The organism is Trichlorobacter thiogenes (assembly GCF_900167465.1).
Lineage (GTDB): Bacteria > Desulfobacterota > Desulfuromonadia > Geobacterales > Pseudopelobacteraceae > Trichlorobacter > Trichlorobacter thiogenes.
Window position 1 is genome coordinate 57,672 of sequence record NZ_FUWR01000008.1, and the last position, 57,671, is coordinate 115,342.

Here is a 57,671-nt window from a genome sequence, read left to right on the forward strand (position 1 = left end):
GGCAACCCTTCACGGGCTGCCATCACGGCAATGCCATGGTCGCCCATGCTACCGGAAAGGATAATAACATCACCGGGACGGGCATTGGCGCCATGGATGGCCAGATCATGTTCCAGCACCCCCACACCAGAGGTGGTGATAAAGATCCGGTCTGCCTTGCCTCTGGGCACCACCTTGGTATCACCGGTCACAATCCGCACACCGGCGCTATCAGCAGCCTGACGCATATCGTTTAAAATAACTGCCAGTTGGCTACGGCTGAACCCTTCTTCAATGATCAGGGCGCAGGAAAGCCACAACGGGCGTGCCCCCATCATGGCCAGATCATTCACCGTGCCATGGACAGCCAGTGAACCGATCGTACCACCGGGAAAGACCGGCGGATCAACCACATAGCCATCGGTGGTAAAGGCGAGTCGGGTATCACCTGCCGCCAGCAGGGCGGCATCGTTTTGCTCTCCCGGCCCGTGACCGGACAGGGTGGCAACAATCAGGTCATCCAGCAGGCGGTGTGAAAGGGTACCGCCACTACCATGTCCCAACAAAATCAGGTCATCATCCATCTGTCTACTCCTCCTGACATCAGCAGATCCAAAAGGTAGCACCAATCCCGCAGCTTGTCACGATGGAACGTTTTCTGTTTTCAAGAGTTCCGGCTTCGTGGTAAATAAACAAATTCAATTCGTATCAAGGAGATGGATGATGGTTGATTACTGTCCTATGACAACCCTGCCTGCAGCTGCAGGATATAAAGCAGGCGATGTGCTGGTACTGGTGGGAGAACTGTTTGGCCGTGGCTATGCCAATGGCCTGCTGGAAGAGGCCAAACGTCTGGGCATGACTGTGCTGGGCACCACCGTGGGGCGTCGCGATAGTGACGGTACCCTGCGCCCCCTGACTGCTGAAGAGCTGGCTGATGCTGAGGCACTGTTGGGCAGCAAGATTATCAACATCCCGCTTGAAGCCGGTTTTGATATGGAAAGCCCGGGCGGCGCCCCATCGGTTGCAGAACGACTGAAAAAAGCCAAACCGGATGAGTGGGAGAGTATCAGCTTTGAACCTGGCTTCATTGAACAGGCCTGCGCCGCTGGCAAGGCACGCTTCTGCGCCAACCTGCAACAGGTAATGGCAGAGCTGGAAAAGCAAATCCCTGCTTCAGCCAGCATCATCCTGGCCCACACCATGGCAGGCGGCATCCCCCGCGCCCGCTTCTTTATGCCGCTTTTAAACCGGGTCTTCAAAGGCAGCGGCGATAAGTACCTGCCATCTGAGCCGTTCTGGAACAGTGCCATCGGCCAGCTCTGTGATGCCAGCTTCAACGAGGTAACTGCCGACACCTTCAAGTATCTGATTGATGCCTCTGCCGGACTTCGCAAACGGGCAGAAGGGGCGGGCAGCCGCGTAGCCTGTACCGCTTACGGCTATCATGGCACCGGCATTCTGGTAAACGGTCAATTCCAGTGGCAGTCCTATACCCCCTATCTGCAGGGCTTTGCCAAGATGCGGCTGGAAGATCATGCGATAGCAGCCCGCAAGCAGGGAATTAACGCCACGGTATTTAACTGCCCTGAAATCCTGACCAACTCCAGCGCCCTCTTCCTGGGAGTTGAACTGTCGCTCTACCCACTGCTGATCGCACTTCAACAGGTTGCCCCGGAACAGTCCGTTCCGCTGGCTGAACGCTGCAAGGCTCTGCTTGCTGATGGCTGCAGCCTGGACAGCCTGATGGCTGTTGCCGCCGATTACCTGGGCGCACCGCTGATCAATGATGCGCTGGAATTTAAAGCCTGGCCCCAGCACTCAACCCGTGACCAGATGGAGCTGATGCTGGCCACCTCTGCAAAGCTGATGGAGATGCACCGCGACCAGAAACAACTGATCTGTGCTGAACTGTCACGGTTGGTATTCCGCTGTACCGGTCGCTTGATGGTGCAGGGTTCCTGGAGTAGCACTGAAGCGGCAGTATGGCTAAACCACGACACCATCGCCACCCTGGTTACCGACCAGCGTGGTGCTGACCTGCTGGACTAATCTTACACAACCTAAAGGACCGGTAATGAAACGACTCAAATACGGATTATTGTTAGCAGCAGCAACCATCCTTATGCTACAGGGCTGTGCCAGCACCCCCAAGGCAGATCCAAGCCCGGAAGAACTGTACAAACAGGGTGAGACCGCCTTCCAGAAAAGCCGTTACGAAGCTGCTGTGGAGAACTGGAAAAAGGTTAAAGAGGCCTTTCCTGAGCCGGAACTGGCCGCCAAGGCAGAAATCGGCATTGCCAACGCCTACTTCCTGAACAATGACTTTATTGAAGCGGGGGCCGCATATGAAGACTTCCGCAAGCTCCACCCAACCCATGATCTGGCCCAGTTTTCACTCTACCGCCAGGGGCTTTCCAGTTACAACCTGATCACCGGTATCGATACTGACCAGACCCCTACCAAGAACGCACTGGCCCTGTTTGAAAGCTTTGTTCGCCTCTATCCCAAGTCACAATATGTCACAAAGGTTCAGGAAAAGATTGCCGATTGCCGTGGCAAACTGGCCCAGTATGAGATCTACGTTGGACGGTTCTACTACCGTACTGATTACTATCAGGCTGCCATCGGACGTCTTGAAGGGGCTCTGGCCAACTTCCCTGACTATACCGGTAATGATGAGACACTCTTTTACCTGGGCAAGGCCTATATTGAGAACAAGCAGCTGGACAAGATGCAGACCACCTTCAGCCGCCTGATCCGCGAATACCCTTCCAGCAAATATGTGGGAGATGCCCGCAAACTGCTGGCAGACAAGCTGTGAACAACAACCTGCTCTGGATACTTGGGGCCTACCTGCTAGGCTCCATCCCCACCGGCCTGCTGCTTGGCAAATTGTACGGGATAGACGTCCGCAAAGAGGGCAGCGGCAACATCGGTGCCACCAACCTGTACCGCACCGTAGGACGCAAGGTGGGCATCATGACCCTGGTTGGCGACTGCCTGAAGGGGTTGCTGCCGGTAATTTTGGCCTGGAAGCTGGGATTGCTTGAGCCGATGCAGGCCTGGATAGGACTGGCTGCCTTCTGCGGCCATGTTTTTTCTGTTTTTCTGTTATTTAAGGGGGGGAAGGGTGTTGCCACTGCACTGGGGGTTTTTCTGGCCCTGTCTCCCCTGGCAGTTCTGGGAGCGCTGGCAGTATTTATCCTGCTGGTGGCTATCTGGCGTTACATCTCATTGGGATCAATCGTTGCGGCTGCGGTCATGCCGTTGATCATCTGGTTCCGCCCCCACAGCATTGAACTTCTGATTGCAACCGCCCTGATTTCAGCCATTGTGATTATCAAACATCACACCAATATCAACCGCCTGATTGCGGGGACAGAGAGTAAATTCAAGGCCTAAGTATAGACAGGAGGACTCTGATATGACGCGATATTTTTTTAATCTATCGTTGCAGCTTTGTACTGTTGTCATGCTGTTAGTAATAATAGGCCTGCTCGCCCTACCAGAAAACTGCCAGGGGTGGGGAGTTCTTGCACCATCTCAAACCCACCAGCATATCCTTAAGGAGGCATACCGGCTGCTTGAAGCAGAACCTGGGTTTGATCCAAAAGCATTTCCCAAGCTGGAGGCTATTCTCGCTCACGAAGGCGTTAACTGGGCAAACATCGGCTTTACCGGCCAAGGAACAAGCGGGGTTGACATTAGCCTGATAGATGGGCCAGGCCCCGACGCAAAAGGCAACTCACCGTTCTCAATGCATTACTACAACCCAGCAGCCCAAGAGGGTGGAGCCCCCCAAGCTACAGCCAGCTATTACAAATATCTAGCAGAAGGAATGCGCACCAATAAAGTTGAGGCGCTTCCAAAATCAGCAGCCTGGAGTGCTCATTTCCTGGCAGACATGTATTGCCCCTACCACGTCAACGGCGTATCCCGCAGCACCATTGAACGAATTGCCTCTGAACAGAAGAACAAACACCGCGGCACCACACTGGATGGGGCCGTCTTTCTGAGTGACACAGTAACCGGGAATGACGCACTCAGTTACGCAGCTCCGCTCAAATCATTAACCAAAGACTTCAAAAACGACGTTGAGCGTTTCCTTTCAACAACGGAAGACTGGTTCGACCCCTGGTACTACAACGGCACCACAGCAATGCTTATGTCGAATACGTCAAGCCATATAGCTTGGGAGGGCACGATACAGCCAGGTTCATATAATCTTAGCGGCTACAACCCGGCTTGGAAAAACGGAACACCGGATTTTGTCAATCCCGTAATGAGTCAGGCAAGCCAGGCATCACAGCTTGCTATCGACGCAGCCACATTAACGCAATCGAAACTGTACTACTTTTTCTATGTGCCTGAAACCGCCATAAACCAAGCTATCCGCAGCGCCTACACCTTGTGGCGAGCCTCTTTTTCGGCTATGAAAATCAAGATACAAACGAAAAAAGAAGGTGATATAGAGCTTGTCACGGCAAAAGTAACAAACCTGAATACGACCCCCTTTGACAATGTAAAGATCAAGCTGCAAAGTAGCGGCTGCGAATTGATTTCTAAGAACCAGATCCAGTCACTGGGCACTCTTCCCCCTAAAGGTGAACTTTCGACGCTTGAATGGAAAGTTAAGACTTCTTCTGCTGTCTGTCGTCTGACAACAGAAGCGATCGGTTCCTCTGCAACGCCTGATCTGCAGTATGCCAGGCTTGAGATGCAACCTGAGCAATCCCTGACGATCATTCCATCCAAGGCGGTGGTACTCAAAAAGGATGCCCAACTTTTTAAGGCAGTTCTGGCAGGAAAAGAGAGCAAAGAGATTATCTGGAGTGTTAAGAATGGCGTGTCCGGCGGCACCATTGATGCTGACGGGCTCTATAAACCACCCGCTGCTAGCGGGAACTTCACCGTTATCGCCAAGTCGAAAAAAGACAAAAATCTGACTGGCGAGGCAACGGTTATTGTTCCAGGACTTTTTCTTGAAACAACAGTAACCATCAGTAATCCTGGCATAGCGGTTCCATTCACGGCAAAAACAACCAATGCACCGCTAACGGCAGGATATGCATGGCAGTTTGGCGACGGGACAGCTTCCGTTGACACCACCGCTCCAAGCGTAAGCCATGTCTATCAAAAAGTCGGCAATTATCAGGCGATTGTCAGACTAAGCGATCTCTCCAGCGGCAAAGTGCTGGATGAAGCAACAGGCTCGGTAAAAATTGAAGCCGGGCTGAACCTGCTCCGACACGTTGAGTATTGGGATACAGCGAAAACAAAGATCAAGCTTGAGTACACCTACTACCTAAAAGGCGCCAATCGGGTACTACACGGCATATATCGTAGCTACAACGAAGAAGGTAAAAGCAGGGAGGCTGGAAACTATTCAGACGGACAACGTAGTGGTGCCTGGAACACAACAGACTACTTCCAAAATAAGACCCTGCCACAAAAAAGCAGGACCTACAGCTATGTAGAACCTGGCAAAAAAGCGGTCGGCAGCATCAAGGAAAATCATGAAAACGGCCGTCTGTATAGGGAATATGGATTTATTTTAAAGGATAACTCAACGGAAACCATGAGCGGCCCCTATGTGTGCTATTGGTCAAACGGCACGATGACCGAACGTGGCACCAATGACAGCGATGGCAAGAAGACAGGGCTCTGGGAAGGTTGGAACGAGAACGGTAAACCCACCTACACCAACAACTACACCAGTGATGAGCGCACCTACTGGTCGTATTACGACAACGGTAAAATCAAGGATTTCTCTAGCTACGTAAAAGACAAGAAGGTGGGACTTGAGGAGCGCTATTACGAATCAGGCCAGATTTATTATCGTGGCACCTATAGCAATGGCGTGCAAGAGGGTAAGGAAACCTATTGGCATGACAACGGGAATAGGAGTTCAGAAGCGACGTTCTCTGCTGGCAATGCAAACGGCGTCAGAACCCTCTGGGACAAGAATGGGAAGGTTTGGGCTGTAGATAACTACAAAAATGGAAAGCAGCACGGCTTAGACACTCAGTACTATCCAAACGGCAACAAGCGTTGGGAGCTTGTCTATGATATGGGAAAGACACTTGAAGAAACAAAGTGGAATGAACAGGGTGGCATCACTTACCACAAAAAATGGTAAACACTAAACGCAGAGCAACTCTCTACTTTTACAGCGGCAGTTCATAGGGCAACTGCCGCTCCTCACCTGATTCCAGAACTTCTCTAAACTGATTCACCAACCGGTAGGTAATCCCCCACAGCACCGCCTTACCAGGCAGCCCCAGGTCAATCGCCGGTGCCTCCAGCAGCTTGCCACCAAAACTGACCTGCGCCGTAAGCTGGCGTTGTGGAGCAACCAGTTCATGCAGCGCAAACCAGAAAACATCATGCACTTCGGGGGAAACGGTCGGTTCGACCTGTTCTGCCAAACCATAGACAAAGCAGGAAACCCGCACCGGCAGATTGGCTCCCACAATATCTGACAGCCTGCCAAGGTAGCAGGCCCCCGAGAGATCAATCCCCACCTCTTCCATGGTTTCCCGCTCTGCAGTATGACGCAGAGTCTCGTCAACCGGATCACGCCGACCACCGGGAAAACCGATATTACCGGACCAGGGATCATCAGGATGGTGGGCTCGCTCAATAAAAAGCAGCTCCTGGCCAGCCCCGACCTGCCGCAGGATAAGTGCAACAGCAGCCGGCTTACGATCATCGACGGATGGTGCATCAGCAATCATACTACGCCCAAGCCTTTGGGCTATCTTTTTTGACCATGCGGTATCGGACATGGCTGTACTGTACAACGCTTCATACCGCCTGCGCAAGAATCACTGACACTCCCTTGATATTCCAGACAAACACGGTATACTGCACCATCCGTCAACTCCACTGAAAGTGAGCGGCCATGACCATCCGCACACAGCTGATTATCCTGGTACTGATACCCCTGCTCTGCGCCCTGACTGCGGTGGGGGGCAATCTGTATCTTCAGCGCCTCACACTACTCACTGACAAAGCCACAGCCCAAACCGCCCCACTCGTATCAGAACTTAATGATTTTATACAGTTCCTCCAGGAACCAGCGCCCGGTTCTGGCAAAACAGCCAGGTATCATCTGCAGGCAGCCCGTAACCGGATCAGTAGCCTGACCGTTGACCTGAAACCTTTTCACTCCTCTGCAGACGAGTTGCAATTGATTAAACAGTTACATGACGGGCCGCCAAGACTTTCAAAACAACTTGATCAGGTTACACGGGGCAGCAGCAATCTATCCAGCCGTGGCGCTGCACTGCTGGCACAGGAAATCAAAGGATTGCTTCCGATTATTAACCAGCTGAACAGTTACTATGCCAGCACCCTGCAGACACGTAATCAGCAGATAAACACCCTGAACCGGATACTGCTGCTAACGGCAGCTATCTGGCCGCTACTCTTCTCGTTGTTGCTGTACCGTACCCTGGCCCGCCCGCTGTCTCAGCTGAAAGATGCTGTGGCAGCAATTACCCGGGGTGAACTTTCCTACCGGCTTACCTGTCAGTCATCAAGCGAACTGGGCCGCCTGGCAACCGCCTTCAACAAAATGGCTGAGACACGTCAGCGGGCGGAAAGTACAGCCAGGGATGCCGAATCCCGCTTGAAAGATATCTTCGACAACCTGCATATGATCACTGTCTGCCTTGAGACAAACGGGGCGATCAATTACTGCAACGACTACCTGCTGCAGGTTACCGGCTACAGACGTCATGAGCTGATCGGCAAAAACTGGTTTGACCTCTTTATACCGGATCCGGAGCCGGTCAAGCAGGTCTTCAACCAGATGGTTACAAAGGGCGAGATTGTCCACCACTTCCAGAATGCAATCCTGACCAAATCCGGCGGGCAGCGGATGGTGGCCTGGAACAACACCCTGACCCATGACAGCCTGGGCGGTATTTCCGGCGTTACCAGCATCGGCAGTGACATTACGGAACAACACGCGGCAGAGCAGGCCCTGGAACAAAGCCAGCGCACGCTCCGATCATTGGTGGACGGCAACCCGGAATCACTCTATCTGGTGGACCGTACCGGAACCATACTAATTGCCAACACCACCTTTGCACGCCGTATCGGCAAAGAGCTCCCTCAGATCATCGATAGCACCCTGGGTGAGCTGTTCAGCCCAGAGGTGGCACAGGAACGTCGCAGCAAAATAGAGGAGGTCTTCAAAACCGGCATGCCGCTGGTATTTAGTGATACCCGCGACCTCTGGCAGTTTGAACACCACCTGAACCCGGTCAGTACACTGGATGGTACTATTGTATCAGTCTCAATCCTTACCATTGATGTGACAGAACAACGGCGTGTTGCCGGAGATCTTCAAAAGGCCAACCAGCTGTTGCAAAGTAACAACGAAAAGCTTGAACAGCGGGTTGCCGAACGGACCGCAGAACTGGCCCGCCTGAATAATGAACTGACCCAGGCTCGAGATGCAGCAGAAGGGGCAAGTCGTTCAAAGAGTGAGTTTCTGGCCAATATGAGCCACGAAATCCGCACCCCCATGAACGCCATTCTGGGGTTAGTACATCTGGCTCTACAGACTGATCTGAATCATAAACAGCGTGAATACCTTGATACCGTCAGCAATTCGGCTCAGTCACTATTGGGGATTATCAATGATATCCTTGACGTATCAAAGATTGAATCCGGACGGTTCCAGATGGAAAAAACAGGCTTTTCACTGGAAGGTGTCGTGGCCCGCTCCATTGCCCTGCTGGCATTCAAAGCCAAGGACAAGGGGGTAATGCTTGAACAGCAGGTAGCCGCTGATGTCCCGGATGCCCTTGTAGGAGACCCGTTGCGTCTGGAACAGGTGCTGGTCAACCTGTTGGGTAATGCGGTCAAATTCACGGAAAGCGGCACCATCACACTGAAGATTCAGCGAGGGGCCGCCCAAAGCAATCCTGAGCAACTTGCACTTGAAATCAGCATTAGCGATACCGGAATCGGAATGGATGAGCAGACACTTGCCCGCCTGTTCAAACCGTTTTCTCAGGGAGACACCTCCACCACCCGAACCCATGGCGGAACGGGGCTGGGACTGACCATCTGCAGACATCTGGTGGAAATGATGGGCGGCTCAATCAGTGTGATCAGTAGCCCCGGCAAAGGCAGTTGCTTCAGCTTCAGCGCTGTTTTCAACATTAACGCAACCGTTTCAACACGTAGAGGTATTAAAGCCGATCGGGCCGCCTTGATTCAACGCTACCAATCGCTTAAAGGACTCCATCTGCTGGTGGCGGAAGATCATCCGATTAACCGTCAAATAGCCCGGGAAATTCTTGAAGTGGTTGGTATACAGGTTGAAACTGCAGACAACGGTCGTGAGGCGGTAGCCTTCATGCAGGACTACGGCGAGAGTATTGACCTGATCCTGATGGATATCCAGATGCCGATCATGGACGGCTATGAAGCCACGCGCGAAATTCGCCAACGCTACAGCCGCAACCGTTTACCGATTGTTGCCATGACAGCCCATGCCTTGAACGAAGAACGTGAGCGCTGCCTTTCCTCTGGCATGAATGAACACTTGCCCAAGCCGATTGTCGTTGAAAAGCTGTATGAACTGCTGGCACGCATGACTGATCGGACGCCTGAAACAGCGTCAACGGATGAGTTGACGCATGAGGCTGACGGTTTGTCTGATCAGCTGCCTGAGCTGCTGCCGGGCATCACCCAGGAGGCCGCGCTGGCACGGGTTAACGGAAACAAACGACTGTTGGGACAATTAATCCGGTTGTTTGCTCAGGAACAACAGGGAATAGCATCTGAGGTCCGTCATCTGATGGCAGACAATGATCCAGCCTCAGCTGCCCGGTTGGTGCATGGTCTGAAAGGGGTTGCCGGTAATCTGGCAGCTGACCGTCTCCATATCGCCGCTGCCAACCTTGAGTCCGCACTTAAAAAGCAGGATCTGAAAGCCGCAGAAGCGTTGCTCCCCCTGTTTGAAGCAGCTCTCGATGAAGTCTGCACTACAGCAGCACTGCTTACTGAACCTTCAAAATCATCATCAGGTTCAGGCAGCGGATCTCCTGCAGAAATAGCCGCACTCCTGGGTGAACTGCAACATCTGTTTGAACTGCACTCCCTGGATGTCACCACACCGTTAAACCGTTTACAGAGCCTGCTGCCTGCTGAAGATGATCGTCCCTTGCTGGCAGCACTTACCGATGCAACACAACGGCTTGACTATCAACAGGCATTGATGCTACTGCACTCACTGGCTGAAAAAACAGGCACCTGCAAGGAGAGCCCGTGACACCGGAACGTGATGGAAAATTGATGATCCTGCTGGTGGATGATGCCCCTACCAACATTCAGATGCTGAATGAAACCCTGAAAGACGGCTATCACCTGTTCTTTGCCACCAGTGGTCGCGACGCCTTGCGGATTGCGTCAGAGTCCCTGCCAGACCTGATCCTGCTGGACGTGATCATGCCGGACATGGATGGCTATGAGGTCTGCCGAAAATTGAAGGCTGACCCTATTCTGCGCAATGTTCCGATTATCTTCATCACCGCCATGAACCAGCAGGAAGACGAGGCGATCGGTCTTGAGCTGGGTGCCGTTGACTACATTACCAAACCGTTCAATCCAACCATTGTCAGACTGCGGATTCGCAACCAGATCGAGCTGAAGCGCCAACGGGATCTGCTAGCCCGACTCTCACACCTTGACGGCCTTACGGCAATTCCCAACCGACGTGCCCTGGATGAGGCCCTGGAACGGGAATGGCGGCGCGGCACCCGTTCTCTGAAACCACTGTCACTGCTGATGATTGATATTGATCACTTTAAGGCCTACAACGATAATTGCGGTCACTTGGCTGGTGATGACTGTCTGCGTAGCTTTGCCCAATCCTTGAAAATTCCGCTGGGACGGGCGGCAGACTTTGTCGGCCGTTATGGCGGCGAGGAGTTTCTGGCAATTTTGCCGGAGACCGATGAAAAAGGCGCCATGATTGTTGCCCGCGAGATCCAGGAAGGAGTGGCTGAACTTGCCATACCCCATCCAGCATCCCCTCTGGGAACAGTCGTTACGGCCAGTATCGGCATTGCCACCGCAGTTGCCAGTCGGGAACATGAGCATACCTGGCTGTTGCAGGGGGCGGATAGTGCCCTGTACCAGGCTAAACAGGAAGGACGCAACAGGATCGTCGCCGCTCCTTCACCTTCCAACTGACACCCCATGCCCAAGGAACTGACCCACTGGTGGCTGGCAGCTGAAGCGGTACGACAGCTTCCCCTTGACCATAGCAGCCGGCTGTTGCTGGAAGAGCAGCAGGCAGCGTATCTGGTGGGGGCAGTCCTTCCCGACACCCTGCTCCATCTGGTTCTGGGCCGCTGGAGTGCTACCGCCCTGCAGTTATCCCGAAACTTCCATCAGCCACCAGTCAACAGTTTCAAGCCATTGCTGACATTTGCAGAAAAAGCCCCCCTTACGCCGGGCGTTATTGCCTGCCTCCTGGGGGTCGCCAGCCACATCGAGGCAGACATTGTCTTCCACCCCTACATCTGTGCATTGGCTGGCGATCATATAGGGCGACATTACCAACTTGAGACGGAACTTGATCTGTACCTGCTCTCTAAAGACAAGCAACCACCGGTTTGGCGGCTGAATGAAGTACTGGCCGGAGAGGTCAGTGATCAGGCGTTCATGGTGCTACGCGGGGTTTTTGATCCGGAAGGAAGGCTGCCCGACAAGGTGCTGCAGCATGCACTGCAACTGCATGGACAGATTCAGGGGATGTACGGCACACCGCCCTGGCAACTGCTGGCGTGGCTCGTGGGACTTGTGCCAAACTACTGGCTGCGATCGTTTCAGAAGCTGTTCTACCCCTTCAACTGGCAACGGGGACGCTCAAAAAGCTGGCCAGATCAATGGCGGCACGCAGTAACCGGCCAGGAACGGGGCGACACACCCGACGGACTGATGGTTGACGCATGCAACAGAATTACTGGTTTACTCCGCAGGGTTGATCAGCAGGGCATCGTTCAAAGCTTCAAAACTCATCCCGGCGAAAACCTGATTACCGGGCTGCCTGCTCTTCCCGCCCATACTCCCACAATAGCCGCCGCAACTGCTCCGTCGTGATCGGTTTAGGCAGGTAGGCATCCATACCGGCATCCAGAAAACGTTGTTTATCGCCACTCATGGCATAGGCTGTCAGGGCGATAATCGGGATATGTCCGCCTTTTTCAGCCTCGGTGGCCCTGATAATTGCTGTTGCCTGCATACCATCCATTTCCGGCATCTGAATATCCATCAGAATCAGATCAAACGACTCCTGTCGCCAGGCATCAACCGCTTTTCGGCCAGTATCGGCAAAACGGACCCGGTGTCCCTCCATCCGCAGGATAGCCTCCATCATCTTGCAATTTACGACAGAATCTTCCGCCACCAGAATCCGTAAACGGCGACAGAGCGCCTGTGCTTCGTCCCGTGCCGCGCTGTCACGTTCAGAGGTTTCCCGCTTGCTGATCTGGCAGGGAATACTGCAGGTAAAGATACTCCCTTCCCCAATCCTGCTTTCAACCTTGATGGTTCCTCCCAGCATCTCTGACAGGTGACGTGAAATTGAGAGTCCCAACCCGGTTCCGCCAAATTTGCGGGTGGTGGAAAGATCCTCCTGCACAAAGGGGGTGAACACCCGATCCAGGTTCTCTGCCATGATCCCTTTGCCGGAATCGCTGACCATCAGATCCAACTGCATGGTGGTATCGTCAATACTGCTGCCGGCCAACCGCAGCCGGATAGTACCCTGTTCAGTAAACTTAAGTGCATTGGAGAGCAGATTGACGCCAATCTGCTGAATACGGGCCGGATCTGACACCAGAAGTCCCGACAGGCTTGCAGCCAGCGAAACCTCAAAACGCAAGCCCTTTTCCCGTATGATCGCACCGAACATCCGCTCCAGCTGGTTGAGTAGCATGCGCGGCTCAAAGGGAACCTTGACAATCTCCAGCTTACCCGTCTCAATTTTTGAAATATCCAACACATCACTGATGATATCCAACAGGTTGTTGGCCGCAGCCATGGAGTCTTTGGCCAGTTCCTGCAGCTCACCCGCATCCAGCCGCTCCACCAGCAGTGAGTTAATGCCGATAATGGCATTAAGTGGTGTCCTGATTTCATGGCTCATATTGGCCAGAAAAAGACTTTTTGCTTCATTGGCACTTTCTGCTGCCTGACGGGCCTGTACCAGCTCACGCTCTATCCTTTTGCGTTCAGAAAAATCCCTTATGAATGCCTGATACGTACCATCCGGCATCATCTTACTGTTCATCTCAACCGGGATCTGGCTGGCATCCTTGCGCAGCAGCAGCCGTTCATGCATAACGGTCTGCCCCTGTTTGATCAGGTCATAGCGCAAGGGGACCTGATTACGTTCCTCTTCGCTAAACAGCTGAGCTATATTCATACCAATCAGCTCTGCCTGCAGGTACCCGGTCAGCGCTTCCGCCTGACGGTTGGCACCAATGATCATACCTGCCGGATCTCCCTGCAGAATCGCATCGGCAGCCAGGTCAATCAGCGTGCGAAAGCGTTCTTCATTTGCCCTCAGCTCACCGGTTCGTCGGGCGACCATCCTGCGCAGCCCCCAGTTCCAGAACAACAGCAGCAACGCCACCAGCATCACACCACCCACCAACCAGAGCCAGGCAGGGTTGGGATAGGTAAGTAGGTTTACAATGCCATGCTGTTTCATATGTTCAAGACCACTATTCACCCATCACCACCCAAATTGATTGCTGAGCACCCCGGCACAGAGCAGGAAGTGGCAGCACGACCAGCAGACCACCTATAAAATTGTGCAGAACCTTCATGAAAACCTTTCTCCTGAACCAACACTGCTTTGCTGCTTCAGCCCCCCCTGCTGCAAACAGAGAACCAGCTCAAACCCCAGTAGCACCAATAACCAGCTGGTATATATCCATATCAGCAGAAACGGTAGCAACGACAATGCACCATACATAACATTGTAACGAGCAATACCAAACTGGAAACGAAAATAGACACCATGCGCCAGCTGCCAGCATGCGCCGGTGATAACAGCCCCGATTAGTGCGGAGCGAAACTTGATGCGGGCGGCTGGCAATAACAGATACAACAGCATCAACACCAGAGAGCTGCAAAAAAACGGGGTAAGCCTGAAAAAAAACAGAAGCCCCTCACCAACCTGGGTATTGTCAATCAGCCACTTGATCACCCACTGGCTCTGCAGTGCCGTCGTCACGCCCAGTGCCGCAGCAAGCAGCAACGGAGCAGCTATCAGAACCACCAGATAATCCAGACTACGTCGGAGTATGCTGCGATGTTCAACGGCTTCCCCTATGGCGTTGAACGACTCTCGTATGCTCTCCAGTATAAAAAACAACGTCGCAATCAGTACTATCGTACTGAGCGACCCAATCCCTGCAACCTTGGTATTACGGACATACTCATGCACCTTAATTGCAGTGGAACCCGCATTGCCTGTCAGCTGCTGCAGTATGTACGGCTCAAGCAACGCCTGTATCCCAACCTTTTGCAGGATTACAAAGATTAACGCCAATACCGGAACCAACGCCAGTGACGTATCAAACGACAGTGCAGAAGCACGCAGCATTCCCTGATGACTGTCAAAACGTAGCCAGAGGGAGTGTGCGGAACAAAAAAGATCTTTAACCCCTTTGGGAGTCATGCCGTTAGAGCAGGGCCTTTGCAGCTGCAATAACGGCAGCGTAGTCAGGTTCGCTGGTCACTTCCGGCACCTGTTGGATATAGCGGATAACACCCTGGGCATCCACTACAAAGATGCAGCGTGCCAACAAAAGCAGTTCCTTGATCAGCACACCGTAGTTCTGCCCAAAGGACCGGTCCCGGTAGTCAGACAGGGTAATCACCCGTTCTATCCCGGCAGCGCCACACCAGCGTTTTTGGGCAAAGGGAAGATCAAGACTGATTGTCAACAGCACAACGTTATCCGGCAGGCCGGCAGCTTCCTGATTAAAACGACGGGTTTCAGTATCACAGACCGGTGTATCAAGGGATGGTACCGCACTGATAATCCTGATTTTACCGGCATGGGTAGCGAGACTAACCGGAGCCAGAGTCGTATCCACCACAGTGAAATCAGGAGCCTTATCCCCCAGCTTCAGCTCGGTGCCAAGCAGAGTCATTGGATTGCCCTTAAAGGTAATTACGCCGCTACGCTCGTTCATGCTGTTCTCCCTTTGGGTAGGTAGTGTAACGATATCAGCATACGTTTGACGCCCTGATTGTCAAGCTACAATCAGACAAAAACAGACTCTTTGATCTATATCAATGATTTTCTCCGCAGAAGGTGTACGGTAGGGGTAACTAATGCCTGTAACACCGGAAAGGAAACGACCATGAGTTCCAGCACCGCCTTGATCGGCACCGCCTTCAACATGAATGAACAGATACAATACCAGAGCGGATCAGTGGTCAGCAAGACCCTGATTGACAAGAAGATCGGCACCCTGACGCTGTTTGCCTTTGATGCCGGACAGGGATTATCGGAGCATACCGCACCATTTGATGCGGTGGTACAGATCGTTGACGGCACCGCCAGCGTCACCATAGACGGCACGGTGCATCAGGTGCAGGCGGGAGAAATGATCATTATGCCGGCCAATCTGCCCCACTCACTTAAGGCAGAGGTGCCGTTCAAGATGTTACTGGTGATGATCAGGGCTTAACGGCAGACCGTCTCATTCTTCTGCATCACCTTGATTTCACCAGTATCCATGTCGTACATCCAGCCATGCACGGAAAGCTTGCCATCCAGCATGGCCCGACGCACAAAGGGATACTCCAGCAGATGTTCCAACTGTAGCCGAACGTTTTCCTCTTCGATCAGGCGACGACGCTGGTCATCGGAAACCTGCAGCCGCAGGGAGCGCAGCTTGTCATCCACCCGCTCCAGCGCCTTGTAGGCGTTGTTCAGCCAGATCGGGATATAGCGGTCATCGGGGCTTTCATTGACCAGGGCATTGATGCCACCGCAATTATAATGTCCGCAGACTACCACATCAGGGATTTTCAGGTGGTTGATGGTGAACTCCAGCACTGCGGAAAGGTTCCAGTCATTGGTGGCCACGATATTGCCCACATTGCGATGGACAAAGACCTCGCCAGGTCTGGTCTGGGTGATGGTGTTGACCGGCACGCGGGAGTCGGAACAACCGATCCAGAGCACCGTAGGACGCTGGTGCTTGGACAGCTCGGCAAAGTAGTCCTTTTCCCGGTCAAAGACATCGGAAACAAAACGTTTGTTGCCTTCCAACAGCGTGGTAATCATGGCGGCACCTCCCGTGAGGGGACAAGGGGCTACTTCACCAGTTTAGAAAGTTTTTTGAACGAATCGGTACCGGCAGCCTTCAACCACTGGAACAGCACCGATTCAGTACAGGTAATTACCGCCCCGGCCTGCTGCATCATCCCTATGGCTGCCTGCTTGTTCTGTTCGGAACGGCTCATGACCGCATCTTGCACCAGATGCACCGTATACCCGGCATCCAGCAGTTCAATCACGGTCTGCAGCACACAGACATGGGTTTCCATTCCGGTGATAACAATCTGACGACGTCCGCTGTTTCTAATCGCCTCGACGAACTCGCCACTGCCGCAACAGCTAAAGGTCATCTTTTCCAGGCGCGGCGCGGTAACCGCCTTCTCCTGCAGTTCAGACAGGGTTTCCCCCAGGCCTTTGACATACTGCTCCGTGATCACAACCGGCACCTGTAGCTCTGCTGCCGATTCAAGCAAAACAGCTGTGCTGGCAGTCAAACCAGCCAGCACCTGTGGATCCATAGCCCTGCAGAGCCGTTCCTGCACATCAATCACCACCAGCACAGAATCGGTTGCATCAAGAAAAAAACGCTGACGAGTAGTTGTCATAGCAGCCTCCATTTTTATAACTACAGTGTATAATCATCTATTGATTTTGACAAAAATAGCAGAACGCACACTAAATACAATAAAAATAGCGTTCTATCAAGCCGAGGCTGTTACGTCATTCTCTGCAAGATCCAGTTCCTGAATCAGCACAAACGGACTGACCACCAGCATAGCGAACGGCTTGGCAGGCACGGCATCCCAAGCCGCAATCTGCTCAGCGGTGGGCTTTGATAACAGGTGAGAAGCCAGCCAACTCTGCACCATAGCGCTATCATCAGCCACTACTCGCTCACCGACGGTAACCAGTTCCAGCATTCTCTCAACCAGTATCAGCGCTCCCCGTTCATTATGAGCCCGCAACCACTGCCACTGGGCTGTATCAACCTGTTCTGCCAACCCCTGCATGGCATCATCCGGCATATCCATCTCCCCCTTTTGTTAAAATTGCAGCTAAAACACGATTTGCCACTTGAATCATCGCTGTTTTCTGATTAAATGTGAAGACAAACCTTTTCCAAGGAGCCACCCATGGCCTTTTCAGGTGATCTGGAACACCTCTCCATAGTTGATGTGATCCAGTTGCTGCATTCTACCCGTAAAACCGGAACGTTAAAGGTGGAGGGCCGCAAGGGAGATATCTCGGTTGCCTTCAGCGACGGCTACATTGTGGGGGCAAGCCATTACTCCAAAGGAGCCTTAATCGGCACCATTCTTATGGAGGCAGGGGTAATCGATGCTGAAACCCTTCAAAAGGCCCTGGATATCCAGCAACAGGCTGGAGAAGACCGTAAACCGCTGGTTGCCACCTTGCTGGAAAACGGGCTTGCTGACCGCGATGCAGCCTACCGTGGCCTTGAAAGCCTGATTGAACTGGCGATTGTCGAGATACTGACCTGGAAAAAAGGAAATTTTGCCCTGCAGGTTGATGAAATACTGGTCTGCGATGAGTTCCGCTATTTCCCTGACAACCTGGATCAGGAATTCACGCTGCCCACTGAACATGTCCTGATGGATGCCCTGCGGATCTTTGATGAAAAGATGCGTGACGGACTGTTGCAGATGGAAGAGGAACCCCATGCCACTCCTGCCTCTGAACAAGCAGACAGTAGCACCCTCTTGTCTGCAGATGACCTTGGACTGGGAGACCTTGATGCCGTGAAACGCAAGCCGCCTGCCTTTCATGAGGCCTTAAAGGACCAGCCGACTTCAGATTTACTACAATCTAAATTCAATGCCGTCCTGAAAGACACCAGCGCAAGCCTGAAACAGGTTACCACTTTACCAGAAACCGCCCGGATACTTCTGGAGACCGTTTCAGCCCTCTTCCCACGGGCACTTACCCTGGTGGTATGGGACACAGAACTGGTTGCAGAACGGGGAATCGGCATGACCACCCCCCGCGAAGAGGGGCCGGGGCCGGTCATGGGATTTAAAATACCACTCAATATCGGCACCCTGTTCCGTTTTATCCTTGACAAAGGGCTCTTGTTTTACGGTAAATCTGAAGATCAGGCACTGAAAGAGTATCTCTACCCGGTAATTGGTGCTCCAGCGGACCCCACACTGCTACTGCTACCGCTGAAGATGGGAAAAAAGGTAATTGCGCTTATTTATGCAGATTTCGGAGCACAACCTGCTGCCGAAATCAACACGGTACAACTGGAAGGTTGTGCCGAACATGCCGGAATGGCCATTGAAAGTGCCCTGCTACGCAAACAGCGAGCCACAAAAAACGGCTGATAAGGAACCAAACCAATGGATATGAACCTGCTCAACCAGATTCTAGGAATCGCTTTTGAAAAACGGGTCTCAGACCTGCATTTTGAAGTGGATAATCCCCCCTTTTTCAGGGCGCACGGCCAACTGATCCGCTCAAAACTGCCTTCCCTCACCTCTCAGGACACTGAATTTATCGCTCAGACAGTGCTTGCCCAGAGTAACCGCAAGCTGCCAGCAGATCTGCGAGAGCTTGATGCAGCCTACGCCTTACCCAATGGCGGCCGTTTCCGGGTCAGTATCTTCCGTCAGCGCTGCAGTGTCGGCATCGTGATGCGCGTGATCCCCCCCTACATTGCTGCGTTCAATGAATTAAATCTGCCGCCTATTCTGGGTGAGATCTGCCAATCGCCCAACGGACTGGTTCTGGTTACCGGTCCCACCGGCAACGGGAAATCCACCACCCTGGCATCCATGCTCCAATACATCAATCGGACTGACAACTTCAACATCATAACCATTGAAGATCCGATCGAGTTCCTGTTCGCCTCAGACAAAAGTTGTATCATCCAGCGGGAGGTTGGGATTGATACTGGCAGCTTCAGCGCTGCCCTGAAGGCCGCCCTGCGAATGGACCCGGACGTGATCATGGTTGGTGAAATGAGAGATCTGGAAACCATTGATTCCTGTATCAAGGCAGCAGAGACCGGCCACCTGGTTTTTTCAACCCTGCACACCCAGAGTGCCGCTTCAACTGTCAACCGCCTGGTGGGACACTTCCCGCCCGACTCACAGGAGGTAATCCGCCAGCGCCTGGCTGATATTCTGGTGGCAACCATCTCGTTACGCCTGATCAACGACAAGACCGGTGAAAAGGTACTACCGGTGGTTGAAATCATGCGCACCACCACCACGATTCAGGCCTGTATCCGCGAGGGTCGCTTCGATGAGATTGAAAAGCATATTGAAAACGGTCGCACCCAGTATCAGATGCAATCCCTTGACCAGCACCTGGTTCAACTCTGCCAGCAGGACCTGATTACCTTTGAGCAGGCCAAACGGATCACCCGCTCCATGGATCTGGAGAGGAAACTGACCTTTACCGGAGAATAGCAGGTAACAATTGACAAGGAGGTACCATCGATGAAGATCATGCTGAAACTATTATGTCTCGCGCTCTGTGCAAACCTTGCAACTGCTGCAATTTGCAGTGCTGACGAAAATTTAGAAGAACTGTTGCAGCCGCAGGTCTATGACCTTGGCGAAACACCGAAACCACCGCCGGTAAAGATCAAAAAGCAAACACCACCGCCCAAACCGGCTCCACGTCCGGACGTCGAAAAATTTGTTGTACCCCCCCCGCCCCCACCACCACCTCGCTATGAGGCCCCACCACCGCGGCCTACACCGCCGCCGGTTATGGGAGATGACAGTCACTTCATCCAGGGTGACGACTACTTTATCCAGCGCCACGGCCTGGAAGGACACACCTGGATTTATGTTGAACTGGCTAAAATGGTCAACAGCCCTGGCTCAAACACCAAGGGTGAGGCAGAGTTCATGAAGGTTAAAGATGGCAAGAACTACTGGACCAGCCACTACTGGCAGACCCGAATAGCCTCTGAAAGCGAACTACGTCTTGGCTTGAACGTGATCATTTTTGAAGGGAACCATCGCAACAGCATCTATGACGCCCCGGAAAGAAAAGATCGTGCACGCGGCAGCAGCTGGTTTATGGCTCGCATCACTGACCTGTCGGACCTCTATAAAGGCTATGTCACGGTCTCCGGTAACTACAAGGTCAGCCTGCGCAACATGCGAGTGATCCTGCGCTGACCTGAAAGCAGAACAGTTCCGCAAAACAAAACAGGGGGCGTCCAGTTGGACACCCCCTGTTTTTATTGAGCAGCTTATTGCTGTTACCAAGCGCAAGCAAAAAGTATACGCCCATAAAAAATAAAAAAACAGACTGGAAAATTATTCGGTTTATGTCGATACTGTACTTAACGGTAGCGCTAACCGGAAGAGCAGAAGGCACCAGAACGACGAGCAGGAAAGGTGATCTGCATCCAAGATGTAATCAGCGAACATAGTGATCCACAGCACCTGTCCGGTGGAACATAACCGCCGGAACTCCCGTGAAACAGGGATTCAAGCATCAGAGGCCCGCGAACCATCGCGGGCCTTTCACGTTTTCATCCATCAATTTGCAGGGCTTTGAAAAACGTTATGAGGAAGGCCGGATACAAGGCGCACGGAGCGCAGCGACTGAGACATAACATACAGTTAGACGATGGAGCGAGCACCGCGCAACGCCGTAGACGGCCTCCGGAATAGTTTTTCAAAGCCCTGTTAAATCTCAGCTAAAATCTCAACAGCGACTTCTATCAGACCTATTGCAGATGCACCCTTTCCTGTTAAACTTTGCCTGTACTAATCGGCAGAACCGTACCGGGCATGGCTGCCTCCTGCCCCTGCCATCTACAGTGAATTGAATGTTACAAAAATCTTATTCAACAACATTGAACTAGACGCCAAGTGGGTCTTTATTGTATGCAAATAGCCCTGTACCTGACAGCTCTGTTCAGAACACGAGGCATTAGATGAAAAAGAACGCTCCTGCGCCACCGATTGTCCCTGCTTCTGCTCCCACCGCCATTCACTACGTTGGTATCGGTGCCTCTGCCGGCGGCCTGGAAGCCATCGAATCATTCTTTACCAACATGCCGCCAGACAGCGGCATGGCCTTTATTGTGGTACAGCACCTTTCCCCTGATTACAAAAGCCTGATGGTGGAACTGCTTTCTAAAAAGACCGCCATGCCGGTCCACCGGGCCGAAGATGCCATGGAAGTTCTGCCCAACCATGTCTACCTGATTCCCCCCAAAAAGAATCTGACCATCTTCCACGGCAAGTTGCTGCTGTCCGACCAGGATCACAGCCGTGGGATAAACCTGCCGATTGACCTGTTCCTACGCTCTCTGGCCGACGACCAGGCTGAACATGCCGTGGCGATCATCCTTTCCGGCACCGGCAGCGACGGCATGCGCGGGGTGCGGGCCGTTAAAGAAAACGGCGGCATGGTCATGGTGCAGTCGGAAGAATCAGCCAAGTTTGATGGTATGCCCCGTTCAGCCATCTCCACCGGTCTGGCTGATTTTGTACTGCCGCCGGACCAGATGCCCAAGCAGCTGCAAGCCTTTATCAAGCACCCTTATGTAACCAAGTCCGAACGTTCAGAGAGTCTGCTTAGCGATGAAGACGGCCTGCTCAGGATCTTTGCCCTGCTGCGGGAGCGCTGCAAGGTGGACTTCACCTACTACAAGCCCAGCACAGTGGTGCGCCGGATCGAACGACGTATGTCCATCAATCAGGTTGAAGACATCAAGGACTATGTCAACTATATCCTGAGTAACCCTTCGGAACTAACCACCCTCTACCGCGAACTGTTGATCGGCGTCACCAGCTTTTTCCGCGATCAGGAGGCATTTGACTTCCTGGCAACCAATATTTTACCGGACCTGTTCCGTAATGCCACCAGTCGTGAGATCCGCTTCTGGGTTGCAGCCTGTTCAACCGGCGAAGAGGCCTATTCGCTGGCTATTCTGGCCCGAGAATGTCTGGAAAAGCTGGGTAGTTCCCATGATATCAAGATTTTTGCCACCGATATTGATCGTGATGCGATTCATTTTGCAGCTGCAGGCAGTTATCCGGAAAGTATTGCCGCTGATCTTTCTCCCCGTATTTTGTCGAAGTATTTTCACAAGCGGGACGACAACTTCCAGATTGCCCGCACCATCCGCGAAATGGTGGTCTTTGCCCAGCACAACCTGATCAAGGACCCTCCCTTTACCAATATTGATCTGATCAGCTGCCGTAATGTGCTGATCTACTTTCAACCGATTCTGCAACGCAAGGTGTTTGAGTTCTTCAACTTTTCACTGGCTGCCAACGGTGCGCTCTTTCTGGGCAGCAGTGAATCAACCGGCGAAATGTCCTCCTATTTTGATGTGCTTGACCAAAAACTGAAAATATTCCGTTCCAAGGGCAGGCTGAAACCGCTTTCCGACACCCACCTGCCCAGTGTCCCCGACAGTCGTTTCCATGAGATGAAGGGACAGTTTGCCATTGCCCGTCGGGCTGTTCGCGCCACCGAAGAAGAACGGGTTATGGAGCGTTTTATTGAGGCTGCCAGCGCTGACTACATTCCCCTGGCCCTGGTGGTTAACGAACAGCTTGAGGTGCAACATATTTTTGGTGATGCCACCGGATACCTCAAGCTTCCGTCCGGTAAAGTGGTCAACGACATCTCAAAAATGGCGGTCAAGGGCTTGGCTATCCCCGTGGCCACCGGCATTCAAAAGGTATTCCGTCAGCGCCAGGAGTTGCGTTTTTCCAATATCCGGGTAAGCCAGCCGGATGGAAGCCGTCTAATTGACATGCGGATTAAATTGCTGCCAGCCAAAAAGGAACAAGACGATCTTGTTGCGGTGTTCATTACAGAGACCAAAAAAACTGATGCCAGCGATGCTGTTCATCCGGTGCAGACCTATGACCTCTCAAAAGAGGCAGAAGATCGGATGCGGGATCTGGAGCATGAACTGCAGTTTACCCGAGAAAATCTGCAGGCAACCATTGAAGAACTGGAAACATCCAATGAAGAACTGCAGGCCACCAACGAAGAGCTGCTGGCCAGCAATGAAGAGTTGCAATCCACCAACGAGGAGCTGCAATCCACCAATGAAGAACTTTTTACGGTCAACGCAGAATATCAGAGCAAGATCATTGAACTGACTGAACTGCACAACGACCTTGACAACCTGCTTTCGGCAACCCAGATCGGCAATCTTCTGCTTGACGAAAACATGGAGGTACGCCGTTTCTCAAAACGGGTCTGTGATATCTTCAAGTTGCTTGACAGTGACATTGGCCGTTCAATTACCCATATCACCCATCATCTGCTGAATTGCGACCCGATTTCCTTGATTAGAGATGTTCAATACTCTCTAAAACCACAGGAGTTTGAGGTACAAACCCAGGATGGCCGCTGGCGTCTGATGCGGATTGTCCCTTACGCTATCGGCCCCAAGACCTTTTCCGGTACGGTGGTCTCTTTTGTCGATATAAACTCGCTGAAACAGGCCCAGAAAAGCGCCAGTGAGATACAGCAACTGTTTGCCGACGTGGTCCATTCATCCCCGGCCCTGGTCTGGCTAGCCGACACCAGCAAGGGCTGCACCTGGTTTAATGAACCCTGGCTGGCCTTTACTGGACGAACCATGGAGCAGGAGCTGGGTAACGGCTGGGCTGAAGGGGTGCATCCTGATGATCGTGACCGTTGTTTTAAGATCTATACCGAGTCATTTGATCAGTTAAAGCCGTTTTCAATGGAGTATCGTCTGCGCCGCCATGACGGTGTCTACCGACTGTTACTGGATGAAGGCCGCCCACGCTTCAGACAGGATGGCAGTTTTGCCGGCTATATCGGCGCCTGCTTGGATATTTCTGACAAGACCTGCCCATTTGACCAACCCAACTGTGTGATGCACGCAGTACGCTCTGGAGCCCTGACATGACCTCCCGGAACGAATCAGTTGATTTTATGCAGTTACGAAAACGGGCTGAGAGCCTCATCAGCGCAACGCCTCAGGCCTCTTGCAACCTGACGCCGGATGAGATCAGGGCGTTGGTGCATGATCTCTCAGTACACCAGATTGAACTTGAGCTGCAAAATGACGAACTCCTGCGCGCCCAGCAGTTGATAGAAAAATCACGGGATGAGCTTGCCAGGCTGTATCATCAGGCCCCGATTGGCTATCTGACCCTTAACCAGATCGGTATTATTCAGCGTTGCAACCAGACCTTTGCCCGTATGGCGGGAAAAGATTGTGACTACCTGATTGGTAAACCGCTGGCCGACCTATTGGAGGGGACTGACCGCGATATCTTTCTGGGAAGATACCGTTCTTTTTTTAACCAGCCGGCAGACAAATTCATTGACCTGTATTTTCCTGCACGGGGGGAGTCCTATGGTTTCCATGGAAGGATAACCGCCAGCCAGGAAACAGACCCGGCAGAGCAATCAGACGACCGGAAAGCAAACCTGCTGGTGATTGTTCAGGATATCTCCGAGCAGAGAATTGAATCACTGATCCGTATCAAGACTGAACATACGCTAAAAAACCACGACCTTTTTGTCTCCACGCTACTGGAAACCATACCAATCCCGCTTTTTTATAAAGACACCCAGTGCCGCTACCTGGGGTGCAATGAGGCCTTCAGGGCGTTTACCGGCCTTTCCAAATCGGAGCTGATCGGCAAAACCGTCTTTGACATTTCTCCGCCGGAGATTGCAGTCCTGTATGACGAAAAAGACAGGCAGCTGCTGGAGCACCCAGGCAGTCAATCCTATGAATCAAAAGTCCGTGCTGCTGACGGGACAATCAGAACCGTTGTCTTTAATAAGGCCACGTTCAATGACGTTGACGATCAGTTGGCCGGTCTCGTCGGTGCTATACAGGACATTACAGACCTGAAGGATCTACAGGTAACCTTGAAACAGGCAAAGGATGTGGCAGAGCAGGCCAATCGCGCTAAAAGCGAATTTTTAGCAAATATGAGCCATGAACTTCGCACCCCTCTGAACGGCGTGATCGGCATGGCTGAACTGCTTGCGATGACTGAACTTTCAGATGAACAAAAGGACTATGCAACGGCAATCAACCAAAGTGGCCAAAATCTGATCAAGATCATCGGCGACATCCTTGACCTGGCAAAAATTGAAGCCGACAAGATAGAGCTGGAAAACAGCATCTTCTCCCTACGCGCAACGGTTGATCAGGTCCTGAACCTGATCCGCCCACAGGCTCAGGCCAAAGGCCTGATTATTTTCAATCGTGTAGAACCGGAACTGCCTGATTTATTCTGGGGTGATTCCGGCAGACTGAACCAGATTCTGCTGAACCTGCTGGGAAATGCCGTCAAGTTCACCCATCAAGGCAGTATCAGCATCACGGTATTGCCGGGCCCAGCAAAAGAGAACCAGCTAACCCTTTGCTTCAGCATTAACGACACCGGCATCGGCATCCCCCATGCAAGTCTGCATAAACTCTTTATTCCTTTTAGTCAGGTAGACAGCTCAACCACCCGTAAATTTGGCGGTACCGGCCTGGGATTAGCCATCTCAAAACAACTCGTAGAGTTGATGGGAGGCACTATCAGCGTTGAGAGTCAGGAAGGTAGCGGCTCGACCTTTTTCATCAGACTGCCGCTGGCACCTGCCACAGATGCAACCAGCATCCCCCTCCCCGCCCCCGCACCAATGCCCCTTAACAGGCACAATCCAGCTGACTACTGCATTCTCGTGGTTGAAGATAATGAGCTGAATCTTAAAGTACTTGAGCTTATGCTGGACAAGCTTGGCTACCGGACCAAAACTGCAGTAGACGGGCTAAAGGCACTGGATCTATTAAAGACAGATGCTATTGATCTGGTGCTGATGGACTGCAGCATGCCGATACTTGACGGCTACCAGGCCACTGCAAAAATAAGAGAACCGGAAACCGGCGCCCAAAAACCTGACATTCCCATTATTGCCATAACCGCACGGGCCATGCACGGAGATCAGGAAAAGTGCATACAGATGGGGATGAACGACTATCTGGCGAAACCGATCAACTGTGACGAGCTTGCCAATAAAATCATTTTTTGGCTAAACCGCACATCCTGACACAAACCGTTTTCATCCGTTCCAGGGCCTGCTGTAACAGGCTCCTGGGACAGCCAAAATTAAGCCTGACAAACCCCGCTGCTCCGAACGGCACTCCATCCGACAACCCCACCCCGGCCTGTTCAAACAGACTGGCCGGATCAGCCACGCCAAGCCCTTGTGCATCAATCCAGGCCAGATAGGTCGCCTCCACCGGCCATGTTTTCAAACCGGGCATAGCCTGAACCGCCTCCAGCACCAGATCACGATTCTGCCGCAGATACTCGATCACGGCCTGACGCCAAAGCTCGCCATCGCGATAGGCAGCCAGGGCAGCTGTATAGCCCAGCAGATTAACATGGGGCACAATCCCGGCCATGGCGCCCCGAAAGGCCTGCCGCAGCTGCTTGTCAGGAATAACGGCAAAGGAACAGCCCAGACCGGGGATATTATAGGTTTTACTGGGGGCGAGCAGGGTAATGGTACGTCTGGCCAGCTCCGGCGTAAGGGTGGCAAACGGGATATGCGGTTTGTCACTATCCAGCACCAACCCGGCATGGATTTCGTCAGAACAAACTATCAGATTATGACGTTCAACCAGATCAGCCAGCGCCAGCTGTTCTTCCCGGTTCCAGACCCTACCCACCGGATTATGGGGGCTGCAGAGCATCAGCAACCTGGTGCGGGGCGTTATCGCCTGTTCCAGCGCCTCCAGATCCATTTCCCAGCGACCCTTTTGTTCAACCAGCGGCACACTGATCAGATCTCTCTCGGCCAGGCCGGGGGCTGTCAGAAAAGGTGGATAGACTGGTGTAAATGTGGCAACGGCATCCCCTGGCGCACCCACGGCCCGGCAGGTAACATTCAGGCCGCAGACCAGCCCCGGCAGCCAGACCAGCCAGTCCGGCTGCACCTGCCACCTGTACTCCTGCTGCAACATTGCCAGCACAACAGCAATCAGCTCTTTGGGTGGACTGCTGTAGCCGAAAACACCATGCTCTACCCGCTGCTGCAGGGCCTCCAGCACAGCCGGTGGTGAGCGAAAGTCCATGTCCGCCACCCAGAGCGGAATAACATCCTGCCCGGCATAGCGATCCCATTTTTCACTGGCGGTATGACGGCGATCAATCAACGTATCAAAATCAAACATCACAACAGCTCCCAGATGGTTAGTTCAGCAATGCTGTGTTGAAACTTGCGCCGGGTCTCGCGGATCACAAACGGCAGATCCTGCGGTTTTCCCAGCAACCTGAAGCGGGGAGCCAGGACCGCCTTCAGACCGTCAAGGCCCCAAACCGGCTCACCAGCTTCACGGTAGCCCCCCAGCCACTCCTCTTGTTTGGCAAACTCTTCTGACCAGCTGTAGGGGGAGGTGATTACCAGCAGCCCGCCCTGGTTCATCCGCTGGTGAATGGTGCTTAAAAACCTGCGTGGCGAGTAGAGCCGGTCAATCAGGTTGGCTGCCAGCACCAGATCATATCCGCGAAACTTCTCCGGCAGGTTACAGGCATCAGCCTGATAGAACTGTACCCGTTGTCTGGCCTGCTCAAGGCCGAACTCAGCCAGAGTCACCTCATGGAATGAAACGATCTCACCCTCTTCAGGCAAGGCGTAGCGCAGCTGGCCATCCTCCTGCATCCGGGCGGCCAGCCTGAAAAAGCGGGTGGAAAAATCCAGGCCGGTTACCTGCTGGAAACCGCCACTGGCCAGTTCAAAGCTGGTCCGACCCACGGCGCAGCCCAGGTCCAGGGCATGCCCCATCCTGCGCCCCTGCATCAGCCCAAGGCAGATCTCAGCGCAGCTTTTTTGAAAGTTAGGCACCCCAAACTGCTCCGCTCCGTAGTGGGCATGACAGTACTGGGCTGCCAGGGAATCACGTTCATACTGATTATCATAGACCACCACCGGGGCGCTGCTTTCAACATAGCGAAACCCGGCATGCTGGAAGAAATGCCTCCGGAAGGCATAGCGGGCATGCCGGGTGGCCTCGTTGCCGGTTGAGATCCAGGAACCGCCTTTGATCAGGTTATGGCGGGTGTCAAAGGTGGGGGTGGAGAAATCATCATACCAGGGATGCACGGCAAAGCCATGAAACGGATAGATCGGCGTCTCGGTCCACTGCCAGACATTGCCGATCAGATCAAAAAAATCACCCTGTTTAAAACGATCCACCGGACAGGATGAAGCCCAGCAGGCCAGATTTATGTTACCCGGCACCTGATCCCAATCCTGTTGATCCGGCACCCCACAGAGATCATGCAAGCGGTGCCATTCGTCCTCAGTGGGTAAGCGGATTTGTTTCCCGGTCTGGGCCGCCTTCCAGTTACAGAACGCCTTGGCTTCCAGACAATTGACCTCCACCGGCCAGTTCCAGGGCATCGGGATTTTGCTGGCCATGGTACGCAGCTTCCAGCCTGCCTCGCTTTTGATCCAGAACAGGGGATACTCCGCCTGCTTGAATTGCCGCCAGCTCCAGCCCTCTTCGGTCCACCACTGGCAATCGCCATAACAACCAGCCTCCACAAAGGCCAGAAATTCACGGTTGGAGACCAGGTATTGGGCCGCCTTAAAGCCAGCTACGTCTGCATCGTGACTGCCGTACTCGTTATCCCAGCCGTAGAGCGGATGATCTTTGGGCCTGCCCAGCTGCACCGTGCCACCAATAACCGGAAGCAACTGATTTTGCGGAGGCTCACCCGCTTCAGGACAGATATCCCAGAACGCTAGCTGCTGCACCTGATCAAGGGGTAGTTGCCGGATCAGGACCGACGAGGTCTCCAGATGGATCCGCTCATGCTCAATCCCCATCATAATCCCCCACCAGGGGGACTCCCAGGTTATGGGTAATGTCAACGGCAGAGTACGGATCAACCGGTCCAGCACTGCACGGACCTGATATCGATAGGCCTTGACCGCCGCTACCTTTGGCCAGTCATAATGGGCCTGATTCAGGTCATCCCAGGACATCTCATCCACACCCACCGCGAACATCGATTCAAAGGCAGGGTTGATCCGCTGCTCAATCACCTTGGCAATGATCAGCTTGTTGATGAAAAAGGTAGCGGCATGACCGTAGTAGAAGATCAACGGATGCCGCAACCGGTCGGGCCGCAGATAAAAGGTTTCATCAAAGCGCAGGGTCTCGTACAGTTTTTCATCAATAGTAAAGGAAGCATGGAAGTAATCCAGTATCTCCTGCCGCTTCTGCTCTGGATCGCCACTATCCAGAGCTATGGTTCGGGTATTTTTCAGATGCATGCCGATCTCCCTTCCTTCCAAGCACTGATGCAAACTCAGTATAGCTCAACTTTACCGATGGCACCTCACTGTTACAATAATTTTACTGGACGCTGGCAGCGGTTCCCCGTACCATGCACCCTACTTAAGCACCAACAACAGATGAAAGGCTACAACAATGGCACAAGCAAAAAAAGGCGATAAGGTACGGATCAACTTTACCGGTAAACTGGAAGACGGCAGCATCATAGAGACAACCCTTGAGGCTGAAGAATGCTGCACAGATAGCGATTGCGGCGATGATTGCGGCGATGACTGCGGCTGCGAGCATGGGCCGATGGAACTGACCATTGGTGAAGAAGATTTCTTCCCGATGGTGGAAGAGGCCCTGATCGGCATGGCTCCCGGCGAGACCAAAACCGTTCAAATCCCCGCTGCAGAGGCATTTGGCGAGTACGATACCGAAGCAGTTTTCACCATTGAAAAAGAACTGCTGCCAGAAGACCTGACCCCTGAAGTGGGTGATGACCTGGTGCTGACCGGCGAAGATGGCGAAGAGCTGGAAGTAACCGTCGTGGAGATCGGCGACACCTCTGTTACTTTTGACGCCAACCACCCCCTTGCAGGCGAAGACCTGACCTATGAGGTTGAGCTGGTAGAGATTCTGTAATTCAAAACATTAACGCAGAGAAGCAGAGGCACAGAGAACAGTAGTAGACATGGATTTTGCTGGTATCCGGTTTATTCGTTTTTCTCTGCGTCTCTGCAGCTCTCTTCTTTCTCTGCGTTAAGATTTTAAGATCTGTTTTCCGTTTGGTAGAAACTGTTATGCCCCACCCCTCAACTCCGCACAAACTTCCCTGGCCTTCCAATACCGTCCCCTTGATGCTGGCCCCGATGCAGGGTTTGACCAACCGTGGTCTGCGTCACCTGTTTGCCCAGTGGGTCAAGCCGGACACCCTCTTTACCGAGTTCATGCGGGTGGCACCGGGGGAGACCAACAAACGTCTGGCTGCCTCAGATCTGCAGGAGATTGTGGCAACCGAAGAAGGTATCCCGCTGGTGGTGCAGTTGATCGGCCATGGCACTGAGGCGCTGGTTGCCGCTGCCCGGGCCGCACAGAACGCCGGAGCAGCCCACATTAACCTGAACCTGGGCTGCCCTTTCGGCCGCATGACCACCGGCCTGACCGGCGGCGGCATCCTGCAACAACCGCAGCTGCTGCAGGAGCTGATCCCGGCCCTGCGTGCCGAGATTCAAGGCAGCTTCTCGATTAAACTGCGCGCCGGGTATGATAACCCGCAACAGATCTTTTCACTGTTGCCGCTCTTTGAAACCAGCAAGGTGGATTTTCTGGTGCTGCATCCCCGCACGGTGGTGCAGGAGTATGAAGGTTTAGCGGACCACGGCATCACAACCAGGGTGGTACAGGAAACCGGCCTGCCAATAATTGCTAATGGTGATGTGCGTACAGCGGAAGGTGGATTGCGACTGCTGGAACAGACCAAGGCAGCAGGTTTAATGCTGGGCAGGGGAGCCATTGCCGACCCGCTGCTGTTCCAACGGATCAGGGACAGATTTACTGGCCAGCCGGACCGGGCTGAGCGAGCAGCCATGCTGCGCCACTACCTGACCGGACTACTGGAGCGCTATCAAGGGATATTCTGCGGTGAACAGCAGATTCTGGGTAAGGTCAAGACCGTGTTTGCCACCATGGATGATCCTAATTTTGCAAAACAGATCAAATCATTTAAAAAAGCCCGCACTATTCAGCAGTTTCATGCGCAGCTAGGCCTGTTGTGAAACCAGCACCACCGAGATATTATCCCTGCCTCCTTTTGCATTGGCTGCATTGATAAGGGTGGCAGCCACCACATCCAAACTGACTGTGTTGTCAGCAAGAAGCGTCTCAATTTCTGCATCGGTCAACATATCAGTCAGTCCATCGGAACAGATCAGAAGCATATCGTTATGGCTGATCTCTATCACACTAAAATCCGGGTACGGCGGATTACCACATCCCAGTGACCTGGTCAGGGCATGAAACTGCTTCTGCGGGATATCTCCCAAAGGAGTGCCATTTGCAAGTAACTGTTCTCCCACAGTATGGTCATTGGTCAATCGTGTGAACCTGTGGTACCCCTGTCCAAGCAGCGGATCCGGCTGGGAATAGTACTCTCGCTGCAACAGATAACAACGGCTATCGCCGGCATTGACAATATAGGCCCGGTTATTTTGCACCACGGCAACCACCAACGTAGTCCCCATCCTGGCCATGGAAGGATCAGCTTGAGCTTTGGTGTAGATTTCCCAATGTGCCGCATGAAGCGCATGTACCATAAGCTCAAAATAATCGTCAGCAGCCGTATGCGTAATATTTGCCCGCAGTATCGAATACACCGTATCAACCGCCAGGGCACTTGCCACCTCTCCGGCATTGTGTCCGCCAATGCCGTCTGCAAGCAGGTAAATCCCCAGCGCATCATCGGTCTTGATACTATCTTCGTTATTCTGACGGACCAGGCCGGCGTGGGTGGCATACCGAGAGTACATGGGGTTTCCTACGGCTTCTGCATACAGTGATGCTGATACATTACGTCCAGAAAGGCTGCTGTCTCAGTTGCCAGTTTTTTGGTGTAGCCCAGCACCGAAATGGTGGGCTCGACCTGCACGGTAATCCCGTTAAGCACAAACTCAGCATTTCTAAAGGCCTTACGCAGCCGCTTCTGAATATAGAGGGCGCTTGAGGCATCAGTCATCGGCAGAATCATAAGCGGGAGATGGGTTGGGGCCAGCTCATAGACACCAATGATATCAGTATCCCGCTTCATCTGTTTCTTCAGAAGCGCTAACGACTGGTTGGTCAGCTGACTGATCATATCAGAGGTTAATTCCAGCACCGCTGTTGTCCAGGGATCAACCACCCGCTCATAGGAGATCAGCATGGTTGAAAATATAGTTTTATAGCGGGCATGCAACTTTATCTCACGGTTAAGAAAAAAGTTCGTGTTACTTGCGTGGTGGATTCCTGGCGGTAGTTCAAGCGGGTGGGTAACGACCGATGCAGCTCGATTTTGAGCCGTCTGGATGATTGTATCAACACTCTCTGCTGAGTATCCCCGTACAACCAGCAGGGCCCGTATCTCTTCAGTAACGCCACTGCCCTGTTTACCTTGCTCAACAACCTGCTCAAGAATTGAAAGCACTGTTTCTTCAGTGGGTTGTTCAGCCTGATACATCCGGTTTTTTACCCAGTCACTCTTTATTCCCGAGACAGTAGCGGTAAACTGGCGAGCAAGAGTCTGAGCCACATCCTGCACAATGGCCGGGCTTAAATTCTGAGTTGCGAGTCTGTCAACAATTTCCCGCTCAATACGTGAAACAGCGGCCTGCAGCATCACCCCGCCGCCGTTGGCGGTTACTTCGGGGGACTGCAGCGCCAGTGATCGGCTCACCTTTTCGATATAGTCACTCAAAAGGGCGGACATCTGCTGTTCATCAGCAGCCACGCCCCCCTTTTTAATCTCTGAAGCCAGCACAATCAGCCTGGCCGCTTCTTCCGGGGCATCTTTAATGCTTTCAATCAACTCACCGAAGCTTAAACCAATTTGCTCTGCAGCTTCAGCAACAACCTGCAGCAGTTCATCACTGGCAAGCTCTTTACACAACTCTTTAACCAGCAACAGATAGTCGGCAGGTGGCATTCCTTCGGCAAAGAGACCGTCCTTCAACTGGGGCAACAGATAGCGCAGCTCTTTGATATCAGGCAACATCCGACGGATAATCTGGGCCAGACGTTTTACTGATATCCCCTTATCGTTGCGGTACTCTTCCTTGATCAATCGGACAATAACCTGATAGCTGATCTGGTTTAACTCGTTGATTACCAGCTCATCCACAGCAGCCAGTTTGCCGGTCTCCTGCTGTATTCTGGCATCTTCAAGAATCGTTTCCTTAAGTTTATAGACCGATTCAAGCATTTCAGACGGGCTGAGCGGCGTATCGTCATCAACATCAGGAGACGCTATGAACCGACGGGAAAGGGCCTTTATCTGGCTGGTTATTGCAGCATCACTTTCAACAAGATGGGGGGATGCTGCTGTTGAAGCAGTTCCACAGGAGAGAATTTCCGAGATTTCAGAAGACAACTCCTGGGGGATAGTCAATCCTGCACCTGCGCCTTGCAGCGCCTGTAAACTGTTTAGTAGGTGGTTTTCAGAAAGCAGATCCTTGTTAATGATGGTTTCATCAACGGTAATCTTTTGATATACAACATAATTAAGGCGTACCCCGGCAACCTGCTTCTCTCTAAGGTAGGACTGCATTGATTCCGCATCCTTGAAATCTGCCAACGAGCCGATCATGTAAAACAGGGTCTGCACACCTTCCAGCGACAGATTCCGGTCAAAACTGACCGACTGCACACCAGCCTTGTTTAACCTGTTGGTAATGCGCGGAACACTAACCAGCTTATCAACACAGTGATTTTCAAGATAGACCGATCCCCGTTCAACACTAATGGTAAGAATCTCCACCGTACCGAGGGTTTGCAGCAGGAGGTTATAAAAGTTTGCAGAACTGTCCTTGGTTGTCTGATGCCCTCCACCAAACATGAAGGCGTTATTAAACGCCAGGTTAAACAACCGGGCAATCTGTAATGCCTGTTTTGCATCAATAACCGTGTCTGACATCTCTTGACCATGCTCCTGCAGGCAAACTGCCTGGCTGGTTAATTCAGGCTACGCGTACGGATGTAGGTTTCCAACTCAACTTTAAACTCCAGACAATCGGCAAAACGATTACCCGGCTGTGAGGCTGTAGCGGTGGCAATGATTGACTCAAGTTCGCGATCAACAGCCGGGTTCACCTCAGAGGGCCTGGCAGTGAAAAAGCTATCAGGATCTGTTTTCTTGCGCTGGATCATATCAACCGGAGACTCGCTACGTACCGGCAAGAGCCCGGCAACCATCTCCATCAGTATAACACCGACTGAATACATGTCCGTTCGGCCATCTGTTTCTGTACGTGCCGCCTGCTCCGGTGAGATATAGAGCGGTGTCCCGAACAGTGACGACGATGCACTGTATTCAGCCCAGATTGTCCGGGCTATGCCGAAATCAGCGACAATCGGACGCTTGAACCGGTCATCAATAAGAATATTTGCCGGCTTGATATCCTGATGAACAACCCCCTCATCATGTGCATAGTCAAGGGCATCAAGCACCTGGCAGATATAATGAATTGTTTCCGAAAACGGCAGGATACGCTTGGTAGGGACCGGATGTTTGCGCGCCTTGACAATGATGCTCCTCAAATCACTACCGGCAATAAGTTGCATGATCTGAAAAAAGAAATCACTGGTCTCCCCCATCTCATAGACCGGCACAATATTGGGGTGATTAAGAATTCCGATGGTTTCCGCTTCATCACGGAACATCTTCTGTGCGTTGGGGCTGCTTGCAAGGGACTTGGGAAGAATCTTTACCGCAACCTGGCGTTTAAGTGTTGTCTGATAGCCGATGAAAACCGCCCCCATCGACCCTTGTCCCAACAACTTGACAAGCGTGACAGTGCCAATAGTTGTACCAACATAGCTTAAAAGGTCGATTGAAGAGATGGTTGCCATCGAGTAATCTCCTGCTATACTAGCGTCACCAAACAATAACAATTTTATGATATACGGTAAACAGAATTTAACTTGTCGATTTCTGGCAGAATTTGTGGGTTGACCCAGGCGTAAGAAAAAATTATAGCAGGTAAGGACCGACTAACCTGGCCAGCAGCTTTCATCTTCCACTTTTCAATCAATATACTGGGTACGCATATGCAAACGACCACAACGCCGGCAGTTAACAACTGTACACTGTTTTGTCAGCAACAGGTTCTGGCAGAAAATCTGCCCTTTTCCCATGATCAGCTCAAAGAGGTCATCAACCGTATCTACACCGAGAGCTCCTCTTTTACCGGCTATCTGAAATTTATCTCCCTTGCCAGCGACGATTGTTATCAGCTCTTTCTCTTTTTTTATAAGGGGGCACCCTATGCTGCCGGCAGATATGCAGAAGGCAAGCCGGTTATTTATTCTATACAAGACCTTGCCAGGCAACTGGTAAAATCTGACCAATCCTCACTATTTATTACGCTCTGCGAGACAGATCCTATCCTGCTTAAATGCATGTTGCTCTTTTTACAGAAGGAACCTGACATTAAAGCCCCTACGACGCTTATCGATTTTGAGTACATCGCTCATCAGATTGATGACGCTGGAAAACATGCCATGATCGCCCTGCGCCGGGAAAATGCGTTCAACTACTATTTTTTCAAAGATGGCAAGTGCGCGCAAGTCTACTACGCAGATCTTGCATTTCAACGTCCAGAGGGGATGACGCTTGAGGAGGAGATGCTGCTGTATGCGTTCCAGCCTGGCGATACCATTCTGGCCTACATCTATCGCGACATGAATACAACCATGTCCGATGATTCCAAGCTGTATGACAAAGAATCGCTTTATACGTTGTTGACCGTGGGATACATAAAGAACAAACGCAAAGATGATCAGGGAACAACATCACCAGAAGAAACTACTGACAGCAAAACCGGCATTTCCGAATCAAAAGCCTCGCACGTCATACTTGCCATTGAATCAGGACCTCAGGCAGGTGCCCGATTCATGGTTATTCTCCCCTGCACCATCGGACGTAAAGACTGTGATTTTATACTGGATGACCGCCTTGTCTCACGTCGGCATGCAGAGTTAAAATTTGTTAAAAATGCGGTTGTGATTGAAGACCTTCAAAGTAAAAATGGCACCAAGGTTAATGGCACAAAAGTGAGCAGCAGCAAACTTACCCCAAACGACCTGGTGTCCCTAGGCATGATCAATCTCAGAATATTGTCAGAATAGTCTCATGGTATGTCTTGCCCTTGCATTTTAGTGATCAACCATCCAACAACTGATCAAGGCGTAAAACGGCAGACGCATAAACTACGTCTCAGTCTTTATTTCTGCTGAGGCGAGCATTCGTTTTATCTTTTCCCGCCCGGCTTCAATCTGCTCATAAGGAACCGTCCGCATGAGTTCTTCAAGGGTTGTCTCACCTGCCAAAACCCTGCGAAATCCATCCTCAATCATGGTAAGAGGCCTGACACCGGAAAAAACCGCATTCCGAAGACTAATGTTATCAGGACGACGATTAAACATGAGCAGCTCTTCACGGTTAGGAATCCATAATTCTACAATCGGCCGTCGCCCGGCATAGCCCGTATAGTGGCATTTGCCACAACCTTTACCCTTAAAGAATTTGATATCAGCCTCAAGCGAAACCCCGAACTCCTGCAAAAGCTCTGCCGGCGGGAGATAGGGGGTTTTACAATCCGGGCAGATATAGCGTACAAGCCTCTGGGCAAGCACACAACGCAAAGTTGTGGAGATTAAACTTGGTTCAACCCCCATATCAATCAGGCGCGTCACGGCACTGGTGGCGTCATTGGTATGCAGGGTGGAAAGCACGGTATGCCCGGTCAGAGCCGCGCGCATGGCAATAGTCGCAGTCTCAAGATCGCGGATCTCACCAACCATGATATTATCGGGGTCTTGGCGCAGAAAGGCCCGCAACAGACGGGCAAACGTATTACCGATATTTTCGTTAACTTCAGTCTGGGTCATACCATCAATGCTGTATTCTATCGGATCCTCAATGGTCAGTGTCTTGGCGCCCGGCGTATTGATATGGGAAAGGATGGCGTACAGTGTAGACGATTTTCCTGATCCGGTCGGTCCAGTAACAAGGAAGATGCCGGTTGGCTTTTCAAGTGCCCCGTAGAGCGCCTTAACATCTTCCGGAGAATAGCCCAATCCCTTCAGGGTAATAGCCCCTCTGCGCTTATCCAAGATCCGTATCACGACATTTTCACCGAACTGCGTTGGCACTGTTGACACCCGAAAATCAACACTCCGTACATTTCCCTCCTTGGACACCTTCATCTTAAAGCTGCTGTCCTGCGGGCGGCGGCGTTCAGCAATATCCATATCGCAAAGGATTTTGATCTTGGAAACAACCTGCCGTGCGTTTGTGCTGATCAGGAGGTCATCAGCCCCCAAGCCTACTGTTTGAAGGATGCCGTCCAGACGGTAGCGGATAACCATCCCGTTTTCAGTTGACTCAAAATGGATGTCGCTTGCGCCCTCCTTGATGCCGGTGGCAATAATCCGTTTAACAAGGTAGTCTACGTCGGCACTGATGAAATCATTGACATATTTTGATTTATTGGCATCACGCACCTGGTCTTCAGACAGCTCAAAGTTCAGCTTTGCATGCTCAGTCCCACCAATAATCTTGAAAATCTTCTGCTGAGCAATAATTATGTCGCTTTCTTTGGCAATCACCGGGACAATCTTCATATGGCACCAGCTTTCAAGCTGTGCAAGTTCATCCCGTTGAACCGGATATGCCATAGCAATGGTCAGGCAATTGTCCCTACACCTGATCGGCACAATACGAAGCCGCTGGGCAAAAGTAGCATTAACAAATCGTGAAAGTTCTGGGTCTAAACGGACTCCGGACAGACTGACAAACTTCAGGTCATGCTGAAAAGCTATTGCTTGGGCCACCTGTTCTTCTTCAATAACCTGCTGCCTGATCAGCGCCCTGCCAAGCGGAATTTTTTCCTCCCCGCTGACACTAAGCGCATTACGCAGTTTTTCCTCATCAATCAGCCCCTGTGAGACCAGAATATCGCCCAGTTTGCGGCGTTTTTTATTGTGATCAAGGATATACCCAAGGTCTTTGATGTTCAAAAAACCAAGCATACATAAAATCTGGCCGATCGGCTGATGCGGGGTAAGCTGCTGCATCTCCAGTGCCTGATCAAACTGTTCTTTGGTAATCAGCTTATTCTGAATCAACAACTCTCCAAGCTTAAATTCAGGCATGAGCAAGCCCTCTCTGATCTGATGACTACCATAGAAAGATAATAAGGCAATTCTGAAGGATTACAAGTTGCGCACACAACGATGGGATCTATACCCGGTACGCTTCAGAACAGTGCGGCATGGTTGGAGGTAAACTGTGGAGGGTCACGCCGGATGATCGCCGCAATTTCAGGGGGACGGCTGAACTCCTGGCGCAGGAAACGCCGCACCGCCCCCCTGCCCCAGCCTTTGGGATGCGTAAACCCTGTGTAGAGCGACAGATCCCCTTCGTAGAACAGCTCTGTCTCGTACTCCGGCACCTCATCACCAAACAATGGCATGTTGAAGATCGCCAGATTCAGAAAGGTAATCGCGGCATGATGCTGCTGCACAAAGGCCAGGGTACGCCAGGCAGCCTCCTGGTCTTCAGCCGGGGTGCCGAACAGCAGATAGCCATAGACAGCGATCCCGGCCTGCCGCAGGTTCTCCAGAATCAGTCCGGCCATCCCCAGCTCTATCCCCTTGTGCAGACGATCCAGCACCGACTGATCACCGGATTCAATCCCCAGCTTTAGCATCACGCAGCCTGATTGCCTCAATGCCTGACAGAATTTAGGATCAGCCAGCTGCTTTTCAAACCTGACAAACCCATACCAGGGAACTCCGGGAGGATGCTCAATCAGCCCCTGCAGCAGGGCCGGACTAAGGGCATTGTCCAGCAGGTGCAGGAGTGCTGGCCGGTACTGCTGCACCAACTGCTGCAGTTCAGCCAGTACCCGTGAGGTTGGCAACGGCCGGTAACGGTTCCCCTCGGCCCGTTCCGGGCAAAAGGAGCAACGGTTCCACCAGCAACCGGACGCGGCACTGTAGGGCAGAATCAGACCGGGGCTCAGGTACTGCTGCAACGGCAACTGCTGATAGTCAGGCATGCCGCCATACTGCGACATATCATGTCCCAACAGTGCCAGCAGCGGCCCTTCGCCAGGCCCGGCAATCAGGTGATCAACCAGCCCCCCAAACGGGTTCAGCCAATCCGGCCGTGAAAGCCAAGTGGTAACCAGACCACCGCCAAGCACAATTTTTACATTGGGATACTGCTGCCGGATCAGACCGATCAAGGCAAAGCTGCAGAGGGCCTGACTGAGGAAGTTAAGCGAGATACCAACGGTGCTAATGCCGTCCAGCAGCTCTGGCAGGCGTTGTTGGAAGAAGGGGAAGAACGGGTTCAATTCAGGTCTGGCAGCGGCCTGCAGCAGATCCTTGCTGCGTACCGGAGAAAGGTCTGATTGCCGATAATCAGCCAGCCCCACCTCTGCCTGCAGCGGCTTAGCCGCCATCAGCAGCAGGCGGTTCAGGTCATTAACTGCCGTGGCATAACGACCTGGGTTGGCGTAGGTCTGGCGATCCCGCAGGGCAGCCAGATGGTTCTGGCGGCTGCGCCAGGCCCGGTTGGTCCAGGTATCATCAACTGCCGGCGGCTGTTCCAGTAGCCAGAGCTGCCCTTCCAAGTTGGCATCCCACAGCCTGCAAGGGATACCATGGGCCGCAAGCGCACCAGCCAGACGGGCGATCCCGGCCGGTGGTTCACAGGCCTTGGCAATGGGGGGAAAGATCAGCAGCATGATGCTGGCTTACGGTTAGGGTTTGGCATCACAGGTACGACTCCAGAATTACGGTTGTTCAACGATTACGAGGCGCAGCGGCGGCGCGTAGTGAAGACCACCTACCGCCGAAAGTCAGGCATTTGTCTGTTCAACATAGACTATTCTATCCTTTGGTACTGTTCTGCCATTTCCGTCAAAACAGGTGTTTACCAAACCGCTCAACTCAAGGCCACGATTTGAGAGGTAAGCATAGTAAATGGCGGAGGTAAGCCCATATAGGTGTTCTTGATCTTCTGACCAGAATTTAACTACAGTTGGGACTAGAGCTTGTTCGATTATCGACTGGATTGACTCTCCGAAGCGAACTGCGTAGCCAGAACAAATATCTTCCACAATTTCTGGAATCTGAAGATAGTCATGATTCCCAACCGACGCCGCACATGCACCAATTCCTTTTACCAGCATCGCATACGGTCCCCAATGCAGTGGGTCTGGTGTCTTGAGGTTATAATGGAAATTTTCGACGCCTTGATCATACATAGTGAGAAGACGCTCAGCATGGTGAGAGCCACTTACGACTCGAAGTAGCATCTGCCAAGCTTTTGGTAGGACAGCGTTGAGCGGAAGCAGGCCATCACCGAAGCTTTTTCCTCTCTCTGTTCTCGTCAAGTGGTACCAATATGTGCGCGTGATATGTTTTTGGGGCTGACCAAAGCAATTTTCTAAGAGTCGTCGAGTTTCATCAGGACCAGCGAGGTCAGGCTTATTTGCCTTGTAGTGCTCATCGATATCAAACCGACTAAAAAAGTCAGCAAGTTGCTCCGGCTTGATGTCGTAAATGAAAGCAAGTGAGCTTACCGCAGTTTCGGGGCTCTCGCAGTCAAGATATGCCATGTTAATGCCTAACTTGTGAATAATGTGTCACCATGAAAATTCGAACTTACACTCCGAATTTTCATGGCAAATGTTTAAATTGACTGTACTCCCCTGTAACCATCCCTTCGGCCATGGCAAACTGCAGGAACTCCAGGGCGTCAGCAGCAGGTATCCGCAACTGCTTGGCAATGGCACCGGCAGTGCGTGTTCCATCCAGTTCTTCCAGCAGGCGGTAGTAGGGCTTGATCAGCGATTCAGTGCAGACCTCGCCATGGGCCGGATAGATGGCAGCCCAGGAGCCGGTCTGTAGCTGTTTGCTGATCCAGGCCAGATCAGGCTCACCACTCTCCAGGATATCCAGGATCTCATAACTGAACGGCAGCAGGGTCAGTGATGAAGCACGTGCCAGCTTCATCTTGAGCAGATCAAGCTGCAGCAGCTGGTCGTCATCCGGCGGGATGGGCGGCACCGCCATCAGGGCCACGCCGTAGGCATAGTGGTAATCTACGCAGTCCAGGGCTGCAGGCAGCAGTTTCTGTGCCTTACGTTCATCAAACAGGCTGATCAAGAAGCGACGCTGCAACTGCCAGATCTGCCCGTCATCCAGCTCGGCCTCATCCGGCATGCGGCCCATCTGCCCCTGCAACCAGTCGGCAAACCGTTCCAGCAGCTCCAGCGGCTTGAGTTTCAATCCCCGTACCACCCCGTTGAACCAGGCCACGGCCTTGCCGCGAGAGTAGAAGATGTCGCTGGCTGCCCCCAGCTGACGCGCCCTGGCCATATCCGCCAGCGGAAAACTGGCTGACTCAAGCAGGGTATAGGGCGGATCAGACAGGTGGCGCATGCCAATAGCGGCTGCCTTGTGGGCCACCTTGGTGCCGGGCAGCACGGCCAGCGGGAAGATATCCAGGTGGTTGGGGTAGAGCGACAGGGCGAAGTTGAGCCCCTCTTTGAACTTCTCCAGGGTATCATCCGGCAGGCCGTAGATCAGGTCAAAACCAAAGGTGGCGCCTGAGTCGTTCAATAGCATCACCTTGGCAGTGAACTCATCGCGGTTGAATGTTCTGCCCACACCTCCAGCCACTGCCGGATCAGCGCTCTGCAGACCAATCTGGACGGAACAGGTAAGCTGCGCAAACAGCTGGGCCTGTTCCTTATCCAGCAGTTCATGACGCACCTCAAAGTGGAAGTGGACATCCGACGCAGTCTCACGGATCAGGCGCAGCAGATGTTTGGCCCGCTTTTTGTCGGTATTGAAGGTGGAATCCAGGGCAAAGATCTGGGAGGCGCCGCGGCTGACCAGATAGGCCAGTTCCTGCTCCATCCGGTCCAGCGGATAGCGCCGCACCTTGCGGTCACCCATGCCGTCGTAGCAGAACTCGCAGGCATAGGGGCAACCCCGGGAGAGCTGCCAAACCATGCCGTTGGCGATATGCGTGTCCAGCAACCCGGCCAGATAGGGAGAAGGCAAAATGGCCAGGTCTTCGATCTGGGGCCGGGGGATCACCTGCAGCTCACCACCCACCAATTGGGCAGTGCCGGGCAGTCCCTGCAATGAAGCTCCGTCCAATCGACGTTCCATAAGCTCGGCAGCCGTCAGTTCCCCCTCCCCCACCACCAGCAGGTCAAAGGGGGCCTCGGCCAGTAAGCGGGCGGGATCAGCGGTTGCCTCAGGGCCACCGGCAATCAGCAACAGATCAGGAAACTGCTGACGCAGTATCGTAATCAGTTTACAACACTCCAGACGGTTCCAGACATAGACCGGCAGGCCGACAATGGCAGGCTGTTGCTCTTTGATCGAGGCCACCAGCTGCTCCAAAGGCGTACCGCAGAAGAACTCGGCTGTCGTGGTGGTTACCTTCCCCTGCAGGGCAGGAGCTTGATCCAGATAGGCCTTAAGAAAGGCAGCAGCGAGCGGTACTGCCTGGGCGGATGGCATGGCATGAAGGGTAATAAGGTGTAGGTTCATGCAGGACACAGTACACCAATATGAGGGAAAGCTCCAGCACTCCGGTAGGTTAAAGAGCTACTGGACAGATGCTAATTCAATTGATGTTTCAAATGTTTTTCTTTATTGTTTCACAATCGAAAAACAGCCAAGGACAAATTAGATGCCCCTGCTTGATCATCCAATTTTCGTAATCTCAGTTAACGACGACACCCGTGCGGCGCTGGCGGCAAGCCTGGGGGCCTTTGATGTTGAGATCGTAGAATGCAGCACCTTTCTGGAGGCCGAAGACCTGGCCCTGAAAAGCCTCTACTGCGGGATACTGGTTGACCTGCCCACCATTGTGAAGGCCAAGGGAGAGGAAAAGATTGTTGCCTGTTCATTGACCGGTTTTTTTCCAACCCTGCGGGTACGGGTGATGGGAACCATGCTGATCCCGATGACCATGCCCGGTGCAGCAAAGCAGGAAAACAGTCTCAATGATTTCATCAACCGCGCCTGTTATAATTTTACCGCCCGTCAGCTCCGTGCCCACCACCGCCATGTAGTCGGCATCTCAGTTGCCACACGCTTTGCAGAATCGGAGACCCGTGCCTTTACCCTGGATATTTCCTGGGGCGGTGCCTTCATCGTTGATTTCAACCCTGAACGGTATGCCATAGGCGATGAACTGACCGTCTTTTTTCAGGAGCCCGGTTGCGAGATTACGGCCAAAGTCTGCTGGAAACAATCCTGGGGCCTGCGCCACGCCCCTGGCATCGGGGTTCATTTCCGCGAGATAACGCCATGCCTTAGTGAATTCTTGCTACGCCTGTTGAAGCATGCCAAAGACCACGACCGTGACCGACTGGTTGCGTGACACAAAAAAGCAGCGATCCTTTATACCCGCTGCAGATAGAGGTCATCCGTGTTCAGCAGACTCATCGCACTCTGTATTACCGCTGTAAGCCTGATCAGCAGCCCACTCTCGCCACCCGATCTCCTGCAGTATTCCTTCACCGCAACCGACTCCAGAATTCTGCCGGGCAAGACCACAGACAACAATCCAAACGGTATCGGCAGTGAGCAGGACCGGATCGGCAACCTGGCACTGATTGCCTTTAAATATCAGGCTGGCAACCGTCAAAATCATAATGATTTTCCGATTGAAGTGGGCCATGTCCGTGTTGCCGGACAGGACCAGCGATTTGAGGCGTTCAAACTTGGCGAACCACTCCGCAAAACTATAAAAAATCTGAATACGCAACACACCATCTACTATCGCTTCCCTCACAAATCCAGTTGGGTGCTCTATCGAACAGATAATGGTTTCGTCACGCAGGTTACCACCATCCCGGAAAGTGAGATCGTACCGACACAGTACACCAGGGTGTTACGCATCGGTGCCGATAAACAGAGCGGCACCGGCACCTATTTTTTTGCTCCGGCAACCGTAAGAGTGTCAAGCTACCCGCAGATCACCAGCAGTGTAGAAGCGGCACGTCTCGCCAAGACGCAACTCGGCAAGCTGGCTATCTACCGACATGCTGTTGACGGTACACCGCCAGACCCACGCCGTGGAATTGACGTCATCACCCGCCAGTTTTTCATTGTCAAAACAGTATCCGGCCCAGGTGTCATCTGGCAGGACTCCGGAAGCCATGCCATCTACCTGACCCGCTTCAGTAGCGACCTGGGCAATGCTTCCACCATCAGCCTGGCCATGGATCGCCCCGGTCGTCTGCTGGCAGCCTGCGCTGACCCGTCCGGCAATCTGTATTACCTGCTGGCCCGCGAACAGGATGACCCGGAGATACTGGAACTTGCTAAAACAGATCCCCAGGGGAAACTGCTGGCCCGCTTCGTGCCTGACGCATCAAAAAATGGCCTTAATATCTTCCATATGAAAGCCCCCAGGGTTGCCGCCGACCTGCAGTGGTCCAAGGGGCAACTGGGCATGATGCTGATGCGGACCATGCACAAATCAGGAGATGGACTGAACCACCAGGGTGGTATTGCCGTTATCTTTAACGCGACCAGCCTCAAACAGATCAAGAGCCTGGGGCCAACCTCAAGCCACTCCTTTGACAATGTGCTAAGCACCAACAGCTCCGGTGATTTCATCGGCATAGATCTGGGAGATGCCTATCCACGGGGGATTCATCTACACAAATTTACCGATAAAAACAGGGTTTCAAGAGTTGTGTATACCGTCAAAACAGCCCATGCGACCAGACCGGTGAACCCGGCTGGCCGGACATTCCCGCCCTACCCTGAAATAAGCAGCCCCGACAAAACCTTCTACCAATGGTCCAACGACAATAACACCTATACTGAACTGGGTGGGCTTGTTGAAACGCCGCAAGGCTACATGGTGGTCTTTACAGGAGAACCCTCGTCTGAAGGCAAGGTTCTGGACAACAGCCGGACAGGAACTGGCAATACCGACAAACGAAATATCGGCCTGGTAGTGGCGATTCGGGACTTCCATACAATAGCCTCACGTGGCAATAGTGTTCCTGATGAACTGCTCGTTACGAAGGGGCCAGCGGAAACAGGCGGGTTTTACTGCTTTAACAACCGCTGGAACGAGCAACGCAGTACTGGCGTTATCTGGCTGACCCGCTACACCAAACAAGATAACCAATCAGCCATAAACGTAAAAACAGCCCCCCTACCGGACGGCAGTATCCTGATCCTTTGGAAAGTCCACCGTTCTGGTGAACCGGCCACCAACTGGGCCATGACCGTCTCTCCAGAAGGCAAACAACTGATTGCGCCATTCAGATTGCCGGAACAGCTTGAGCTGAACCGCCGTGACGCCATCATGGTTGACGGCAAGCGGGTCTATATCGCCTCAGGAAACAGAGTTGAAAAAAAATTGGAGCTGTTTGTCCTGCAGCTTCACTGACCTGCAAATCACCGTCCCCCACCGAAGCACTGACGATCTTTTGCCGGACAAACTGGACAGCGGCGGCTCCGTGAACGGCTTCAAAGACTTGACAATCCTGCTGCAGGGGTGCAAGTAATGCCTGCTCGGGTGGTTAAGAAAGCATAAGGAGAACCTATTTTGTCAGCCAGCAACAGAGTAAGCGACACCGCTAATCCATCGGTCGATTTAAGCGGCGAAGAGGGATGGAACGAATTTGATGCCCCTTCCCTGGTGGGAGACTCGCTCCGTTTCGTATCCGGCGAACCAGATGGCAACCGTTTTCGCACACGCTATTACCGTGACGCCGAACAACATCTACATGCCCGGATCTGGTTCGGCCCTGAGACTGAGGGTCCTCCCGGCCATGCCCATGGCGGATCGATTGCGGCGGTTATGGATGAGGCACTGGGACTGGCGGCCTGGGCTGCTGGCTATCCGATTGTGGTGGGCAATCTGAATGTGAGTTTTCGTGCCATGCTACCGATTAAAAAGGTTGTCACCCTGGAAAGCCAGGTGGTATCCGTTGAAGGACGCAAGGTGATGATCCACGGCAAGCTGTTCTGCGACGAGGAAACAGTTTACGCAGAGGGGCAGTGCCTCTGTATCACCATACCTGGAAGATAGGCCGAGGTGTTCATGTTCCCGGAACTGCCTGCAGATCATCTTCAGTGGCATAAAGTTGTGACTCATAGCCTGAACAGATGATACGTGCCACCTGCCTCCGCTCGGCAGCGGTCATGGCAGTACCGTCTTCCCAATGACGGATGGCATCAAAATCAACCTGCAGGACATCCGGTGAATAGGGAGAGCGCATCGCAGCAATCATACGTGCGAAAAACTCCCGACCGTCCGCCATGGTAATCATTATGTCCACCGGGCCGTAATCGCCGTCTGGCCGACAGAAACAACGATACCCCGGCTCAGGTTCCGGCCAACCTTTCAAAAACTGTTCCCGTTCAACTTCGATCCGGTGCGTCATACGTAGTGCCTCCCGATAGTTTTGAGCAGGCGTAAGCGTACTTATATTTCTGTAGTATTGCAATATTTGACAAAGGAGAAAGAACCATGACCAGTTGTCCCTGCGGCAGCACCAAAACCTATAGCGATTGCTGCGAACCAATCATTAAAGGCACCCAGCCTGCTGAAACCGCCGAGCAGCTCATGCGAGCCCGCTACAGCGCCTATACTAAAACCGAGATGGATTTTGTCTTTAACAGCACAGATCCATCAAACCGCGAAGGCTATGACCATGAGGGCACTAAGGCCTGGGCTGAAAATTCGGAATGGCTTGGTCTGGAGATAATCGGCACGGTCAGAGGTGGGGCAGATGACAGCAACGGTGAGGTTGAATTCATTGCCCGCTTCAAAGAGAACGGCACCCTGCGGGAGCATCATGAAAATGCGCTATTCAAACGCAAAGAAGGGGTCTGGTATTTCAGCGATGGCGTGATGGTTAAACCGAAGCCGGTTACCGTTACCAAGATTGGTCGTAATGATCCCTGCACCTGTGGCAGCGGCTTGAAGTACAAGAAATGTTGCGGCAAATAGTAGTCAGCCGCCCCTGATCCTGACCAGGAACAGCTCCCGTAGATAACGTTCAGCCTGTTCCTTTTCAGCCATCGTCAGTGACAACTCCTTCACCGGACTGACAAACCGTCGTAAAAAACGCCGCACACTCCAGGTCAGTTGCGGATTATCATGTCCCAACCGATCAATCGGCACCGGTGCTGCGAGATTAAACAAAGAGACCGCCTCTCGCAGCGCCGGATTCAACATGAGAGATGAATCTGATGACGAATCAGCTGCCCCTTTGCAGTCTCTGCCAAGGTAGCAAATGATATTGGCACGGGTTTCACGACGCCGATCCAGCTCCCGCAGCCGGATGATCTCCTGTTCTGGGTCTGCCAGGGCATCCAGATGGGTAAAAAGCAGCGGCTTCAGGCCGCTCTGCCCCACCAGCTCCATAAACTCGTCAATCCGGTAGGTCTTCACATTGGGATGCAGGAACAGATCTGCCAGCCCGGAATCATTCTTCGCCTCCCAGGCTGCATCAACATAGTTTTTAAGACGGCTGCCCGATGCAGCCTTTTTCAGCATCCGCTTGATAGCTGCAACATCCCGCACCCTTAATAACCGCATCGCCCGCCGGACCGATTCAGCCTCCTGCCGTGCATAGCGTCCGTAGACCATCACCCGCAGGATGCCACCCGGCACCAGCCGTTGTTCCAGCGCTCGCATTCCGGCAGCCGGGTCATCCAGATGATGCAGCACCCCGAATGCCTCAATAAAGTGGTACGGTCCCGGTGTCACAGCCGGATCAAGAAAATCCCCTTGGAGTAGTTCAACGTTAAAACGGCGATGCAGCAGACAATGCAACCGTGCCCGCTTTAGGTTATGCTGAGCCAGATCAACCCCGGTGATCTGGGCTTTGGGGTTCGCTAGTGCCATCGGATAGGGGGCAAAGGCACCACAACCTGAAAGCAGAATTTTTCCCTCCCGCTCCGGCAGCAGTTCACCGTTAAATCGCGCCCAAAGGGCAGTCAGGTTCATGGCATAGGTATCGTAACTCCGGACAGAAGCCAAAAGCGGATAATGGGGATAGGGATGGCGTTCATAGTGGCCGGTTACTTCACTAAACGACATATCGGCTCCTGATTGCGGTACTAAGCGGATTGGCGTATGCTTGTAAAAGAATACTAAAAATGGGGGTACGTCATGAAAAAACTGACACTTGTTTTGGCTTCAACACTGTTGTTTCTGGCCCTTGGTCTGCCGACAGTCACCCATGCCGACAGCACTGTACCAGACGACCGGTTTGCCCTCAAGGGATTGAAGCAGACCCGCGCAATTTTTGATGTTCGACTGGCAGATCTGGACAAGCTGCTGTTTAATCTGGGGTTGATCAAGGAAACCTTTGAAGGGATCAGCAATCAAAAAGTGAAACCAACCTTGATTGTTTCCCTGAGAGGACCTGCGGTCAAACTGTTTACCAGGGATCAGGCAACACCAGAACTTCGCGAACTCCTTGCTGACTTAAAAAAGAAGGGGGTCAGGGTTGAAATTTGCAGTGTGGCCACCAGGGTCTTTAAGGTCGACAATGCGCAATTACTACCTGATCTCTTTCTGGTGGGCAACGTCCTGACCTCTCAGATCGCCTGGCAAAACAAGGGGTATGCATTGGTCACGCTCAATTAAAGCCCCTGTTACTCCTGTTTCCAAGGGGTATCATATCGATTATGGCGAACCTTTGCATACTGCAATTGGCTGGAAGCGAGTGGTGTGCGCTTTTCTGCCGAATGACCAATACCGATGATAGCCTCCACCCGAACATGAGCTGGCAGTCCCAACAACTGCTGCACAAACTGTTCTGCTGTTGTCTGTTTGTCATGCTCCCGTTGCCTGATCTGAGCCCAGCAACTGCCCAGCCCCAGTGACTGGGCAGTCATCTGCAACAGGATCGCTGCAATTGAGCAATCCTCCACCCATACGTCTGACTTGGTCTCATCGGCACAGACAACAACCGCCAGGGCAGCCCCCTTCAAAAAACCGGAACCATGCAATTTGGCTATTGAAAGTTTGTCCAACGGCTCTGCATCATCCACCAATACAAATTCCCACGGATTGACATTTCTGGATGTCGGTGCCCGCAGCAAGCTTTCCACCAGCAGCGCAACCTGTTCCTTCTCCAGCGGTTGCCCGGTAAAGCTACGGATACTGCGACGTTTCCTCATCAGCTCAATCATCTCCCTTGCCCTCCTGTTAATCAAAGCGTTCAGAAAACCTTTCCCCTGCGTCAGACCCCGCTCATCCCGTACCGTGCAAATCTAATCAGTGCCATTGGCAAAGTCAAACATCTCAAGATTGAGTTTCGTGCAATCAAATTATTTTTTCGCATAAATGACTTCACGGCAAAAAAGCAACTCAAATTGTACGATAATTTTTACCAGAATATTACACCCCATTAATGATCCAAGTTGTTGCAAAAACGCCACAATTCAATATTCAATATATTTAACTTATTGGATTTTATGCATTTTTTTATTGACTTAGGTCAAAAATAGGATTAATTCCCGCACAAAGAGACATGAAATATCTTTTTTGACTTTTACCGAGAAGCGTCGCTTCTCTACATCCCACGAAAGGCAGGAGATAACGATGAAAAAATGGTGTGGAATCGCAGCAGCTGCTGCAGTGTTGGCAGTAGGCGCAGGACAGGTGGCACAGGCAGCCGATGATTACAAATCATTCGGTGTGCGGGTACGGGCTATTTATGTGAAGCCAGATGAATCAACAGGTGGCACACTAAGCACCCTAAACACCAAAGTAAGTGATGACATTATCCCCGAGCTGGACCTCGAATACTTCTTTACCAAGAACTTCTCCACCGAACTGATCGCCGGGGTAACACGGAATGACATCAAACTGAACAACGGTTTTGCCGGTTCCACTTGGCTGCTGCCACCTACCCTGACCCTTAAATATCATCCACTGGCTGGCTCCACTTTCAGCCCTTATATCGGCTTTGGTCTCAACGTGGTATTCCCCTTTAACTCCAAAGTGAATGGTGTGCCAAACTTCCAAATTGACAACAGCGTCGGCTGGGCTGCCCAAGCCGGTACTGATATCAAAATCACTGATAACCTCTACTTCAACATCGACTACAAATACCTAAACGTCGACACCGAGGCCACTGTCGGTACAGAAAAGTGCAAATTGGATCTCAATCCCCACCTGATTGGCATTGGGGTTGGCTACCGCTTCTAAGTTGCCAACACCCAACACAGAGGCCAAAGGGCACTTCTCCACCCTTTGGCCTCTTCCCTGTAACAGCTGCATAGTATCGAGGTGCCATCATGGGCAATCATAACAATCTGGACGAGGCGATTGAAATCTCCGCAGGGATCTATTGGGTTGGCGCAGGCACCAAGACATTCCTGAGCAGAAACAGCTTTCTCAGGATTTTTGAGGGCAACAAAACCTCCGGCAGTTTGCTGATTGACCCCGGCCCAACCAGTGATTTTGTCAGTTTATCCCGCAAAGTATCCTCTGTACTGCCGGGAGGGTTATTAAATATCAATCTGGCCTTCATTAACCATCAGGATCCTGATGTTGTTGGCGTACTACCAAAGATGTACGCCATGAATAGAAGACTAAACGTTATCGCCACCGAAGACACTTGGCGACTGGTCAGCCTTAACGGCCTCAGCTCTGTCCGCTTCCGCTCCATTGATCAGGTTCAGGATCAGCGCCTGGTACTCCCCACCGGCCACAAACTTCAGTTCATCCCGACCCCCTACTGTCACTTCAGGGGTGCCAGCATGATTTATGATCTTGAATCCCGCATACTGTTCACAGGAGATTTTTTAGGTGGTGTTGAGGCTTCAGGCCTGATTGCAACAGAAGAAAACTGGGCCGGAGTTAAGGCGTTCCATCAGATCTATATGCCTTCAAATGAGGCGATGAAGCTGGCCGTTAAAAAGATCAGGGCGCTTGAGCCAACACCATTGGCGCTGGCACCCCAGCATGGCGGGCTTATCAAAGGTGACCTGATTGAGCTCTTTCTGGAAAGGATAAGTGAATTACCGGTGGGATTGGACATTGTGACCACCGTCAACGATCGGCTGCCAGCCATGATTGCCGGGCTAAATGAAGTTCTTGATGCAGTCAAGGAGACCATGGGAGAATACAAAGTCGAAAGGATTTTGAAGCTTTTCAAGCCGGAAGGTGAGTATCCATCTCTGATCACCCTGGGGCGCGATGGCTTGGTCAAAGATATCAAAGGCGACCCGTTTGAGGCGATCAATGCCCTGCTGAATGCCTTTATGGACTCTGCCACAGAACAGCAACAGAAGCTGTTACGACCGATGTTCAATCTGATGATGCTATAAAGGCAAGTCTCCTGATAGCCGTTTCCGGCCGCATGTTGGCCAGAAAACATTCCTCCAGCTGATCTGCTTTTTCAGCATGGCCGGTTGCCCGCAAAAGCTCGATCACACATTCAGCCGTACACAAGCCGGACTCCTTTTGATTTTTCCTTAAATTGTAGCGTGACTTCACGACTGGCTTCAAACTTACGCGACGTACCTGCTGCAGATAGGGACTACGCTGGTGTATTTTGCGGGCCTCATGCCAGGTGCTGTCAATAACGACAAACTGCCTGATACCAGACAGATCCACCTCATCTTCATCAGCAGCACCAGGATAAACCAAGGCCACGCCACCTGATGCGATCTCCTCCAAAAGTTTCGCAGGTGGATTCAAGCGATCCCAACGAATCTGTTCAGCAGCTTCCCCCAACACCTCCAACACCAAACGCCCGGTATTTGACTTTTTAGGAATCTCTTTAAAGTGGGTCAACAGGGTGATTTTCAACGGCATCCGCTCATGCTTCCTTTTGTTCGATTTTTCAGTATACTAACACGCGCCTCATCAGAACTTATACCAAGAAGGTATCATGCATGGCCAGATGCTCAAACTGTAATGCTCCCCTTGCACCAGGATCGCTGCTTTGCGGCTACTGCGGAAACCGCACCGACATCGATCTGAAAGGGATTCACTACTACACCACCCATGAAAATGACACCCCACGGGTCTGTCCTCGCTGTAACATCAAGCTAAAAACCCTGGACCTGAAACTGAATGGTCGTTTTCTGATTGATCGTTGTGAACAATGCATGGGTATTTTCTTTGATCCCGGTGAGCTTGAGGCACTACTAGAGGCTACTGTTGCAAATGTTTCAGGTATCGATCGTGCCGGACTTGAAGCAATTAACGAAAAACGAGATCCAAATCAGCACCCGATCTCCTATATCAAATGCCCGGTCTGTGAGCAGCTGATGCACCGTGTCAACTTTGGTACGAAAAGCGGTGTGATTGTTGATCGTTGCAAAGAACACGGCGTCTGGCTGGATGGGGGCGAACTGCGTCAGCTGTTTGAATGGATGAAGCTGGGCGGACAACTGCTCGACCAGGAACGCCAGGAACAGCAACGCAAAGAGGCAGAGCAGCGTGAAAAAGAGCAACGCCTGAAACTGAAAGGATATGACGACGAGCCTTCAGCCTTCGGCAGCTTCAGCGATCCACTACGCAGGTCTGATCCAGATCTCTTCACGATTATTCTCAAGGCGATCAGATTCCTGCTGTAATATTCAAAAAACACTATACAAAGTAGCGTAAATTTTATTTTGCTTTTACAAATGTATAGATTGACTTTAACAGAAGAAGACTGCTAGTGTGATAATTACATTTTGGCGTTATGCCAAAAACAACAACAGAGAAACATCAGGAGAAGGTACAAAATGGTAAACGGAACAGTAAAATGGTTCAATGACAGCAAGGGTTTTGGTTTTCTTGAGCAGGAGAACGGCGAAGACGTATTCTGCCATTTTTCCGCAATCACAGGTGAAGGATTCAAATCCCTTGCTGAAGGCGATAGAGTGACTTTTGAAGTAACCAAAGGCCCTAAAGGCCTTCAGGCTTCAAACGTAACCAGAGTTTAATCTGGTAACAAAGCAGTAATTAAAAGCCCCGAGGAACTTCCTCGGGGCTTTTTTGTTGTATCTACAGCAGTCGCCTACAACGTCAGATCAGCATGCCCCTGACAGAGCTGATCCCTGGTTCTGGCCACCTCTTCATTTTCCAGATACTCCTCAAAGGTCATCATCCGGTCAATAACACCACCAGAGGTAAACTCCACGATCCGGTTAGCCACCGTACTGACAAACTCATGGTCATGGGAGGCAAACAGTACCACCTCGCTGAATGAGATCAGGCCGTTGTTCAGGGCTGTAATCGATTCAAGATCCAGGTGGTTGGTCGGCTCATCCAGAATCAGCGCATTGGCTCCGGTTAACATCATGCGGGAAAGCATACAGCGTACCCGCTCACCACCGGAAAGCACATTGGTCTTCTTAGTGGCCTCATCACCGGAAAACAGCATCCGCCCAAGAAATCCACGGGCAAAGGTCTCACCTTCATTAGGCGGCGAGTACTGACCAAGCCACTCAATCAGGTTCAGGTCATTATCAAAGTAGGCCCCGTTTTCCTTGGGGAAGTAGGCACTGGTAATGGTCACGCCCCAACGGAACGTTCCTGCATCCGGCTCCAACTCACCGGCCAGGATCTGGAACAGGGTGGTCTTGGCCAGACTGTTACCACCCACAAAGGCGATCTTGTCCCCCTTGCGCACAGTCAGGGTCAGATCCTTGAAGACCTGAATACCGTCGACGGCCTTGGATAGATCGGTGATCTCCAAAATGATATCGCCACAGGGCCGCTCCGGCTTAAACACCACATGGGGATACTTACGGGATGAAACCGGCATCTCCTCAATGGTCAGCTTTTCCAGCAGTTTTTTACGGGATGTGGCCTGCTTGGCCTTGGAGGCGTTGGAAGAGAAACGCTGGATAAACTCCTTCAATTCATTGGCGCGATCAGTCACCTTACGGTTTTCATCCTGCTTCTGCTTCAGGTTCAGCTGACTGGCCTGGTACCAGAAGTCATAGTTACCCACATAGACCTGAATCCGGCCAAAATCAATATCAGCCATATGGGTACAAACCTGGTTCAGGAAGTGACGATCGTGGGAGACCACAATTACGGTGTTATTGAAACGCGCTAGGAACTCCTCAAGCCAGTTGATTGACTTCAGATCCAGGTGGTTGGTCGGTTCGTCCAACAGCAGGATATCAGGGTTACCGAACAGGGCCTGGGCCAGCAGCACCCGCACCTTGTCCCCCCCTTCCAGTTCCTTCATCTGCTTGTGCCGCAACTCCTCCGGGATGCCCAGACCGTTCAGCAGCACGGCTGCCTCAGACTCGGCTTCATAGCCGTTCAGCTCGGCAAACTCACCTTCCAACTCGGCGGATTTGATGCCATCCTCTTCAGTAAAATCGGTCTTGGCATACATCGCCTCCCGGGCAATCATCACCTCATACAGCCTGGCATGACCCATGATCACGGTGTTAAAGACGGTATGCTCATCAAAGGCAAACTGATCCTGTTTCAGAAAGGCGATCCGCTCCCGTGGACCAACAGAAACAGTGCCGGCGTCTGCCTCGGACATGCCTGCCAGAATTTTAAGAAAGGTTGATTTACCTGCGCCGTTTGCACCGATCAGACCATAGCAGTTGCCCGGCACAAACTTGATATTGACATCCTTAAAGATCACCCGCTTGCCATAGGCAAGACTAATATTATTTGCACTGATCATCTCAATTCTCACTTTCTCTACGTAAAAACAGAAACCACAGGGGGTCTCCCCTGTGGTTCAGGTGTTGGATATCTATAGCATGATAGCGTTTATGTGGCAATTCTAAACCTTGAAACGCTTCTGTTAACGTTATTTCACGATCCCTTTGGTAAAAATCAGAAGGTACTGCTGCACCAACTGTTCATCCTGCTCAGGAGAATGGCTGATCAGGCTTTCAGTTGCCAGCAGGCTCAAGAAAAAGTAGTTAACCATTCCAGCCAGGGCTAAAGAGGCATTAACGGCATGGATCTCGGTGCGGAACACTCCCAACTGCACGCCGCCCTCAATCACTTCGGTCAGCACCTTGATCACCTTGCTGATGGCCGGTGCAACAATAGAAGAAAAAAAGACCGTGGGGTTGGTCAACTCGCTGGTATAAAACCGTAACAGGTATGGATTATTTCGATGACGCTGGATCGTCCAGCGCAGGTAGGTTTCAAGCAACTGTAGCGGGTCTACCCCTTCCTGCTGCAACGCATCAATCTGCTCAAAACAGGCAAACTGTTCCTGGAGAACCGCAGCGTACAGCCCTTCCTTGCCACCAAAACAGTAGGATACCATAGAGATACTGGTCCCCGCTGTCAGCGACAGCTCCCTGATGCTTACACCATGCAGGCCGCGTTCCGCAAATAAACGGGTCCCGACCTCCACTAACCTGCTGCGACAATCCACCTTGGACATTTCGCTCCCTCTGATTTGAGATACCGCGGGAAAGAGTAGCAAACTCATGAGCAAAATCCAATTTATTGCTACCACCCTCAATTAATTCTTGCACCGGACAACATCGTATCGCTATGATACAAATCGAACGAACGTTCGATACAACCAGTAGCACCGTTCGCTCACCCTTGTCCAGACAAGGGTACCACAACGGAACGAGCCAGGAGCTCGCACGCCAGAGGAGGACGTACACAGATGTTGGAATTACGGAACAGGATCAGAAAAAAGAGTCTCCACGTACGAATTAAACATGTTGAAGATGTTATTCCACTCTTTAAAAACGGCATGAATATCGGCTGGTCCGGCTTTACTCCGGCTGGATATCCCAAGATGGTACCGATTGCCCTGGCAGACCATGTTGAAAAAAACAACCTGCAGGGAAAGTTGAAGTTTAACCTGTTTATCGGCGCCTCGGTCGGGGTTGAAACCGAAGACCGCTGGGCCTCCCTTGATATGATTGACCGCCGCTGGCCGTATCAGACCGGCAAGAACATCCAGGCCGGTATCAACGAGGGTCGTATCCGCATGGGTGACCGCCACCTCTCCATGTTTGCCCAGGATCTGGGCTATGGCTTCTACACCAAGGACAACGGCGGACGGCTGGATATCGCCATTATTGAATGCTCTGCCATTACCGAAAACGGTGGACTGGTGCTGACCGCATCCTGTGGAGCCGTGCCGGAGATCGTCCAGATCGCTGACAAAATCATTATTGAGATCAACACCTCAATCCCCAGCTTTGAAGGGCTGCACGATATTATTGAACCGATCAATCCGCCCAACCGGCTGCCCTACCTGATCAGCCGGGTTGATGACCGGGCCGGTTCACCCTATGTTCGGATCGACACGGACAAGATCGTGGCCATCATTGAATCAAACCGCCCTGACAACGGTCGTTCCTTCAGTGAGCAGGATGACACCTCGGAAGCGATAGCCAACAATATCATCGACTTCTTCAGCACAGAGGTAAAGCTGGGCCGCCTGCCCAAAAGCCTGCTGCCACTACAGTCAGGGGTCGGCTCCATTGCCAACGCTGTAATCGGTGGCCTGGCTAAAGGACCGTTCTCCGGCCTGAAGGTCTGGACCGAGGTACTGCAGGACACCATGCTGGACTTCTTTGACTCCGGCAAGCTGGACTTCGCCTCCACCGTCTCACTTTCCTTCTCGGTGGATGGTTTCAAACGTTTCTATGACAACTGGGACAAATACGCCAACAAGGTCATGATGCGTCCGCTCTCCATTGCCAATCACCCTGAGCCGATCCGGCGCCTGGGCTGCATTGCCATGAACACACCGGTTGAGTTCGATATCTATGCCCATGCCAACTCCACCCTGGTGGGCGGCACCCGGATGATTAACGGTATTGGTGGTTCCGGCGACTTCCTGCGCAACGCCTACCTCTCCATCATGCATACGCCATCGGCACGTCCCACCAAGACCGACCCAACCGGTATCACCTGCGTGGTGCCCCATGTACCCCACGTTGACCATACCGAGCATGATCTGGATGTACTGGTAACCGAACAGGGGCTGGCTGATCTGCGCGGTCTGGCGCCCAAGGACCGGGCCCAGGAAATCATCACAAAATGTGCTCACCCTGATTACAAACCGCTGCTGCAGGAATATCTGGACATGGCCACCAAAGACTGCCTGGCTCGCAAGGCAGGACACGAACCACAATTGCTGGACCGGGTCTTCAAGATGCAGGTTAATCTGGCCAAAAACGGCACCATGAAGATTGACAACTGGGAGATATAAAACAAGAAACCGGCCCCGCTTCAAACGGGGCCGGTCTATTTGGAGGGACTCATGAGAAATACTGATACCAGCTACTATCTGACTACCGCACTACAAGCTCTGCAAGCAG

The 57,671-nt window shown here is 52.3% G+C and carries 50 protein-coding genes (2 of these 50 cut by a window edge); 27 read left to right on the plus strand and 23 right to left on the minus strand.

Annotated features, from left to right (window positions below; all coding sequences use genetic code 11):
* Positions 1-563, minus strand: partial view of a hydrogenase expression/formation protein HypE gene (hypE, locus tag B5D39_RS08565; protein ID WP_078790055.1) — the 5' portion only. The gene continues 448 nt to the left of window position 1, outside the view; 563 of the gene's 1,011 nt are visible here — the first part of the coding sequence; its start codon is at positions 561-563; its stop codon lies beyond the left edge, outside the window.
* A 139-nt stretch (positions 564-702) separates the two neighbouring features.
* On the opposite strand from hypE, the gene B5D39_RS08570 reads away from it, so the two are divergent.
* The 4 genes from B5D39_RS08570 to B5D39_RS08585 are packed head-to-tail and all read left to right on the plus strand — an operon-like array spanning position 703 to position 6,121.
* Positions 703-2,031: an enoyl ACP reductase FabMG family protein gene (locus B5D39_RS08570; protein ID WP_078790056.1), complete on the plus strand. Its 1,329-nt coding sequence runs from the start codon at positions 703-705 to the stop codon at positions 2,029-2,031.
* Between the two features lie 25 nt (positions 2,032-2,056).
* On the plus strand, positions 2,057-2,803 hold the full coding sequence (locus tag B5D39_RS08575; protein WP_078790057.1) for an outer membrane protein assembly factor BamD: 747 nt from the start codon (positions 2,057-2,059) through the stop codon (positions 2,801-2,803).
* Positions 2,800-3,384, plus strand: a complete 585-nt coding sequence (gene plsY, locus B5D39_RS08580; RefSeq protein ID WP_078790058.1) for a glycerol-3-phosphate 1-O-acyltransferase PlsY — start codon at positions 2,800-2,802, stop codon at positions 3,382-3,384. Before B5D39_RS08575 ends, plsY begins: the two co-directional genes overlap by 4 nt.
* A gap of 22 nt (positions 3,385-3,406) precedes the next feature.
* Positions 3,407-6,121, plus strand: a complete 2,715-nt coding sequence (locus tag B5D39_RS08585) for a PKD domain-containing protein (protein WP_078790059.1) — start codon at positions 3,407-3,409, stop codon at positions 6,119-6,121.
* Positions 6,122-6,149: 28 nt separating this feature from the next.
* Here the strand turns inward: B5D39_RS08585 and B5D39_RS08590 are convergent, their stop codons facing one another.
* Positions 6,150-6,770, minus strand: coding sequence for an NUDIX hydrolase (locus B5D39_RS08590; protein ID WP_078790060.1), 621 nt, complete (start codon positions 6,768-6,770; stop codon positions 6,150-6,152).
* Positions 6,771-6,886: 116 nt separating this feature from the next.
* Here B5D39_RS08590 and B5D39_RS08595 point away from each other — a divergent pair, with 116 nt between their 5' ends.
* Genes B5D39_RS08595 through B5D39_RS08605 form a run of 3 tightly spaced genes read left to right on the plus strand, consistent with a single transcriptional unit; the run spans position 6,887 to position 12,111 of the window.
* Positions 6,887-10,276: an ATP-binding protein gene (locus B5D39_RS08595; protein ID WP_078790061.1), complete on the plus strand. Its 3,390-nt coding sequence runs from the start codon at positions 6,887-6,889 to the stop codon at positions 10,274-10,276.
* Positions 10,273-11,199 (plus strand): diguanylate cyclase, encoded by a 927-nt coding sequence (locus B5D39_RS08600; protein ID WP_078790062.1) that lies wholly within the window; start codon positions 10,273-10,275, stop codon positions 11,197-11,199. Before B5D39_RS08595 ends, B5D39_RS08600 begins: the two co-directional genes overlap by 4 nt.
* Positions 11,200-11,205: 6 nt before the next feature.
* Positions 11,206-12,111 carry a zinc dependent phospholipase C family protein gene (locus tag B5D39_RS08605; protein ID WP_078790063.1) on the plus strand — a complete coding sequence of 302 codons (906 nt, stop codon included), beginning with the start codon at positions 11,206-11,208 and terminating at the stop codon, positions 12,109-12,111.
* Here the strand turns inward: B5D39_RS08605 and B5D39_RS08610 are convergent.
* The 3 genes from B5D39_RS08610 to tpx form a co-directional block, all read right to left on the minus strand.
* Positions 12,047-13,726, minus strand: coding sequence for a PAS domain-containing hybrid sensor histidine kinase/response regulator (locus tag B5D39_RS08610; protein ID WP_078790064.1), 1,680 nt, complete (start codon positions 13,724-13,726; stop codon positions 12,047-12,049). The genes B5D39_RS08605 and B5D39_RS08610 overlap by 65 nt on opposite strands.
* A 114-nt stretch (positions 13,727-13,840) precedes the next feature.
* Positions 13,841-14,701, minus strand: coding sequence for a YihY/virulence factor BrkB family protein (locus B5D39_RS08615; protein ID WP_078790065.1), 861 nt, complete (start codon positions 14,699-14,701; stop codon positions 13,841-13,843).
* Positions 14,702-14,705: 4 nt separating this feature from the next.
* Entirely contained in the window at positions 14,706-15,221 is a 516-nt protein-coding gene (gene tpx, locus B5D39_RS08620; RefSeq protein WP_078790066.1) for a thiol peroxidase, read from the minus strand.
* Positions 15,222-15,392: 171 nt separating this feature from the next.
* Here tpx and B5D39_RS08625 point away from each other — a divergent pair, with 171 nt between their 5' ends.
* Positions 15,393-15,722, plus strand: coding sequence for a cupin domain-containing protein (locus B5D39_RS08625; protein ID WP_078790067.1), 330 nt, complete (start codon positions 15,393-15,395; stop codon positions 15,720-15,722).
* Here the strand turns inward: B5D39_RS08625 and B5D39_RS08630 are convergent.
* From B5D39_RS08630 to B5D39_RS08640, 3 genes are all read right to left on the minus strand, one after another.
* Positions 15,719-16,324, minus strand: coding sequence for a carbonic anhydrase (locus B5D39_RS08630; RefSeq protein WP_078790068.1), 606 nt, complete (start codon positions 16,322-16,324; stop codon positions 15,719-15,721). The two genes, B5D39_RS08625 and B5D39_RS08630, sit on opposite strands and share 4 nt — an antisense overlap.
* 29 nt (positions 16,325-16,353) lie before the next feature.
* Positions 16,354-16,923, minus strand: a complete 570-nt coding sequence (locus tag B5D39_RS08635) for a hydrolase (RefSeq protein ID WP_078790069.1) — start codon at positions 16,921-16,923, stop codon at positions 16,354-16,356.
* Positions 16,924-17,019: 96 nt separating this feature from the next.
* Positions 17,020-17,343, minus strand: a complete 324-nt coding sequence (locus B5D39_RS08640) for a DUF2288 domain-containing protein (protein ID WP_078790070.1) — start codon at positions 17,341-17,343, stop codon at positions 17,020-17,022.
* Between the two features lie 108 nt (positions 17,344-17,451).
* Here B5D39_RS08640 and B5D39_RS08645 point away from each other — a divergent pair, with 108 nt between their 5' ends.
* From B5D39_RS08645 to B5D39_RS08665, 5 genes are all read left to right on the plus strand, one after another.
* Positions 17,452-18,663 carry a DUF4388 domain-containing protein gene (locus B5D39_RS08645; protein ID WP_078790071.1) on the plus strand — a complete coding sequence of 404 codons (1,212 nt, stop codon included), beginning with the start codon at positions 17,452-17,454 and terminating at the stop codon, positions 18,661-18,663.
* A gap of 15 nt (positions 18,664-18,678) precedes the next feature.
* Positions 18,679-19,752: a type IV pilus twitching motility protein PilT gene (locus B5D39_RS08650; RefSeq protein ID WP_078790072.1), complete on the plus strand. Its 1,074-nt coding sequence runs from the start codon at positions 18,679-18,681 to the stop codon at positions 19,750-19,752.
* A gap of 30 nt (positions 19,753-19,782) precedes the next feature.
* Positions 19,783-20,475, plus strand: a complete 693-nt coding sequence (locus B5D39_RS08655) for a hypothetical protein (RefSeq protein WP_078790073.1) — start codon at positions 19,783-19,785, stop codon at positions 20,473-20,475.
* Between the two features lie 767 nt (positions 20,476-21,242).
* Positions 21,243-24,215 carry a chemotaxis protein CheB gene (locus B5D39_RS08660; RefSeq protein ID WP_078790074.1) on the plus strand — a complete coding sequence of 991 codons (2,973 nt, stop codon included), beginning with the start codon at positions 21,243-21,245 and terminating at the stop codon, positions 24,213-24,215.
* Positions 24,212-26,368 (plus strand): PAS domain-containing sensor histidine kinase, encoded by a 2,157-nt coding sequence (locus B5D39_RS08665; RefSeq protein ID WP_078790075.1) that lies wholly within the window; start codon positions 24,212-24,214, stop codon positions 26,366-26,368. Before B5D39_RS08660 ends, B5D39_RS08665 begins: the two co-directional genes overlap by 4 nt.
* Here the strand turns inward: B5D39_RS08665 and B5D39_RS08670 are convergent.
* The gene (locus tag B5D39_RS08670) at positions 26,340-27,497 is read right to left on the minus strand and encodes a MalY/PatB family protein (protein WP_078790076.1); all 1,158 of its coding nucleotides are present in this window, start codon (positions 27,495-27,497) and stop codon (positions 26,340-26,342) included. The genes B5D39_RS08665 and B5D39_RS08670 overlap by 29 nt on opposite strands.
* Positions 27,497-29,605: a 5-histidylcysteine sulfoxide synthase gene (gene ovoA, locus B5D39_RS08675; protein ID WP_078790077.1), complete on the minus strand. Its 2,109-nt coding sequence runs from the start codon at positions 29,603-29,605 to the stop codon at positions 27,497-27,499. The genes B5D39_RS08670 and ovoA overlap by 1 nt, the downstream gene beginning before the upstream one ends.
* 157 nt (positions 29,606-29,762) lie before the next feature.
* On the opposite strand from ovoA, the gene B5D39_RS08680 reads away from it, so the two are divergent.
* The gene (locus B5D39_RS08680) at positions 29,763-30,254 is read left to right on the plus strand and encodes an FKBP-type peptidyl-prolyl cis-trans isomerase (protein WP_078790078.1); all 492 of its coding nucleotides are present in this window, start codon (positions 29,763-29,765) and stop codon (positions 30,252-30,254) included.
* Positions 30,255-30,412: 158 nt separating this feature from the next.
* Positions 30,413-31,387, plus strand: coding sequence for a tRNA-dihydrouridine synthase family protein (locus tag B5D39_RS08685; protein WP_244161380.1), 975 nt, complete (start codon positions 30,413-30,415; stop codon positions 31,385-31,387).
* Here the strand turns inward: B5D39_RS08685 and B5D39_RS08690 are convergent.
* Genes B5D39_RS08690 through B5D39_RS08700 form a run of 3 tightly spaced genes read right to left on the minus strand, consistent with a single transcriptional unit; the run spans position 31,373 to position 35,210 of the window.
* Positions 31,373-32,137 carry a PP2C family protein-serine/threonine phosphatase gene (locus B5D39_RS08690; RefSeq protein WP_078790079.1) on the minus strand — a complete coding sequence of 255 codons (765 nt, stop codon included), beginning with the start codon at positions 32,135-32,137 and terminating at the stop codon, positions 31,373-31,375. The two genes, B5D39_RS08685 and B5D39_RS08690, sit on opposite strands and share 15 nt — an antisense overlap.
* 8 nt (positions 32,138-32,145) lie before the next feature.
* Positions 32,146-34,275 carry a hypothetical protein gene (locus tag B5D39_RS08695; RefSeq protein WP_078790080.1) on the minus strand — a complete coding sequence of 710 codons (2,130 nt, stop codon included), beginning with the start codon at positions 34,273-34,275 and terminating at the stop codon, positions 32,146-32,148.
* Positions 34,276-34,313: 38 nt separating this feature from the next.
* Positions 34,314-35,210: a serine/threonine protein kinase gene (locus B5D39_RS08700; protein ID WP_078790081.1), complete on the minus strand. Its 897-nt coding sequence runs from the start codon at positions 35,208-35,210 to the stop codon at positions 34,314-34,316.
* Between the two features lie 198 nt (positions 35,211-35,408).
* Here B5D39_RS08700 and B5D39_RS08705 point away from each other — a divergent pair, with 198 nt between their 5' ends.
* On the plus strand, positions 35,409-36,488 hold the full coding sequence (locus B5D39_RS08705; RefSeq protein WP_078790082.1) for an FHA domain-containing protein: 1,080 nt from the start codon (positions 35,409-35,411) through the stop codon (positions 36,486-36,488).
* Between the two features lie 81 nt (positions 36,489-36,569).
* Here B5D39_RS08705 and B5D39_RS08710 read toward each other — a convergent pair whose 3' ends face one another.
* From B5D39_RS08710 to B5D39_RS08725, 4 genes are all read right to left on the minus strand, one after another.
* On the minus strand, positions 36,570-38,516 hold the full coding sequence (locus B5D39_RS08710; RefSeq protein WP_078790083.1) for a GspE/PulE family protein: 1,947 nt from the start codon (positions 38,514-38,516) through the stop codon (positions 36,570-36,572).
* Positions 38,517-38,620: 104 nt separating this feature from the next.
* Positions 38,621-40,117 (minus strand): B12-binding domain-containing radical SAM protein, encoded by a 1,497-nt coding sequence (locus B5D39_RS08715; RefSeq protein WP_078790084.1) that lies wholly within the window; start codon positions 40,115-40,117, stop codon positions 38,621-38,623.
* Positions 40,118-40,231: 114 nt separating this feature from the next.
* Positions 40,232-40,993 (minus strand): hypothetical protein, encoded by a 762-nt coding sequence (locus B5D39_RS08720; RefSeq protein ID WP_078790085.1) that lies wholly within the window; start codon positions 40,991-40,993, stop codon positions 40,232-40,234.
* Between the two features lie 61 nt (positions 40,994-41,054).
* The gene (locus B5D39_RS08725) at positions 41,055-42,944 is read right to left on the minus strand and encodes a B12-binding domain-containing radical SAM protein (RefSeq protein WP_078790086.1); all 1,890 of its coding nucleotides are present in this window, start codon (positions 42,942-42,944) and stop codon (positions 41,055-41,057) included.
* Positions 42,945-43,086: 142 nt separating this feature from the next.
* On the opposite strand from B5D39_RS08725, the gene B5D39_RS08730 reads away from it, so the two are divergent.
* From B5D39_RS08730 to B5D39_RS08740, 3 genes are all read left to right on the plus strand, one after another.
* Positions 43,087-43,782: a PilZ domain-containing protein gene (locus B5D39_RS08730; protein ID WP_078790087.1), complete on the plus strand. Its 696-nt coding sequence runs from the start codon at positions 43,087-43,089 to the stop codon at positions 43,780-43,782.
* A gap of 48 nt (positions 43,783-43,830) precedes the next feature.
* Entirely contained in the window at positions 43,831-45,813 is a 1,983-nt protein-coding gene (locus B5D39_RS08735; protein WP_078790088.1) for a hypothetical protein, read from the plus strand.
* Positions 45,814-45,972: 159 nt separating this feature from the next.
* Positions 45,973-46,458, plus strand: coding sequence for a PaaI family thioesterase (locus B5D39_RS08740; RefSeq protein WP_078790089.1), 486 nt, complete (start codon positions 45,973-45,975; stop codon positions 46,456-46,458).
* Positions 46,459-46,468: 10 nt separating this feature from the next.
* On the opposite strand, the gene B5D39_RS08745 is transcribed toward B5D39_RS08740, so the two are convergent.
* Positions 46,469-46,813 (minus strand): hypothetical protein, encoded by a 345-nt coding sequence (locus tag B5D39_RS08745; protein WP_078790090.1) that lies wholly within the window; start codon positions 46,811-46,813, stop codon positions 46,469-46,471.
* A gap of 86 nt (positions 46,814-46,899) precedes the next feature.
* Here B5D39_RS08745 and B5D39_RS08750 point away from each other — a divergent pair, with 86 nt between their 5' ends.
* Positions 46,900-47,382, plus strand: a complete 483-nt coding sequence (locus B5D39_RS08750; RefSeq protein WP_078790091.1) for a YchJ family protein — start codon at positions 46,900-46,902, stop codon at positions 47,380-47,382.
* Between the two features lie 3 nt (positions 47,383-47,385).
* On the opposite strand, the gene B5D39_RS08755 is transcribed toward B5D39_RS08750, so the two are convergent.
* Positions 47,386-48,477 (minus strand): class I SAM-dependent methyltransferase, encoded by a 1,092-nt coding sequence (locus tag B5D39_RS08755; RefSeq protein WP_078790092.1) that lies wholly within the window; start codon positions 48,475-48,477, stop codon positions 47,386-47,388.
* A 72-nt stretch (positions 48,478-48,549) separates the two neighbouring features.
* Between B5D39_RS08755 and B5D39_RS08760 the strand changes: the two genes are divergently transcribed.
* Positions 48,550-49,029 carry a DsrE family protein gene (locus B5D39_RS08760; protein ID WP_078790093.1) on the plus strand — a complete coding sequence of 160 codons (480 nt, stop codon included), beginning with the start codon at positions 48,550-48,552 and terminating at the stop codon, positions 49,027-49,029.
* Between the two features lie 8 nt (positions 49,030-49,037).
* Here the strand turns inward: B5D39_RS08760 and B5D39_RS08765 are convergent, their stop codons facing one another.
* Positions 49,038-49,577 (minus strand): nitroreductase family protein, encoded by a 540-nt coding sequence (locus B5D39_RS08765; protein WP_078790094.1) that lies wholly within the window; start codon positions 49,575-49,577, stop codon positions 49,038-49,040.
* A 412-nt stretch (positions 49,578-49,989) separates the two neighbouring features.
* On the opposite strand from B5D39_RS08765, the gene B5D39_RS08770 reads away from it, so the two are divergent.
* Together B5D39_RS08770 and B5D39_RS08775 are read left to right on the plus strand one after the other, a co-directional pair.
* Positions 49,990-50,598, plus strand: coding sequence for an OmpW/AlkL family protein (locus tag B5D39_RS08770; protein ID WP_078790095.1), 609 nt, complete (start codon positions 49,990-49,992; stop codon positions 50,596-50,598).
* Between the two features lie 89 nt (positions 50,599-50,687).
* The gene (locus tag B5D39_RS08775; RefSeq protein WP_078790096.1) at positions 50,688-51,722 is read left to right on the plus strand and encodes an oxygen-binding di-iron domain-containing protein; all 1,035 of its coding nucleotides are present in this window, start codon (positions 50,688-50,690) and stop codon (positions 51,720-51,722) included.
* Here B5D39_RS08775 and B5D39_RS08780 read toward each other — a convergent pair.
* On the minus strand, positions 51,703-52,212 hold the full coding sequence (locus tag B5D39_RS08780) for a DTW domain-containing protein (RefSeq protein WP_078790097.1): 510 nt from the start codon (positions 52,210-52,212) through the stop codon (positions 51,703-51,705). The genes B5D39_RS08775 and B5D39_RS08780 overlap by 20 nt on opposite strands.
* An 80-nt stretch (positions 52,213-52,292) precedes the next feature.
* Here B5D39_RS08780 and B5D39_RS08785 point away from each other — a divergent pair, with 80 nt between their 5' ends.
* Both B5D39_RS08785 and B5D39_RS08790 read left to right on the plus strand, forming a co-directional pair.
* Entirely contained in the window at positions 52,293-52,979 is a 687-nt protein-coding gene (locus B5D39_RS08785) for a zf-TFIIB domain-containing protein (protein WP_078790098.1), read from the plus strand.
* 153 nt (positions 52,980-53,132) lie between these two features.
* Positions 53,133-53,333, plus strand: coding sequence for a cold-shock protein (locus B5D39_RS08790; RefSeq protein WP_078790099.1), 201 nt, complete (start codon positions 53,133-53,135; stop codon positions 53,331-53,333).
* A 74-nt stretch (positions 53,334-53,407) separates the two neighbouring features.
* Here B5D39_RS08790 and B5D39_RS08795 read toward each other — a convergent pair whose 3' ends face one another.
* Entirely contained in the window at positions 53,408-55,045 is a 1,638-nt protein-coding gene (locus B5D39_RS08795; protein WP_078790100.1) for an ABC-F family ATP-binding cassette domain-containing protein, read from the minus strand.
* Positions 55,046-55,174: 129 nt separating this feature from the next.
* A complete protein-coding gene (locus tag B5D39_RS08800) occupies positions 55,175-55,765 on the minus strand; it encodes a TetR/AcrR family transcriptional regulator (protein WP_078790101.1) in 591 nt (196 codons plus the stop codon).
* Between the two features lie 234 nt (positions 55,766-55,999).
* Between B5D39_RS08800 and B5D39_RS08805 the strand changes: the two genes are divergently transcribed.
* Positions 56,000-57,562 carry an acetyl-CoA hydrolase/transferase C-terminal domain-containing protein gene (locus B5D39_RS08805; RefSeq protein WP_078790102.1) on the plus strand — a complete coding sequence of 521 codons (1,563 nt, stop codon included), beginning with the start codon at positions 56,000-56,002 and terminating at the stop codon, positions 57,560-57,562.
* A gap of 51 nt (positions 57,563-57,613) precedes the next feature.
* Positions 57,614-57,671, plus strand: partial view of a hypothetical protein gene (locus B5D39_RS08810; RefSeq protein WP_078790103.1) — the 5' end (the start) only. The gene runs 158 nt beyond the window's last position; 58 of the gene's 216 nt are visible here — the first part of the coding sequence; it begins with the start codon at positions 57,614-57,616; its stop codon lies off the right edge, out of view.

Excerpts from the sequence above, each read along its gene's own strand:
- B5D39_RS08570 (WP_078790056.1), top strand. The coding sequence starts at position 703 with ATGGTTGATTACTGTCCTATGACAACCCTGCCTGCAGCTGCAGGATAT.
- B5D39_RS08575 (WP_078790057.1), top strand. The coding sequence starts at position 2,057 with ATGAAACGACTCAAATACGGATTATTGTTAGCAGCAGCAACCATCCTT.
- B5D39_RS08585 (WP_078790059.1), top strand. The coding sequence starts at position 3,407 with ATGACGCGATATTTTTTTAATCTATCGTTGCAGCTTTGTACTGTTGTC.
- B5D39_RS08590 (WP_078790060.1), bottom strand. The coding sequence starts at position 6,770 with ATGTCCGATACCGCATGGTCAAAAAAGATAGCCCAAAGGCTTGGGCGT.
- B5D39_RS08595 (WP_078790061.1), top strand. The coding sequence starts at position 6,887 with ATGACCATCCGCACACAGCTGATTATCCTGGTACTGATACCCCTGCTC.
- B5D39_RS08605 (WP_078790063.1), top strand. The coding sequence starts at position 11,206 with ATGCCCAAGGAACTGACCCACTGGTGGCTGGCAGCTGAAGCGGTACGA.
- B5D39_RS08610 (WP_078790064.1), bottom strand. The coding sequence starts at position 13,726 with ATGAAACAGCATGGCATTGTAAACCTACTTACCTATCCCAACCCTGCC.
- B5D39_RS08615 (WP_078790065.1), bottom strand. The coding sequence starts at position 14,701 with ATGACTCCCAAAGGGGTTAAAGATCTTTTTTGTTCCGCACACTCCCTC.
- tpx (WP_078790066.1), bottom strand. The coding sequence starts at position 15,221 with ATGAACGAGCGTAGCGGCGTAATTACCTTTAAGGGCAATCCAATGACT.
- B5D39_RS08625 (WP_078790067.1), top strand. The coding sequence starts at position 15,393 with ATGAGTTCCAGCACCGCCTTGATCGGCACCGCCTTCAACATGAATGAA.
- B5D39_RS08630 (WP_078790068.1), bottom strand. The coding sequence starts at position 16,324 with ATGATTACCACGCTGTTGGAAGGCAACAAACGTTTTGTTTCCGATGTC.
- B5D39_RS08635 (WP_078790069.1), bottom strand. The coding sequence starts at position 16,923 with ATGACAACTACTCGTCAGCGTTTTTTTCTTGATGCAACCGATTCTGTG.
- B5D39_RS08640 (WP_078790070.1), bottom strand. The coding sequence starts at position 17,343 with ATGCCGGATGATGCCATGCAGGGGTTGGCAGAACAGGTTGATACAGCC.
- B5D39_RS08645 (WP_078790071.1), top strand. The coding sequence starts at position 17,452 with ATGGCCTTTTCAGGTGATCTGGAACACCTCTCCATAGTTGATGTGATC.
- B5D39_RS08650 (WP_078790072.1), top strand. The coding sequence starts at position 18,679 with ATGGATATGAACCTGCTCAACCAGATTCTAGGAATCGCTTTTGAAAAA.
- B5D39_RS08655 (WP_078790073.1), top strand. The coding sequence starts at position 19,783 with ATGAAGATCATGCTGAAACTATTATGTCTCGCGCTCTGTGCAAACCTT.
- B5D39_RS08660 (WP_078790074.1), top strand. The coding sequence starts at position 21,243 with ATGAAAAAGAACGCTCCTGCGCCACCGATTGTCCCTGCTTCTGCTCCC.
- B5D39_RS08665 (WP_078790075.1), top strand. The coding sequence starts at position 24,212 with ATGACCTCCCGGAACGAATCAGTTGATTTTATGCAGTTACGAAAACGG.
- B5D39_RS08670 (WP_078790076.1), bottom strand. The coding sequence starts at position 27,497 with ATGTTTGATTTTGATACGTTGATTGATCGCCGTCATACCGCCAGTGAA.
- ovoA (WP_078790077.1), bottom strand. The coding sequence starts at position 29,605 with ATGCATCTGAAAAATACCCGAACCATAGCTCTGGATAGTGGCGATCCA.
- B5D39_RS08680 (WP_078790078.1), top strand. The coding sequence starts at position 29,763 with ATGGCACAAGCAAAAAAAGGCGATAAGGTACGGATCAACTTTACCGGT.
- B5D39_RS08685 (WP_244161380.1), top strand. The coding sequence starts at position 30,413 with ATGCCCCACCCCTCAACTCCGCACAAACTTCCCTGGCCTTCCAATACC.
- B5D39_RS08690 (WP_078790079.1), bottom strand. The coding sequence starts at position 32,137 with ATGTACTCTCGGTATGCCACCCACGCCGGCCTGGTCCGTCAGAATAAC.
- B5D39_RS08695 (WP_078790080.1), bottom strand. The coding sequence starts at position 34,275 with ATGTCAGACACGGTTATTGATGCAAAACAGGCATTACAGATTGCCCGG.
- B5D39_RS08700 (WP_078790081.1), bottom strand. The coding sequence starts at position 35,210 with ATGGCAACCATCTCTTCAATCGACCTTTTAAGCTATGTTGGTACAACT.
- B5D39_RS08705 (WP_078790082.1), top strand. The coding sequence starts at position 35,409 with ATGCAAACGACCACAACGCCGGCAGTTAACAACTGTACACTGTTTTGT.
- B5D39_RS08710 (WP_078790083.1), bottom strand. The coding sequence starts at position 38,516 with ATGCCTGAATTTAAGCTTGGAGAGTTGTTGATTCAGAATAAGCTGATT.
- B5D39_RS08715 (WP_078790084.1), bottom strand. The coding sequence starts at position 40,117 with ATGCTGCTGATCTTTCCCCCCATTGCCAAGGCCTGTGAACCACCGGCC.
- B5D39_RS08720 (WP_078790085.1), bottom strand. The coding sequence starts at position 40,993 with ATGGCATATCTTGACTGCGAGAGCCCCGAAACTGCGGTAAGCTCACTT.
- B5D39_RS08725 (WP_078790086.1), bottom strand. The coding sequence starts at position 42,944 with ATGAACCTACACCTTATTACCCTTCATGCCATGCCATCCGCCCAGGCA.
- B5D39_RS08730 (WP_078790087.1), top strand. The coding sequence starts at position 43,087 with ATGCCCCTGCTTGATCATCCAATTTTCGTAATCTCAGTTAACGACGAC.
- B5D39_RS08745 (WP_078790090.1), bottom strand. The coding sequence starts at position 46,813 with ATGACGCACCGGATCGAAGTTGAACGGGAACAGTTTTTGAAAGGTTGG.
- B5D39_RS08750 (WP_078790091.1), top strand. The coding sequence starts at position 46,900 with ATGACCAGTTGTCCCTGCGGCAGCACCAAAACCTATAGCGATTGCTGC.
- B5D39_RS08755 (WP_078790092.1), bottom strand. The coding sequence starts at position 48,477 with ATGTCGTTTAGTGAAGTAACCGGCCACTATGAACGCCATCCCTATCCC.
- B5D39_RS08760 (WP_078790093.1), top strand. The coding sequence starts at position 48,550 with ATGAAAAAACTGACACTTGTTTTGGCTTCAACACTGTTGTTTCTGGCC.
- B5D39_RS08765 (WP_078790094.1), bottom strand. The coding sequence starts at position 49,577 with ATGATTGAGCTGATGAGGAAACGTCGCAGTATCCGTAGCTTTACCGGG.
- B5D39_RS08770 (WP_078790095.1), top strand. The coding sequence starts at position 49,990 with ATGAAAAAATGGTGTGGAATCGCAGCAGCTGCTGCAGTGTTGGCAGTA.
- B5D39_RS08775 (WP_078790096.1), top strand. The coding sequence starts at position 50,688 with ATGGGCAATCATAACAATCTGGACGAGGCGATTGAAATCTCCGCAGGG.
- B5D39_RS08780 (WP_078790097.1), bottom strand. The coding sequence starts at position 52,212 with ATGCCGTTGAAAATCACCCTGTTGACCCACTTTAAAGAGATTCCTAAA.
- B5D39_RS08785 (WP_078790098.1), top strand. The coding sequence starts at position 52,293 with ATGGCCAGATGCTCAAACTGTAATGCTCCCCTTGCACCAGGATCGCTG.
- B5D39_RS08790 (WP_078790099.1), top strand. The coding sequence starts at position 53,133 with ATGGTAAACGGAACAGTAAAATGGTTCAATGACAGCAAGGGTTTTGGT.
- B5D39_RS08795 (WP_078790100.1), bottom strand. The coding sequence starts at position 55,045 with ATGATCAGTGCAAATAATATTAGTCTTGCCTATGGCAAGCGGGTGATC.
- B5D39_RS08800 (WP_078790101.1), bottom strand. The coding sequence starts at position 55,765 with ATGTCCAAGGTGGATTGTCGCAGCAGGTTAGTGGAGGTCGGGACCCGT.
- B5D39_RS08805 (WP_078790102.1), top strand. The coding sequence starts at position 56,000 with ATGTTGGAATTACGGAACAGGATCAGAAAAAAGAGTCTCCACGTACGA.